Genomic DNA, 48,517 nt, shown 5'->3' with positions numbered 1-48,517 from the left:
TCAAATGATCTGCCCGATTAAAAGTAAAAAGCACTTTTTATCGGGCAGATGCATTTGCTGGTCGCTCGTGGACAAGGCGCTTGCGCTTTTGTTCTTGGCTTCTTTAGCATATATTGTTTTTTTATCTAGAAGGAGAAAGGCGGCGACTCCAGTGTTGCCTGCGGGAGCCAGGATGGTGACATTACGCCGTTGCCCATAGGACGTATGCTGCCTTTAGGCGTAATTGGTCCGCCTGTAATGGAGTCGAATGATAAATTTCCTTATAAAAAAGCAGCAATCATCTAAAAACAGTCTTTTCATTAGTATTTCAATGCATGGAACTGTAGCTCCTTCCTCATACTAAGAGAAATTATAAGTTATAAAAGGAAAGAGGTTTTTCGATGGATAAAAGAATATACTTTCGATTGAAAAGCCGTCATTGGGGGATGCCTAATGAAACCGTATATTTAAAGGATATTGCCCAAATAATTAGTGTGGGAATAGAGGCGGAGAGTGTCAAGAATCTTCCTATTTGTACACTAACAGTGGAAGATAAGATATTAAAGGTTATAGACTCTATGATGGTAGTACGGATCATTCAAGAATATAGCCAAGGGGTTGACATTCAAGTAATTGGTCCAACGCAAACCGTTATTTATTTGGAACAAAAAGTCAAACCATTTAGACCGATATTATTTCTACTTGTTTGGCTCCTATTATTTATTGGTGCTGGACTCGCAATTATGAACTTCCATGAAGATGTAAGTATGCGAGAGGTTCACGTTAAAATTAGTGAGGTTATTACCGGGGCGGAAACAGAGCATCCTTTATGGTTGCAAATTCCTTATTCATTAGGCCTTGGATTAGGTATGGTCCTGTTTTTTAATCATGTTTTTCGTAAACGTATTATGGAGGAACCAAGTCCAATGGAAGTGGAAATGTTTAATTACGAAGAAAATATGGATAGATATGTATCCGTGTACGAAAACGATGCTTGGAAGGATAGAGATGGTTAGTATCTTTCTCCTTATAATAATTGGTTTATCAGGGGGACTTGCTGTTGGGAGTGGATTTGTAGCATTTCTAACTGTATTAGGAATTGTCCCAAGACTAGCTCATTTAACGAAAACAGTAAAATTACTGACTGCATATGAATTTGCAATCGTTTTTGGAGCAATATCAGGAGTATGGTTTAGTTTAGGAGACCCGTCCTTTGGTCTATCAAATGGTGTTCTTATCCTTGTGGGACTTGCCTGCGGTATTTTTATAGGAATGCTTGCTGCAGCTTTAGCTGAAGTGTTGAATGTATTCCCAATTCTAGCGAAGCGAATCGGAATGAAGCAAACCATCCATTGGCTGTTATGGGCTATTGTTCTAGGGAAAACAGTCGGTTCCCTTTACCATTGGATCTTTTTTGTTCCCTAAGTATAAATGCACCAATCTTTGTTTTAAGACTCTTTAAAAATTATAAGGGGCGATTAGTTTACATGAATTCTAAGAAGCGGGTTATATTAATCACTGACGGAGATGAGTCAGCTAAAGGGGCGGTAGAGTTAGCGGCGAAATCATTAGATCTTTATTTTGTAGCAGAATCAGGGGGGAATCCCTCTAAAATCTCCGGTGAGCAATTAGTTAAACTCATCAAAGGTGCAGACAAGGAAATAGTTCTTGTGTTATTTGATGATTGTGGCTATCCCAATAAGGGACCAGGAGAATCTGCTTTAGTCCAAGTCGTGAATTCGCCTGATATTGAAATATTGGGTGCAATTGCTGTGGCGTCAGAATCTTATTCCCGTGAATGGACAAGAGTAAATGTATCTATTGACCGAAATGGGGTCCTTACGGAGTATGGAGTGGATAAAGGTGGAATTATCGACACAGCTGTAGGAAGGATAAGGGGGGATACTGTATCCGTATTGGACGAGCTTCCCATTCCTTTAATCGTAGGTGTCGGTGATCTTGGAAAAATGGGTGGACGTGATTCCATTGAGAAGGGAGCTCCAATAACGAAATTAGCTATAGAATTAATTTTAGAAAGGAGCAGAACAAATGGATCCGGTACATGATAAGATAAACCAACCTATATCTCGGAATGCTAGAGAAAATGAAAAGAACTTCTCGGAGAGAATAGGTATTGGAACAAGCTTTGATGTAGGCATTCGGAAATTATACATATTGGATAGGGAAATCCAATTTTACTTTGTTAATGGTTTGTGTGACATTCAATATACCATTGAATTATTAAAGGAATTAATGTTCTTAGATGCTAATGAACGGAAAAAAAATGACGCAAGGGAACAAATTGAAAATAGACTAACACATGTGCAAGTGGAGCATGTGAAGACAGTAGATGATGCTATTGGTCAATTATTGGCTGGGTTGATCATTGTCTATATTGAAGGGGAATCTGACGCAATCGTTATTGACGTTAGAAGTTACCCTACTAGAGGACCTGAAGAACCGGATACAGAACGAGTTGTTCGAGGCAGTCGTGATGGATATACAGAAAACATTATTATAAATACAGCCCTTACTCGCAGAAGAATTAGAGATGAAAGATTACGAAATGAAATGATGAGGGTTGGGAGAAGGTCAAAAACAGACATTTGTATTACCTATATCGATGGTGTTACAGATCCTAATTTAGTAAAAATAGTAAAAAAAGAATTAGAAGCTATCGATATTGATGGTCTAACTATGTCTGATAAAGTGGTGGAAGAGTATTTAGTGAAACAAGGGAGCAACCCCTTCCCGGTAGTTAGGTACACTGAAAGACCTGATGTAGCAGCCACTCATATTTTAGAAGGACATGTGGTGATATTTGTAGATACTTCACCAAGTGTAATTATTTTACCTACAACGTTTTTTCACCATGTTCAACATGCAGAGGAATTTAGACAAGCCCCATTTGTGGGAACCTTTTTACGATGGGTAAGGTTTTCCGGAATGCTCTTATCCATGTTCATTTTACCTTTATGGTTACTCATGGTCATGCAACCAACTCTATTACCAGAAGGTCTAGAATTTATAGGACCAAATGAAACAACGAATATTCCAATTTTTGCTCAAATATTTTTTGCTGAGTTGGGAATTGAACTGTTGAGAATGGCCGCCATTCATACACCGTCACCACTTGCAACAGCCCTTGGTTTAGTTGCAGCCTTGTTAATTGGTGAAATTGCAATAGAAGTTGGTTTGTTGGTGCCTGAAGTTATTCTTTATGTAGCAGTAGGGGCCATTGGTATGTTTGCTACTCCTAGTTATGAATTGGCATTAGCTTTAAAAATCCTCCGACTAGGTTTACTAGTAGTGGTATTCTTTTTCAAAGCGCCAGGATTTATTATTGGGACGACCCTCATTATCATTATTTTAGCTTCACTTCGTACGTTAAATGTTCCTTACTTATGGCCTTTCTTACCATTTTACCCTATTGCTTGTCTAGATGTTCTCATTAGACAAGGTATTCCACTCAAAAGACGTCGACCAAGTATTGTTAAACCGCAGGATAGTGTTAGACAAGGACCGGCTTAAAACCATTGAAACAATGAGGAAGTTATGTTATTCTATATAGCAAACAAATGTTAAAGAACTATCCGAGGAACAAGGATAACGGATAATCACACCGTTATCCTTTTTTCGATGATAAAAGATATAGTAAAGTTAACTCTACTTGCACAGGTTAGCAAGAAAGCTTATCGAGGAGAGAAGAATAATGGGTTTATATGGTACAAGTAAAATAAATGAACAGGGGCATTTAGAAATCGGCGGAGTGGATACAACAGAGCTTGCTGATAAGTATGGTACACCACTATATATTTATGACGTAGCAGATATTTGCTCACGTGCAAATCAGTTTAAAAAAGCCTTTGAAAAGCACAACATGAACTATCAGGTAGCTTATGCGAGTAAAGCATTTAGCTGCATCGCTATGATTCAGTTAGTAGATGAACTAGGCTTAAGCTTAGATGTAGTTTCTGGTGGAGAGTTATATACTGCATTAACAGCAGGATTCCCAGTGGGAAGAATTCACTTTCACGGTAATAATAAATCCCCTGAAGAATTAGAAATGGCTGTTCGTGAAGAAATTGGATGTATAGTTGTAGATAATTTTACGGAGCTTACTTGGTTAATGGCTATCACCGAATCCCTTGGGAAAAAAATGGATGTTCTTATACGTATTACACCAGGGGTTGAAGCACATACACATGAATATATATCTACCGGACAAGAAGATTCAAAGTTTGGTTTCGATATTCAAAGTGGGCAAGCGGAGCAAGCCATAAAAACAATTCAAGCTCATGAATATGTTGAAATTAAGGGGGTCCATTCACACATTGGTTCCCAAATATTTGAGACAGATGGATTTACCTCTGCCGTTAATGAAATCTACAAATTTTTAATTCAATGGAAAAAGTCATTGAATTTTGAACCAGAGGTGTTGAATTTAGGTGGTGGATTCGGTATTCGATATACAAAAGAAGATCAACCACTTCCATTGGAGAACTATGTAGATGCTATGATTTCTTCCGTGAAGAAACAAGCTGTATCTGCAGAACTAGCTATTCCTGAGATATGGATTGAACCAGGCAGAGCATTAGTTGGGGAAGCAGGGACAACAATCTATTCCATCGGGTCTAGAAAAGATATCCCGGGAGTTCGTTCCTACGTATCAGTGGATGGAGGGATGACAGATAACATTCGCCCTGCATTGTACCAAGCGAAATATGAAGCTGTTGTAGCAAATAAAATGAATGCAACTAATGAAGAAAAGGTGTCTATCGCTGGGAAATGCTGTGAAAGTGGAGATATGCTAATTTGGGATATCGACCTTCCTAAAGTGGAAATCGGTGACCTTCTTGCTGTATCGTCCACCGGTGCTTATGGCTACTCCATGGCAAATAACTATAATCGAATTCTACGTCCACCTGTAATTTTTGTGGAAGATGGAGAAGCGAATTGTGTAATTAAACGAGAATCTTATGAGGATTTAGTGAAAAACGAATTTTCTTATCGTAAAAAAGCAAAGGCAAAAATTTAGTTGAAAGGGAGTGTCAAAGGTTAATAATTTCTTTTGACACTCCTGATGTTTTCTTTATAGTGTCGTTTAATGTACAATAAAGTAGATGTATATCACAATACATAAAATGGGAGGATTTACTTTTATGAAAAAAGGTACAATTGTAATGGAAAACGGAGATAAAATCCAAATTGAGTTTTATCCAAATGAAGCACCAGGAACAGTAGAAAACTTTGAAAACCTTGCAAATGAAGGCTTTTATAATGGATTGACTTTCCATCGTGTAATTCCAGGGTTTGTTGCTCAAGGGGGATGCCCAAGGGGGAATGGTACCGGAGGAAGCGGAAAGACAATTAAATGTGAAACAGAAGGAAATCCACACAAGCATGTGGCAGGTGCATTATCAATGGCCCATGCGGGTAAAGACACAGGAAGCTGCCAATTTTTTATTGTCCATGAACCACAACCACATTTAGACGGTGTTCACACTGTTTTTGGACAAGTTACCGAAGGTATGGATGCCGTATACAACATTAAGCAAGGGGACGTAATGGTAGAAGTGAAGGTTTACGACGAAGAATAATTTTTAAAAGAGGCTGGGACATAACTAAAGTGTTTAGATGAAAATACGAACAATGTATTATCGTAGCGAAGTATATTTCCGAAGCGGGTAGATTACACCTACATCTAGTTTGTTCGGATTTCTTATTCGTAAAAATACTTTAGTCCCAGCCTCTTTTAAATTATCCAGTTTGTCAAAGCTTCGTCACAATTCTAACTCTTGCTTTTTTCTAGAAAATAATGTTACTATCAAATCAATTAGTTTTGTCTAATCATATGTAATTCATTTGTGAGCATTCGAACATAATTATATAAACCGAACCTTCGGGGCAGGGTGAAATTCCCAACCGGCGGTGATGAAGTTATATTTAACTTCTAAGCCCGTGACCCGGCACTCATAGAGTGACGGTGGATCTGGTGTGAAACCAGGGCCGACAGTATAGTCTGGATGGGAGAAGGGGACATCGGTGAAAAAATGAAGTTTTTATTAATGGGATAAGTCTGTCCATTTTTAGTAAATGGAGAATATTTCCGTTAATGAGACAGGTGACTGGTCAAATTATAGGACATGAACCAGTTTATTTAAGTAGGAAAAAAACTTCTTTTCTCTAACCTTATCCCCCTGAAGGCAATGGTTCCCTTCAGGGGTTTTTACGTTTTAAAATAGGTAATAATGAGGTGTCTATTCATGGACAATAAATACATGCAAATGGCAATTGAATTAGCAAAGACTGCTAAAGGTCAAACGACACCTAACCCTTTAGTTGGGGCAGTCATTGTAAAGAACAACCAATTAATAGGGTTTGGTGCACATTTAAAGGCGGGAGAACCTCATGCGGAGCGCCATGCACTAGCTATGGCTGGAAAAAAAGCGGAGGGAGCAACTATGTATGTTACGTTGGAGCCGTGCTCCCATCACGGTAGAACCCCTCCATGTGCAGATGCAGTAATTGAAGCTGGACTAAAAAAAGTATTTGTTGCCACAACCGATCCTAATCCGAAAGTTGCTGGGAAAGGTATAGAAAAACTGAAAATGGCAGGCATTGAAGTTGTTGAAGGTCTAATGAAGGCAGAGGCAGATGACTTAAACAAAGTGTTTTACCACTTTATACAAACAAAGAAGCCCTTTGTAACTCTAAAATCTGCAACTAGTTTAGATGGTAAAATAGCAACGTCAACAGGCGAAAGTCAATGGATTACCAGCGAAGAATCTAGAATGGATGCTCATCGTTTAAGACACGAGCATGATGCTATTCTTGTGGGAGTTAACACTGTCTTGGAGGATGACCCATCATTAACAACAAGAATAGAAGGTGGGGGGAAGCACCCTATAAGGATCATTTTAGATCACCATTTAAAAACTCCTGTTGATGCAAAATTACTTACGGACAACATTGCTCCAACGTGGATTTTTACAACAGTTAAAGCTGACAAACAAAAAGTCGGTCAATTATCATCTTTAGGGGCAAAAATAATTACCATGGAAGAGGAAGAGATTTCTATCCCGTCTGTTCTCTCCTATTTAGGGGAAATGGAAATCAGTTCTCTCCTTGTGGAAGGGGGAGGAAGTATTAATGACTCCTTCCTCCGTTCTGGGGAATTTCAACAGGTAGTAGTTTATTTAGCACCAATGCTGATCGGAGGACGAGATGCCCTCTCATCCTTTTCAGGTATAGGGATCACTAGCTTGCAAGATGCTCCAAAGTTATCTGTCGAAAATATAGAAAGAATTGGTAAAGATATTAAACTTGTTTTATCGAGGGGGGTGAATTAAATGTTCACAGGGATTATTGAAGAAAAGGGGACTATTCAACAAATAAAGCAAACGGGCGATGCCATTGTAATGAAAATAGAAGCATCGGAAATATTATCCGATGTACATTTAGGAGATAGTATCGCTGTTAACGGCGTTTGTTTAACCGTAACATCCTTTGACTCACTGGCGTTTACCGTCGATTTAATGCCAGAAACCGTAAGAAATACTAGCTTGAGGGAATTGTCAATTGGATCTAAGGTGAATCTTGAAAGAGCCATGTCTGCTAATGGGCGATTCGGGGGTCATTTTGTTTCCGGTCACGTAGATGGAATCGGCACAATCAAAGCAAAGCGAAGGGAACATAATGCCGTTTATTATGAAATAGAAGTTTCTTCCAATTTACGTAAATACATGATCCTTAAGGGAAGTGTTTCTGTTGACGGAACAAGCTTAACCATATTTGGGTTGACAGAGGATACCTTTACCATTTCGATCATTCCACACACCATAGAAGAAACGATTATTGGTAGTAAAGGACCTGGTGATATAGTGAATGTGGAATGTGATATGCTCGCAAAATATATAGAAGAGCTTATTGCACGACGGACCATGTCTAATGAATCGAAATCCAATCACATAACGGAAGATTTTCTAAAGGAAAATGGTTTTTAATTGAAAAAAAGGGGAGAAGAACAATGTTTGATCCGATTGAAGAGGCAATATACGAATTAATGCAAGGAAAATGTGTTATCGTTTGTGATGATGAGGATCGGGAGAATGAAGGGGATTTTGTAGCGTTAGCTGAAAAGGCTACTCCAGAGGTTGTTAACTTTATGGTGAAGTTTGGAAGAGGACTAGTATGTGCTCCTATTACAAGAGAAAGGGCAGAGCAATTGGACTTAGTACCTATGGTTGATCATAATACAGATCCTCACGGGACTGCATTTACTGTAAGTATAGACCATAAGTTTTCCACAACTGGTATATCTGCTCCTGAAAGGTCATTAACGATCATGAGCCTTGTGGATGATAAAACGAAAGCTTCCGACTTTAAGAAGCCAGGGCATATTTTTCCGTTAATAGCAAAGGATGGTGGAGTATTACGCCGTGCAGGGCATACGGAGGCGGCTGTGGATCTTGCAAGAATGTGTGGTGCGAAGCCAGCTGGGGTGATTTGTGAAGTAATGAATGAAGATGGAACGATGGCAAGAGTTCCAGAATTAAGGAAAATCGCTGATGAGCATGAGTTGAAAATGGTCACTATTAAAGATCTGATTCAATATCGCAATCGTAAAGATAAGCTTGTTCAAAAGGAAGTGGAAATTGAATTACCGACAGAATTCGGAGATTTCCGGGCCATTGGATATAGCAATATTGTTGACGGCAAGGAGCATGTTGCTTTAGTGAAAGGAGATATCAAAGGAGAAAAGCCGACACTTGTAAGGGTGCATTCGGAGTGTTTAACAGGGGACGTCTTTGGATCTCACCGTTGTGATTGTGGTCCGCAGCTGCACGCTGCCTTAAAGCAAATTGATGTAGCGGGTGAAGGTGTTCTCCTTTATATGAGACAAGAGGGAAGGGGAATAGGCTTATTAAACAAAATGAAAGCCTATAAGCTACAAGAGGAAGGCTATGATACAGTTGAAGCTAATGAAAAGCTAGGGTTTGCTCCTGACCTTAGGGACTATGGTATTGGGGCACAGATTTTAAGGGATATTGGTGTTCGTAAAATGAAGCTGTTAACAAATAACCCTAGAAAAATTACAGGATTAAAAGGATACGACCTTGAAGTGGTAGAACGCGTACCTCTACAACTACCATATTCTAAAGACAATGAACGCTATTTAAAAGCCAAAAAAGAAAAACTAGGACACTTACTACACTTTTAATATAAGATGTTTTGTAAACTTTGTTACTTTGTAGAAAAGCTTGGGAAGTGGAAGGCGGCGACTCCAGCGTTGCCCGCGGAACCAGGACGGTGACATTACGCCGTTTCCCACAAGCGGGACCAGAGACACGCTTCCTCGAGTAGTTTGCGTCGAGTAATCGCAGACGCAGGACGTGGGCGCCTTTAGGCGTAATTGATCCGCCTGTAGAATATCCAAGCTACAGTATATACTCCTAGTAACAAACAATCTTTTAGAAAGCAATTAACTGAGGAGGAAAAGGACATGGGAAAAGTATTTGAAGGTCATTTAATAGGAACAGGATTAAAAGTAGGAATTGTTACAGGAAGGTTTAATGAATTCATTACGAGCAAGCTTCTTGGAGGAGCCCAGGATGCATTAAAACGCCATGGTGTATCTGAGGATGATGTAGATGTGGCATGGGTACCAGGGGCTTACGAAATTCCACTAATAGCAAAAAAAATGGTGGATTCAGGTAATTATGATGCAGTAATTACATTAGGGACTGTAATCCGTGGTTCTACACCACACTTTGATTATGTGTGCAGCGAGGTTTCTAAAGGAGTTGCATCCCTTTCTCTTTCCAGTGGAGTACCAGTAATATTTGGCGTTTTAACCACGGATACGATTGAGCAAGCTGTGGAAAGAGCAGGTACAAAAGCAGGAAATAAAGGATGGGAAGCTGCAACAGCAGCAATTGAAATGGCGAATTTAACGAAGAGTTTTCAATAAATAGGTTGTTTCATAAACTTTGTTGTTATGTGTAATGCTTGGAGAAGTGAAGGTGGGGACCTCGTGTTGCCCGCGAAAAAAGAGAAAGGAGGGATTTTACCCCTTCCTTTCTCTTTTCTTTTCCTGCAAAGAATCCAATCGCTCTTTAATTACGTCACTTCGGTCACGGAGTTTATGGCGAAAAATTAAGGACTCATTATCTATATCTTCTTCAAAGCACCACGTCAAGCCATTTTCTTTACATAATTCCTTGCAACGATCTAATAGTACTTGATCGGTAATTGGAAGATTGAATGGCCTATAGCTAACTCCTTTTTCCATGTTTTCTATTCGTTTGATAACTAATTCCTCAAGTACGTCAGAATCAATACCGAGCTCTAAGAAACTCTTTTTATCATTTTTTAGGAAATTTAAGACCTTTTTATATAAACGTAGACTGCCAGGAAAATTTTTTTGACGTTCATGATAAACAGCAACAGCAAGTTGAATTAAAACTAACCACTGTTTTTCCCCATTTTCTTTCCAATACTCTTCCATAATTTCGTGGCATTCAAATAAGTCCCTAGTTCCATGAAATTCAATTAAATAATCAACATAAGCTTTCGGATACTTTGTCATAGAAGCCTCCAATTAATGATATATCAATACATATTTAGCCTACCATAAATTTATTCAACAGACTTACGTAAAATCCTTTATGAATCTGCCGTAAAAAGTGCTTGTATATGATATAATTTTGTTAGTAAGATAGAAAATGGTGAGACGATGCAGTATAGTGTAAAACTTCAAACATTCGAAGGTCCTTTAGATTTATTATTACACTTAATTCAAAAAAATGATTTAGACTTATATGATATTCCTGTAAAAGAAATTACGGAACAGTATATGGTCTATATTCATACGATGCAATTTCTTCAATTAGACATAGCCAGTGAATACTTAGTTATGGCGGCTACGTTACTACATATGAAGAGTCAGATGCTATTACCTGCTCAGGAAGAAGAACTTGGGGAGGATGAATTTGAATATGATGAAACCGATGATCCAAGAGAAGAGCTTATGTACCGTCTAATAGAGTACAAAAAGTTTAAAGAAGCTGCAGGAGAATTAAAGGAACGGGAAAGGGTAAGGAGTGATTTATTCTCTAAGCCTATGTCAGACTTAACACCGTTTTTAAAGGATTCTACTGATTCAGAAAATGGACCAAATATAAATGTATCTATTTATGATATGCTGCAGGCTTTTCAAAGGATGATGAAGCGGAAAAAGAAAACAGAACCAGTGTATTCAAAAATACAGCGTGAGGAAATCCCTATTGATGAAAAGATGGCTCAAATAATGACAGAGTTAAGCCGTCATCACGGTAAAAGGAGGTTTTCTGAACTTTTTGAAAGGGAAGAAAAGCATCATATTGTTATCGCTTTTTTGGCATTATTAGAACTAATGAAAGCAAACGTAATCGTATGTAATCAAGAAGATAATTTCGATGACATCATGATTTATCAAAAGGGGGAACATACATTTGAAAAGTCATCAGATTAAAGCTGTCATCGAGGGTCTCCTTTTTGTTTCTGGTGAAGAGGGGATCGATGAGAAGCAAATTATGGAAGTACTTCAACTGGACAGAAAGACAGTCAAATTTTATATGGCTGAACTGATGGAAGTCTATTCCTCTGACTCAAGGGGAATTCAAATAGTTGAAATCGCTGGTGGCTACCAGTTTACAACAAAACAAGAGCATGCCCCTTATTTTAAAAGACTAGTTCAATCGCCATCGTCCACTACCCTGTCCCAAGCAGCTCTTGAAACATTAGCTATTATCGCCTATAAACAGCCAATATCCCGTTTAGAAATAGAAGATATTAGAGGGGTTAAATCTGAAAGGCCCATTCGAACCCTTACCGCTAAATCATTGATTAAAGAGGTTGGACGAGTAGATGGTACAGGTCGAGCAATACTATATGGAACAACGAAGGATTTTCTAGAGCAATTTGGATTAAGATCCACAAAAGAATTACCTCCTCTTCCCGACTCAGTACCAAAAGAGGAAGTGGAGGAAGAAGTGGATTTATTTTTCTCTAAATTCCAAGAACAAATAGCTTCATCTATGGAAGAAGCACAGCCTATTGAAATTACAGAAAGGAAGGAATTTAATAATGGGGAATGATTTAGTTCAACAACAATTAGCCTTTACACTGGAGAAATTAGAAAAGGTGTCCGAACAATTAAGGACGTTCTTAAATTCAACAACGTTAGAGTCCTTGAAAAAAGGTGGAGAAGATAATTCTGAAGAGGATTATAGGGACATATTAGATCAATTTCGAAGAATCTTAGTATACTTTGATGAAGGACGAGAATCTGGCTATTTAATTTTACGTAGTGAAACCTTTCGTAAGGGTGCTGCTGAAAAGACTTTATATTGGATATTCCACCAATGTGTAGAAGAATTCTTCCAACCAAGATTAGATGTTTGGTATGAGGATAGCAGGGCAGCTTATACAGGAAAAAATGCGATTCGTTTCCGAGTAACAGTCCCTGAACAGTTAAAGGAATTAGTTAAAGCAATTGAAGGTCCATTACAAGAAGTACGAGAAGAACTGGAATATTACGAAACGGATTACCGAACTAAAATGCGTCAAAAAGGTGAGTAATTTCGTAAAAATTTTAAATTATAATAATGTAATGATATGTAAGGCAGCATCCAAATGAGTAAAAAAGGGTGCTGCCTTTTTTATTGGACATGAACATGCGAATATGCGAATGCACAACCTGATTCGTATTTTCAGATAGACCAATTCAAGAGATTACAATGGAATAGGAACTAAGACATCTTTTTTTATATCTTTTTTATCAATCATTTCTATTCTAGGCATAGGATAGTAAGTGAATGAATAAAAGGGAGGGGAAAGGTTTGTCTTTAGAAAATGAATATTCTAAGGAGTTAATTGTTTGGCTAGAGCGTTTTTCTAGGGAGGTAGGGGGAAATGATGCTCACGAAGAGTTGATCAGTAAAGCAAACACCTTGTTAGACCGATTATATGAACGTGATAAAAAGGATATGACGAAATTAGTTCAGCTCCAAAGGGAAGCAGAAGATTTATATTTAGCTTATGAACATTCAAACCGTACCGAAGAGGAAGTACAAAGAACAAAAAGAATACCTGTTGGAAAACATAAATTGCCGAAACTTCCTTATGAATATCATCAGTTAGAACCTTATATTAACAGGAGGATTATGGAGTTACACCATAAGAAGCACCATCAATCATACGTTGATGGATTGAACAAAGCGGAGAAAAAATTACAGGAGCAGAGAAAAACTAAATTTGAAGAAATAAAGCATTGGCAAAGGGAGCTTGCCTTTAACGGTGCTGGCCATTATTTACATTCATTATTCTGGGAGGTTATGTCTCCAAAAGGCGGCGGCAAACCAAAAGGACAGTTAGCTAAACAAATAGATCAAGATTTTGGCGGATTTCAGTCATTTAAAAACCACTTTACAGAAGCGGCTAAAAATGTAGAAGGAGGGGGCTGGGCTATATTAGTATGGGCACCTCAAGCAGGAAGATTAGAAATATTAACTGCAGAAAAGCATCAAAACTTATCACAGTGGGATGTCATTCCTCTGTTACCACTTGATGTTTGGGAACATGCTTATTATTTACAATATGAAAATGAGCGTGAGAGGTACATCAATAACTGGTGGAATGTAGTTAACTGGTCATTTGTAGAAAAGCGTTTTTTAGAGATAAGTAAAAACAATTGGTTAGTATAAGAATTTTATTAAAGGAGCTTTTCGAATAAATTGTTTGTTATTTTGAAGATCTTGGAGAAAGCCTGAATTAAAAAGCTACGGACATAAGTTCGTAGTTTTTTAATGCATTTATAACTCTATTTTTTTTACAAATGGATGATGATTAATCTGTATGTATAAAGGTTGATTTTCAATCCATTCTCCAAATATAATATGGCTTACATTAAGACCGTGTTTTTGAAGTACCTCAATATAATACTGTTTTGAATACTTTGTTTGCCTTACATTTTCATCGATCCATTCTCCATCACTAATAACAGCTATTGGCAGCGATGTAGAAGGTCCTTTTATTTGAATATCATTTTTTGTTGCTTCCTGATAGGGAAATTTTTTTAAAACATTTACCTTCCCATTTGATTCCAGAATAGCATATTCCACTTCTTGCATGGAAAATACTCCTTTGTCTCTAAGAAGATGTTGAAGTTGATTTAAATCTAAACGGTTTTTCTTTAATTGTTTTCTATCAATTATACCTCTGTGAACTACAATAGAGGGCACACCTTCAATTAGTCCCCTTGTTTTTTTCCATTTTAGTGTTATCCACTCGACTAAATAGGTTAACGAACCCCATAGAAAAATAGCATATAGTACGTAATTAACACCAATTTCGATATTATACATGGCATTCCCCACAAGTTCCCCTATGATTAAAGCAGAAATAAAATCGAATGGGGTTAATTGGGTTATCTGGGTTTTGCCAGTAATTTTTGTAAGTAAAAGCAAGGCAATGAAGCCTACCACAAGTTCAATCGTTAATGCAGTAAAGTTAGTGTTCATTGTCTTTACCTCACCCATTTGTAATATTTTTTGTTCTTAAGAATTTTTTTCTGTTTCGTCCATAATTTTTTCAATCCATTGATTCATTTGATATGTCAATTGCTTGGATGAAGCGACTAATTGGCTGACCTGTTGTTGAGGAAAAGTAGATTTGATATTTTGGGATGAAGTTAACCAATATTTATTTAAGTATTCATTATAGGATTGCCAAAATTCAACAATTATTTCTAATTGTTCAGTTGTATAAATTTCCTCTAATGTTTTATAAGGAATAGATAAGGACCTAGGCGCGATTTGAATTTCTTTCATATGAATATCTACTATCTGTTTTTGAATAGCATTTCGTACCATCATACATTGTAATTCTACTGTACGTCTCACTTCATTTTTCCAATACTGACGATCCAATTTGGAGCTCCGATTATTACTTTTATTATTATGTTTCAATATGTTGTTTCTCACATTTAGGACAAATAAAATTATTATAAATTGGAACAATAATATTACCCCTATACCTCCTAGTATTATAACTTCCAATGTGAATCCTCCTTTCCTGTTTATGATAACAAATATATATTTCAAGTATAATCGTTTTTTTTAAAACTTCCAGTAAAAGGAAGTTGCGCTTTGCTGCATAAGAAAAAATGGGAAAACACATGATAATATCACGATAAATTTTTTATGAAGATTTAATTGTCAAAACTCAACACATTACATATAATTTTGCTTCATCTTAGAAAATTACTCAAGGAAGGGGAAGGGCAAACGTATGAAGAAATGGGGTATTACTTTTTGTATGTTCTTCTTATGTGGATTGCTTTTTATCGGATGTGAAACAGCGGAAGGTGAACAGAGAGCCCTATCCACTACTGAAAAAAAACCAACAGTTTCACAGCAGTTAGCAAATGAAATTAAAACGGAAATATCTAAAATGAAAGAAGTGGATAATGTCCGGGCAATTTCCTTGGACAAGGATGTTTATATAACTTTGACGGTAACGGGTTTTGATCGTCTATTTTTACAGGAAATCCGTCAAAATGCACATAAAAGGGCAAAATCCGTTGAAGAGAAAGGAAACATCCATGTCTCCACTGATAAGAAATTAGATCAAGAAATATCTTCTTTGGAAAAGCAAGTAAAAGAAGGAAAAATAACGAAGGAACAACTGTCAGAGAAGTTAAAGAAAATTGAAAAAGATATGAAGGGTTAAAAATTATTCGTTCATAGCAGGGAGGGGGAACCACATGATTTTTGTCACAGCATTTATTGTTGGAGGTATTATTTGTGTAATTGGTCAAATATTAATGGATGTAATGAAATTAACCCCTGCTCATACAATGAGTACGTTAGTTGTTTCTGGGGCAGTGTTACAAGGCTTTGGTCTTTATGAAAGGCTAGTTGATTTTGCGGGCGCAGGAGCAACTGTTCCTATTACAAGCTTTGGTAACTCTTTAGTACAGGGTGCACTAGCTGAGGCAAATAACTATGGTATTATTGGTATTATTACCGGTATTTTTGAAGTAACAAGTGCTGGTATTTCAGCTGCGATTATATTCAGTTTTATGGCCGCGCTCATCTTTAAACCAAAAGGATGAAATTTAATAAAAGAAGTAAAAAGGGCCCATGGAGAATCGGAAGTCAGATTTTCTTTGGGTCTCTTTGTGTTTTTAAGTCACTCTTCTTCCTTAGGTTGGACATATATTAGTAACCTCTGCATAGACTTGTACAAAAAGAAATTGCGGAGGAAAATTATGAGAAAAAAAGTATTTATTATTTTTGTAACTGTAATCTTTTTTTATTCAAACATAAATATTGGCGATGCCGCTACATATCCAGGGGGGGTTTCTGCACGAGGAGCTATACTAATGGAACAGGAGAGCGGGCGGATTCTTTTTGAAAAAGATGCACACACCCCAATGAGAATTGCAAGTATTACAAAAATAATGACAGCCATATTGGCTATTGAATCAGGAAAAATGGACGAATGGGTTACCATTTCTACAAATGCAGAGGGAACTGAAGGGTCGTCAATATATTTGGTTGGAGGGGAAAAAATTAAACTCCGTGATTTAGTATACGGTTTGATGCTCCGTTCCGGTAATGATGCAGCAGTTGCCATAGCAGAGCATGTTGCAGGGAGCTTAGAAGGATTTGTTTTCATGATGAATGAAAAAAGAAATGAATTAGGTATGAATAATACGGCTTTTGCTAATCCCCACGGATTAGATGATCATGAGGAACATTATTCAACAGCATATGATATGGCATTACTAACAAGGTATGCAATGAAAAATGAGGAATATAGGGAAATTGCAGGTACATCATCCTATCGGTCCATTAATAAAGATGAACACCCACGTGTTTTTAATAATAAAAATCGATTACTTACTCAGCTATATAGTAAATCTACTGGTGGAAAGACAGGCTATACGAAACGTGCGAAAAGAACATTGGTCTCAACAGCAGAGGATAATGGTGTTGATTTGATAGCTGTGACAATAAATGCCCCGAGTGATTGGAATGACCATATGAGTTTATTCGAATGGGGATTCAATACCTTTGAGGTAGTTTCAATCATTGAGAAAGGAAAAGTCAACGGAATACCAGATGAATATTATAAGGGTAAAATTACTGCAGAGTACTCCTTTGAATACCCATTGACAAAAGAGGAGATGGATGCGGTAAAAAGCAGGTTAGTTTTATACCGTCCTCCTGCAGATAATCGGTGGGAAGAGGAAGGTCATCCGTATCCAATTGGTACCATCCAAATTGAGTTAGGGGAAGAGGTTATTGGTACTGTCCCATTGAGGTATATAGAAACAATAGTGGAAAAGAAACCCTTTTGGAAAAAGTGGTTGGAGCAGTTGTTTATGGCTACAGGAGTGAGAACTGGTGGTTAATATTATATGGGTTACCCTATTTGTGATCGGACTGGTTTTTGCTGGTATTAACGGGACAATGGATAAAGTGAATGAAGCCATATTTCAAGGGGCAAAGGAAGCCGTTGCTATATGTATTGGATTAATAAGTGTCCTTACTTTCTGGCTGGGCCTAATGAAGATTGCGGAGAAGGCCGGTCTTTTAAAGGGTTTAAGTAGATTACTACAACCCATAGCTCGAAGACTTTTTCCGGACATTCCAAAGGACCATCCTGCAATGGGCTATATCCTTTCAAATATGAGTGCAAACATGTTTGGGTTAGGAAATGCTGCTACTCCAATGGGCATAAAGGCAATGGAAGAGTTAAAACGATTAAATGGGGGAAAAGACGAAGCAAGCCGTTCCATGATTACATTATTAGCAATTAATACAGCAAGCATTACACTAATACCAACGACAGTCATCTCCATTAGAATTCAATATGGATCCGTGTCTCCCACAGAAATAGTCGGAACAACCATTTTAGCTACCGCCTGTTCTACAATGGGTGCCATATTAGTGGATCGATTTTTCTATTATAGAAGAATGAGAAAAAGGATGTGAAGCACTATGGAGTGGGTAACGACCATTTCTATTTGGATCATCCCTACAATTATCGCATTAGTACTCGTAGCAGGAACGTTAAAAAGAGTACCAACCTATGAAACCTTTGTAGAAGGGGCAAAAGAAGGGGTACAAATGTCCTTTTCAATAATTCCATATTTAGTTGGAATGCTCGTTGCCATTACCGTTTTTAGAGAATCTGGAGCTATGGAATTTTTTATTTCCCTTATGAGACCAATGTTACAGGCAATAGGGATTCCAGCAGACATTGTTCCACTAGCTCTAATTAGACCTCTGTCAGGGACAGGAGCACTAGGAATGACAAGTGACTTGATTGCCACTCATGGCCCCGACTCGTTTATCGGGAGACTAGCCTCAACTATGCAAGGAAGTACTGACACCACCTTTTATGTCCTAACAGTTTATTTCGGGGCAGTTGGGATAAGAAAGATGGGGGATGCCCTAAAAGTAGGATTATTAGCAGATATTATTGGTGTTCTTGCTTCAATAATTATTGTATCATTAATTTTCTTGTAATAATTTAATTTAAGGGTGAGTCTAAAGGTTAAAAATATACCTTTAGACTCACCTTTTTAGTTGTTTTTATTTGTAACGGAATAAAAAAAAAGATAAAATAAACGTTTGAAAAAGTTATTTTTTCGACGAAAATAGTAATTGATATAAAATAATGAGCTCGAGGTGAGGTTCTTGGAACGGTTACAAAAGGTTATTGCACAATCTGGCATTACCTCCCGAAGAAAAGCGGAGCAATTGATTTTAGACGGCAGGGTTTATGTGAATGGGAAACAAATAAAGGAACTAGGAACAAAGGTTGATATGAAACACGACAAAGTAGTGGTTGATGGTGTGCCCCTTGACAAGGAAGAACCAGTGTACTTTTTACTTTATAAGCCGACTGGAGTAATTTCTAGTGTAAGCGACGAACACGGTAGAAAAGTGGTTACAGATTTTATTCCAACGGATAAAAGAATCTTTCCAATTGGAAGATTAGATTCTGATACTTCAGGTCTTATACTATTAACCAATGATGGAGATTTTGCAAATATGCTTATGCACCCGAAGTATAAGGTTTATAAAACTTATATTGCAAAAGTAGAAGGAATACCCTTGAGGGAAACTTTAAAAAAGTTAGAGAAGGGAATACATTTAGAGGATGGGAAAACAGCGCCCGCAAAGGTGAAGGTAACTCGTACGGATAAAAAGAAAAATACATCCATTGTGGAAATCTCCATTCGAGAAGGGAAAAATCGTCAAGTTAGGCGTATGTTTGATGCCATTGGTCATCCTGTAATAAAATTGAAACGAGAGCAATATGGCTTTTTAAACTTGAAGGGATTAAATGCTGGTGAATTTCGGGAGTTAAAACCACATGAGGTAAAGCAATTAAGGGAATTGGCTGTCACATAATGTTCACAATTACCAATGGCCAACACCTATTAACAATGTGGATATAGTGGTAACATAAAATTATCTTTAAAAAGTAAAATGGGGGAGAAGGATGAAACAGAAAAGACTTATTATCCGTTCTGTGATATTAATCGTCATGGTTGCGGCAATTGGATACACCTTTTGGAGCCATTTTTCGACGGAACGGGGATTAGTAGATGAAGGGGACGTTGCCCCAAACTTTGTTTTAAGAGATTTAGAAGATAACCCTATTGAATTAAATGATTTAAAGGGTAAAGGTGTATATATGAATTTTTGGGCTACATATTGTAGTTTCTGTCGACAAAAAATGCAGTATTTACGTGATCATTACGAGGACTATAGAGAAAAAGGTGTAGAAATTGTAGCTGTGAATGTAAATGAGTCTAAAGTTCAAGTAGAAAGACATAAGCAACGATTTGACATTAATTATCGTTTATTTATTGACAGGAATAATCTTGTTACTAATGCTTATGGTGTGGCAACCTTGCCAACAACGTTTTTAATAGATGAAAATGGTATAGTAATGGAACGTCAACTTGGAGCTAAAACAGAGGAGCAAGTATTAGAATCTTTAGATCGCTTAATACCAGGAAGTTAATGGGGGATACAAATGGAAAACGTAAAATGTGAATGTGGCCATGTAAACCCTTTTGGTACTTATTTATGTGAGTCATGTGGAAAACCTTTAATAGAGGACGACGGCCAAGTAGCGGACATGCGTTATGAAGGTGTAGCTAGAAGGTCTCAAACTTATAAAAAATCAATAGTAGATAAAATTTGGAACTTTTTTTCGTCTGTTAAAGTTGGGATTTGGATCATTGTATTATTATTACTCGCATCCTCTTTAGGGACAATTCTCCCTCAAGAAATGTATCTTCCACCGGGAGAAAGGGCAAGTCAATTTTATGAAAATGAATATGGTACCTTTGGGAAGCTTTATTATCAGTTAGGACTTCACGATATGTATACCTCTTGGTGGTATATGGCGTTAATTGCCGCTTTAGGAATTTCACTAGTCATTTGTAGTTTGGACCGTTTTGTTCCACTGTATCGTGCATTAAAAACTCAGCGAATTACAAGACATACCAAATTCCTAGAAAGACAAAAGCTTTTTGCTAAGTCAGGTCAAATAGAGAATATAGAGGAATCTTTCGCTCAAGCGGAAGAAATATTAAAAAAGAAAAAATATAATATACGTAAGGATAATGGAAATATTCTTGCTGAAAAAGGCCGATTCTCTAGGTGGGGCCCATATGTTAACCATATTGGATTAATTATCTTTTTAATTGGATGTATGCTTAGATTTTTCCCGGAAATGTATCTGGACGAGCATATATGGGTTCGTGATGGAGAGGAAGTCGTTATTAAAGGGACAGACGGAGAGTATTTCCTAAGAAATGAAGAATTTAAAGTAGTATTATACGATGAAGATGACGAATTGTATCGTGAATCATTAGAACGGGCAGGCGCACCAGTCGTACAGAAGTTTCAAACCTCAGCAACGTTATTAAGAAGAACGTCAACGAACGCTATTGGATCTGAACCGGAATTAGAAGAAGTGAAGCATCATTACATTCGTGTAAATGACCCACTAACCTTTGGAGAGTTCGCTCTTTACCAAGTGGATTACAAACTCAATGAACTTGCAGAATTTACGTTTACTATAGAAGCCGTAGACGAAGCTAATGAGGAAGATTTATCGGAAATTGAATTTACTGTTAATTTGTATGATCCAGAAATGGTATATGAATTTGAAAATGGATATCGAATAGAGATTATGGAGTATTTCCCTAACTTTGTTATTAATGACAATCGTGAACCTACGACATTAAATCGTATTCCTGATAATCCTCGTATTATATTTGAGGTATTTACACCTGAGATGGACCCTGATGAGGATCAAGGAGAAATTAGCTTAGTAGGTATTCAAATTAATGAAGAGTTAAATGGAGAAAACGATTATCGTATCCGTATGATTGACGTTGAAATGAGAAATGTAACAGCCTTAACCATTCGAAAGGATAGAACAATCCCTATATTATCAATTGGCGGGATAATTTTCATGATCGGTTTAGTACAAGGCTCCTATTGGAATCATCGTAGAATTTGGCTTCAAAACCGAGATGGAGAAATATGGGTAGCAGGACATGCAAATAAAAATTGGCATGCCCTCAAGAATGATTTTCAAGCTATAACCAAGAATACAGCAATCCCAATGCCTATTGACCAAACAGAGGAGAACCTTAACGAACGGTCGAAGGAGATTGAAGGAGTGGAGGATAACAATGGTTCAACTAAGCAGTAATTTTCTGCATGTTTCATTTTTTTTATATTTAGCCGCTACAATTTTATTTTGGGTTTCCATTACAGGAAGGAAGTTTAAAAATAAAGAAGGGATTGAAAAAAATAGGTCTGGACCTATAGGATATATTGTTTCGATCTTAGCGGTAATAACTTCACTAGCTTATTTTGCTATTAGATGGTATGCCATCGGACATGCCCCTGTTAGTAATATGTTTGAGTATACGACATTCCTTGGGATTTGTATGGCATTAGCCTTTGTAATAATCTATCCAATCTATCGGAATAATTACTTAGGACTCTTCACAATGCCAGTAGTGATGTTAATTATTGCTTACGCATCCATGTTTCCAAGGGAGGTACAGCCTTTAATACCTGCCCTTCAGTCAGAATGGCTAACTATTCACGTTATTACAGTGGCAATAGGACAAGGTATTTTGGCAATCGGCTTTGCTGGCGGACTTCTTTATTTAATAAGAGTAATTGATTTTACAAAAGCGTCTAATAAGGTAAAAGGTTTGGAGTTTATCCTATTTACTTTATTAAGTTTTGTGGCGTATATTTTGTTAGTGATTGGCTTTTCCTTTGCTGAATATGAGGCAGTGTTCAATTATGTTGATGAAAGAGGAAATGAAGCTGTCGTGGAATATAATAAGCCGGCACTAATTGGACCAAACGAGGGGCAGCTTATTACTGTAAATCGGTTCGATCCATGGATTTCTGCTCCTGCTATCATCCGTAGTGATGATCTAAATACAGTAATTTGGTCCCTTTTGGGAGGACTACTCCTTTACTTTGTCTTAAGGCTTATTTTTAGAAAACCTATTGGAGGAGCAATCCAACCTTTATTAAAGAACGTAAATCCACAATCTGTCGATGAGCTAAGCTATCGTGCAATCGCTATTGGGTTCCCTATTTTTACTTTAGGGGGATTAATCTTTGCCATGATATGGGCGCAAATTGCCTGGACAAGATTTTGGGGGTGGGATCCTAAAGAAGTCTGGGCATTAATTACCTTCTTATTTTACGCAGCTTATTTACATCTTCGGTTATCGAGGGGATGGCATGGAGAAAAAAGTGCTTGGATGTGTGTAATAGGTTTTGCCCTCATTATGTTTAACTTAATCTTTGTGAATCTTGTCATTGCAGGATTACATTCCTACGCTTTATAAAACAGAGAGTTTTGTCTATATTTAACAAAATTTTTCTAATATGTTTAATTAAACATATTATACATTCTACTATGATGATACAATTAAGGGGTATATCCTAGCCTATTGTATTTAAAATAGTTAATAGGCTATGGTAATGACGAGGGGGAATATTAATGTCACAAGAAGCTAATATTCTTGTAGTTGATGATGAGGAAAGAATTCGCCGTTTATTAAAGATGTATTTAGAACGGGAAGAGTATGCTGTGGATGACGCTGAAAACGGGGAAAAGGCTTTAAAAATGGCATTAGAAGTAGATTATGATTTAATTATTTTAGACCTGATGATGCCTGGTATTGATGGATTAGAAGTATGTGAAGAGATTAGAAAACATAAGGCAACACCGATCATTATGCTTACGGCAAAAGGGGAAGAGGCCAATCGTGTACAAGGCTTCGAGGTTGGTACTGATGATTATATTGTTAAGCCATTTAGTCCTAGAGAGGTAGTTTTACGAGTAAAAGCATTATTACGTCGTTCGTCTTCTACTAAGTTCTTGCAGACAGAAACAACGAGTAAGGATGTATTAGTTTTCCCGCACTTAACAATTGACAACGATGCTCATCGTGTAACAGCTGATGGGAAGCATATAAACCTTACTCCGAAAGAGTATGAGCTATTACTATATTTAGCTCAATCACCTGATAAAGTATTCGCTAGGGAGCAACTCCTTAAGGATGTATGGAACTATGAGTTTTTTGGGGATTTAAGAACAGTTGATACACATATAAAGAGGCTTAGAGAAAAGTTAAATAAGGTGTCTCCTGAAGCTGCTAACATGATTTCAACCGTGTGGGGAGTCGGATATAAATTTGAGGCTGTGAAAGCGTAATGTGGCTTTGGAGAAGTGTTGTTGGTAAGCTTTGGCTTACCATTCTTCTTTTAGTATCTGTTGTATTAATCATATTGACAATTATGCTCTTACAATACTTTGAGCGTTTTCACACGGACCAAGCAGAAAGTCATTTAATGAATCATGCCACATTAATTGCAACGTTGTTGGAGAATGAGGATACTGGAGAGGCAGCCCTGTCTATCAGTCAGACGATCGCTGAGACATATGCAACAAAAGCAGTCATTATTTTAGATGGGGAGCATTATTTATTTGCTCCGGAAGGGGTCGAGGAAAACTTTCCAACTAGTGTATTCTTTGAGGACGAAAGCCTTGCTCAGGTTGTTAATGAGAGGGAAACCATTGTTACACAAGGTGATTTTTCACTTCCATTAGATGATGATGAAACTTCGGGTGCAGTAATGGTAGTTGGAATTCCATTAGATATCTCTGAAAGTGATAATGCTTCCCTATACTTATATCAATCCCTTGAAGTAGTGGAGAGGGCAACAAGTCAAACGAAGAATATTATTTTTCTATCGGCAGGCATAGCTATCGTATTAACCACAATATTTGCTTTCTTCTTAACTACGAGAATCACTTCTCCTTTAAGAAGGATGAGAAGGGCTTCTTTAGAGGTGGCTAAAGGGAATTTTGATATGAAGGTTCCTATTCTAACGAACGATGAAATAGGTTTATTGGCGATTGCCTTTAATAGAATGGCCAGGGCTTTAAATACGAACTTAAATGCCTTGAATCAAGAAAAAGAACAGCTATCAAGGATATTAATATCTATGGCTGATGGTGTAATTACACTAGATCGTGAAGGTTCAGTGATGGTTACGAATCCTCCTGCTAATGAATTTATTGGAGCATGGCTATATGAACAAGGCTATGAGGTGGAAGAATCTGGAGACCTCCCAAAGGAACTGCAAGAGATTTTTAATAAGGTTGTGGAGGAAGAAAAGGAACAAATGGGTGAAGTGGACGTTCAAGGCCGCAGTTGGGTAATATTAATGACGCCTTTATACGACCAACAGTATGTACGAGGTGCCGTTGCAGTACTTCGTGATATGACTGAAGAACGATTACATGATAAGCTTAGAAAGGATTTCATAGCTAATGTTTCTCATGAGCTTCGAACTCCCATTTCCATGCTCCAAGGGTACAGTGAAGCAATTATTGACGGAATAGCTGAAACCGAAGAAGAAAAAACGGAAATGGCTCAAATCATTTATGATGAGTCATTGCGTATGGGAAGACTCGTGAATGAACTATTAGATTTAGCAAGAATGGAAGCAGGACATATTCAATTAGATATTGAGGCCATAAACATATCTGAATTTTGTAAGCGGGTTTTGCGCAAATTCCAAGGTGTAGCTAAAGAACACCGAATTGAGTTAGTAGATGAAATTTATGAGATTGAAAAAACGATTCTTGCAGATGCGGATCGTGTAGAACAAGTATTAACAAATCTCATAGATAATGCTATACGTCACACATCTGAGGATGGAAAAGTCACGTTGCGTGTTGAAAGCTTTCACAACGGTGTGAAAATAGATATTCAAGATACGGGATCTGGAATTCCGGAAGAAGACCTTCCTTTTGTTTTTGAAAGATTTTACAAGGCTGATAAAGCGAGAACTCGTGGTAGATCAGGTACAGGCTTAGGACTTGCAATTGTTAAAAATATTGTAGAAGCCCATAATGGAAAAGTTTCTGCACATAGTAAAATAAATGAAGGTACGACATTTTCCGTCTTTTTACCCTATGACCATGAATGATTTTGACTAAACAAGCAGAAAGATCTTGTTCCACAGGGAACAATAAAGAAAAGGGTATGGGGTTAATCGAAACCATTTCCATATTACTCTAAATAATTGTAAAAAGACAGGCGAACGGTAAAAAAATCGCCTGTTTTTTTATAATGTTACTTATAATCTTTGTAAATTTCTCTCATAAAATGAGTTAGTTCAGGGAGAATTAATTCTCTCATTGCAAGCTTGACAGCACCTGATGATCCGGGAGTAGAAAATACTGCTGTTTTTCCCCGAACACCTGCTGTGGCACGGCTAAGCATAGCTGCAGGTCCTATATCCTTCTCATAGCTCAAATAACGGAACAGTTCGCCAAATCCAGGAAGCTCCTTGTCAAGCATACTGGAAACAGCCTCATATGTTGTATCCCGAAAGGTAATTCCTGTACCACCGTTAATTATTAATGCTTCTATTGTTTGATTGTGATCTGCTTTACGGATTATATTCTGTATTGCGGAGTAATCATCTTTTACAATTTCATGCTCTACTATGGTATGTCCATTTTCCGTAAGCATCTGTTTAATTAATTGACCACTTTTATCCGTTTCCTTTGTTCGTGTATCTGATACTGTTAATATCATACAATTTACAGTTGTAGGTGCTTCTTTTTTATGCTCTTCAATACTCATTCTTCATCTCCCCCTTTTCTTCTCCTATTCTACATTTAAATTTTCTCTTAAACAATATGAGTGTTATGATGGTATCTGCTAGTAAACTTATTAATGTATAATGGAGACAGAGATAGGTCGAATATAGTTAACAAAGGGGGCTTATTATGAAGATTTATACGAGAAATGGTGATAAAGGAGAAACTCAGTTAATTGGGAAAAAAGTTTCAAAAACAGACCTAAGGGTAGAAGCATATGGAACGACAGATGAGTTAAATAGCTTTATAGGATTAGCGGTCGCCAATTTAAACAATTCAATTTATGAGGATTTAAGAAAAGATCTTATGAAGATTCAGCATGAGCTTTTTGACTTGGGGGGAGATCTTGCTAATGTAAAAGAAAAAAAGGAATGGGCAACAAAGGAAGAATATGTAACATACTTAGAGAAGAGAATTGATACATATTGGGAGGAAGCCCCACCCTTGCAATCCTTTATTCTACCAGGAGGTGAGCAAGGAGGTGCTTATTTACATGTTTGTCGTACAATCGCAAGAAGGGCAGAAAGGCAAGTCCTGCACATAAACGATACTAACGAACTGCCACCTTTTGCAATTAAATATTTAAATCGCCTATCTGATTTCTTTTTTGCAGCGGCACGTGCAGTAAATGCTCGGTCAAAGAAAGAAGATGTCCAATATAAGAAGGGATCTAATCACCTTTCGCAAGATAATTAATTAAAAATAAAGTGTGTCGTTTGTCTAAAAGGTAGACTTTCGGCACACTTCTATTTTTTATCGCTGTTTTCTAATAGATTGTTCCGGCGCAGCTTTTGTTTGCTACTGGGATATTATTTGTCGCAGAAAACATGTTGTTTTCAGAAGAATATAGTTAGCTTGGATACACTACAGGCGGATCAATTACGCCTAAAGGCAGCCTACGTCCTGCGTCAGCGATTACTCGACGTTAGAGTCACCGCCTTCCGCTTCTCCAAGCTTCTTAAATACAACAAATTTTGCGATAACAATCTTTTAAATAAATGTTTCTATTTCAGCTCTTGCTTGTAGATCTTCAATATATTTTCCTTGCTTTAAGCTTAGGGCTAGTTCATCTTGGATAACTTCGAATTCTTCTAGCTCGTCCCCGTATTCTACTAACAATTCATCGTAATATTCTCTTGTTTCCTCTTCTGTGACAGCATAGTCAGAGGTGTCAAGATGTTCAAGTCTTAATAAATTTTCCACCATTAACATTTCTTCAATTTCCAAACGTAATTGCTCTTCCGTGTAACCTTGAGCAGCTAAAACATCCTCAAACGTTTCACCTTCAGGTAATTGAGCTTGGGATCGCATCTGCTCAAAATAAATGTCAACCTCTTCTTCCGGTATTTCAATATTTTGAGTGTTTGCTTCCTGCACGAGGATTCTTTCAAGAACTAATTGATCCAAAATCATAGGCTTAAACTGATCAACAATTTCCTGGTTTTCTTCCGCTTCAATATCTATCCCAAACATACCTAATTGCTGTTGAAGCATTAACATAAGGTCACGTTCGTAAACCTCTTCGCCGTTAACAGTGGCAACTACTTCCCCAGGTCCATCAGTTGTATCTGTAGTTCCCTCATCTTGATTGTTTCCACATGCTGCCATTACTAACATCGCTAGAATTGACATTGCAAGCAGAAGATTCCGCTTGATTATAACCATTCATACTTCCACCTTTCATTTTTTGAAGCTCTGTTAAACTTTATGTTGATTTTCGCTTTAGGTACTCCAATAACGCCTAAAGGCAGCCCACGTCCTGCGTCAGCGATTACTTGTCCTAAAAAAACTTGCTAGTACCGCTCGTACCTTCCGCTTCAATCAACATGATCGAAAATCAACACTGCCCATTAACGGAGCTTTTTTGAAGACCATTAATTTTAGTTGGACTAGTTACAACTTTACCATATAAATAAAAAACAATACAATTGTATTTATATAAAGAATGAATATGTACGTACCGGTTTTATGGTAATATATAACGTGTTAAATAAAGAAGTGGAGGAGAGGACATGAGATCGGATTATCACAATCATTTAGAAAAGGGAACATTAACTTTAGATTATTTAGAGAGATTTCTTCATGAGGCAAAGGAAAAGGGGATTGAAGAGTTCGGCATATCAGAGCATGCCTATCATTTCTATCAAACAAAGGATATATTAAGAAATCCATGGGTTGATGAAAGACGGTATTACGATATGAATGACTATGTATCCCTTTTTCATCAGGCATGGGAGAAAGGCTATAATTTAAAAATGTCTATTGAAATGGATTATACCCCAGGCAAGCATAAAGAAATGGAAAAGTTTATACAATCCTATGATTTTGATTATGTTATAGGCAGTGTACACTGGGTAGGAGACTTTGGTATCGATCTTGCAGAGTATAGAAAAGAATGGGAAATAAGGGATGTAAAAGATGTATACGAAAAATATTATGATCAGATTGTTACATTGGCGGAATCCAATCTATTCCATATTGTAGGACATTTAGATTTAGTAAAAATTTTTGGATACATACCAAAAGATAAGGACTTTTTATTGGAACAATATGAAAGGGCCACAGATGCATTAGCTAAATCCAAAACATGTGTCGAAATAAGTACTGCAGGTTTAAGGAAGCCTATTGGAGAAATGTATCCTGACCCTGAACTTCTTCAAATGTGTTTCAATAAAAATATTCCAATAGTATTATCCTCTGATGCTCATGAACCGGAACATGTGGGTTATGAATACGATAGGGCTGTTGATTTTGCTAAAAGTATTGGGTACAGTTCAATAGCTACCTTTAATAAAGGAAAAATGAAAATGCAACCATTGACATGAATGGGCGATTCAAAACAAGGCTGTACCAAAAGGCCACCTTTTGGTACAGCCTTTTTATGATTCATTATTATTTAAATTTCTTCATAGATTTTTAGAGATATGAAGAAAAGGGGTGTGAAATAATGAAACGATATATAGTAAAAGAAGAAGATACATTGCATAAAGTGGCATGGGAGCACAACATATATGTAAAAGACATATTAGATGTAAATCCTCAGATTATGAATGAACAATCTTATATTATCCCGGGGGAAAAGCTTCTTGTACCTGCAAAAAATGTCGGTGAAAAAAGAGAGGAAAGGTTAGGAGAGTGCTTGAAGGAATTTTCACATAAAGATGTGGAAGCCTATATTAAAAAATGGAGTAACAAGAAAAGTAAGCTTCCTTTACAAGTGAGTGTTATAGGTTATAGTGTACTTGAAAAACCTCTTTATCTATTAAAGGTAGGTAGGGGAAATAAAAAGATATTTTATTCAGGGGGATGGCATGCAAATGAATGGATGACAAGCAAATTTTTGTGTGAATGGGTAAATTACCTTCTAGAGGAATCCAATGATCAGAAGAAATTATTTTATGGTGTGGATTTAAGTGAATTATTCGATGATATTACTTTGTATGTAGTTCCAATGGTAAATCCTGATGGGATAACCTTAGTACAACAAGGAAATTATCCAGGTCACCCTTATTATGACTTAATTAATTATACAAATAAAGGGGCAAGTACGTTCGATCATTGGTCGGCAAATGTAAGAGGGGTTGACTTAAACCATCAATGGCCTGCTGGTTGGAAGAAGGAAGCAGATGAAAGCCCCCGTGAACCTTGGCCACGTCACTACAGTGGAACGGCCCCGTTGACGGAACCAGAAGCAAGAGCCGTTTATACGCTGACAAAAGAGACTCATTTTGCTTACGTACTAGCTTTCCATTCTCAAGGACAAATGATTTACTGGGGATATCGTGGAATGGAGCCAAGAATTAGTGAGGAAATGGTAGAACGATTATCACTAAAAAGCTCATATGTTCCAATAAGAACTGCAGATAGTGATGCAGGCTATAAGGATTGGTTTATTCAAGAAACTGGAAGACCTGGATTTACTATAGAAGTAGGAGTAGGAACAAATCCATTACCCTTCCGTGCCTATGGAGAAATATGGTCCAATAATGTACTTCTAGCTTTAGAGGGTCTTAGATTATAATGGAATACGTTAAACGGTCATCTGTTATTGAAAAAACAAGAGTAAAGTGAAATAATATAAAAGAGATCTAATTATGTCGCTTAAGTAGTAAAATTATTTAATGCTAACTATTGTAGTTAGTTTTTGACCTTTTTATCGTTTTGTTTTGGAAGGAAGGGGTTGCCAGGTTGATTAAGCATGTGAAGTCTAAAAAAATATATGAAATCATTGCAGAACAACTTACAGAAATGATCAAAAATGGAGAATATAAACCAGGTGACCGTTTGTCATCCGTTCAGCAGCTAGCGGAGGACTTCAATGTGGGGAGATCTGCAGTTCGTGAAGCACTTAGTGCTTTAAAGGCTATGGGCCTAATTGAAATAAGACAGGGAGAAGGTACTTTTGTTAAAAAAACAGAAATTGATTTAACAAAAACGATGATTCCATTAGTGATGCTCCAAGAGGATCTGCTAGATCTATATGAAGTGAGAAAGCTGAATGAAACGGGGGCTGCCTCCTTAGCAGCTTTAAATAGAACGGAAGAAGACCTTGCTGTAATGGAGGAAATATTAAATGAAATGAAACAGGCTGAAGGTAATGGTGAACTAGGAGAAAAAGCAGACATAGACTTTCATATGGCAGTAGTAAAGGCTACAAAAAACAAAATGCTCTATCGTCTTATGGAAACGATCTCAGAAACAATTAAGGAATCCATGAAAGAAGCTAGGTATTACTTGATATATTCCGATGATAGAAAAATGAACGAATTATACAATGAGCATTTGGAGATCTTTGGGGCAATTAAAAATAAGAATTCAAAGGAAGCTTATAAAAAAATGATGACTCATATAGTTGGTGTCGAACAAAAGTTATTTGATAAATAATAAAAAATAACCAGTCCCAGTTTGGTCCTGGTTATTTTTTGCTAGGGGAGAAAATAATGAAAGCTTGGGGAAAATATTTATTAGAAATACCATTTTTTGAAGGGTTAGACGAAAAGGAATTAAACCCAATACTGCAAATGAGCAGAGTGAAAAATCTAAAGGATAAAGAGATTTTGTTTTGGGAAGGGGACCCTAAAACACATATTTATATCCTTGGAAAAGGGACCATACTCATTAGTAAGCTTACAGAGTCTGGTGAGGAAAGCCTTATCAATGTTTTAGGAGAGGGAGAAATCTTTCCACATACAGGTTTTTTTGATCAATCACCTTATCCTGGTACCGCTAAAGCTAAAAAAGATGTTACTGTAATGACTATTCCTATCGATGGTTTTGAGCGATTAATTAAAAATAATCCAGAGCTAGCTTTTCGAATGATGCAAGTGATGAATAAAAAAATCATTTACCTTCAAAAGAAATTAAACGAGATACTATCTCTTAACGTTGAGTCTAGATTGGCTGGTGCAATGGCTCACTTACAGGAGGCACAAGGAGGAACTGTCCGTTTAACACATCAAGAAATTGGCAATATTATCGGGTCAACAAGGGAAACGGTCAGTAGGCAATTAAAAAAATGGGAAAAAGAAGGTTGGGTTGAAGTTAAAAAGGATCGGATTATTTTAAAAAAAGATTTTAGTAAATGAGAGGGCATCGCGATGAATGTGCCTTTATTTTTTGAAAAAGGAAAAACCACCGAAACTCGGTGGTTATTTAATTAAATTTATTCGAATTTTAAGGCATCGCCATCAAATGGCTCGTCAGCAATCTTAATGGAATCTGTAGGACAGCCGTCTAATGCATCTTCCATATCTTCATAAAGCTCTTCAGGAACCTCTGCTGTACCTTCGTTATCATCAAGGATTACGAACGCGATACCGTCATCATCATAATCATAAATGTCTGGAGCTGCTGCACCACAAGCTCCACATGCAATACAAGTGTCTTTGTCTACGATTGTGTACTTTGCCATAACAAAAAAACCTCCCATTGAAATAATTATAGAATCCCTTTTTCTCTCTTTATTTATTCTTTAAAGGGTATGTGTTAAAGAACGCTCCTTTTGTGAAGAATGTTCTTTCTATTTTATTGTAATTGTTCCCATGTTACATTTCAATAAAAATATTAATGACCGTACCTATAAAAACAGGATTTTAGTAGATGGAAAGGAAACAGTCACTTATAATAAATGTATAGATTTGTCGATAAAAAGGGGTAATTAATATGAATTGTTTCAATTGGCTTATGTTACAGTTAATTAATTACATAAATGAACAAAGAACAATAGGCGGAATATATCATTTATTAAAGGGAAAAAGATCTGCCCAAACGATTCAGGATGCTTACTTGTTTAAATGCTCGGAATATGTAGGGAGTTTAAAAGCTTTAACCAGACAGGATTATACAGAAGGATTAAAAAAGCTTGAAGACATGGGGTGGATTTGTTTTCAAGGCTCTGAAACCATTAAAATTACAGAAAGTGGGGAAAGGAAGCGTCGTGAATTATCTAGACAGTTCCAATTACCTGAAGGTTATGATGGTGCTAAATATGAATGGAATGGCTCTGCAGGCCTTTTATGGGAACGTTTATCCTTAACTGTTCAAAGCCTTTCTTTTCTTAATAGAGGTCAAACGTCCTTTTTGCCAGTAAGCTACCATCAGGAAACACAAATGTGGGTAAAGCAATTGTTTAAGTATCATTCCAATAATTATAGAGTCTTGGCAGAAAGACTGCACTTAGATTTGTACAACTTCCTAACTGATCTACCAGAAAGGGAAGGGAATTTATTTGTAAATCGACTGACGAGCCCTATGAGGACAGGGAAAACATTTAAACAATTATCCGAAGCCTATCAAAATGACCCATTATATGCTCGAATACATTTTCAAGCTATTTTACATCGATGTTTTGTTTCGGTAAAGGGAAATCAAGGAAGTTACCCGATGTTAAGCCAATTCCTATTCGGTATTAATGAACACCAATTTGTAACTAAGTCTGCCAAAGAAACAAGTAGACTGCTTAAGCAAGGACGAACAATAGAAGAAGTAAAAATGCTAAGGGGTTTAAAGCATAGTACAATTGAAGATCATTTAATTGAACTGGCTTTATATGAACCAAATTTTAGTTACAAACCTTATTTAACTTATCAACATATCAAGGACGTACTTTCTGTGGCAAGTAAATTAAAGACAAAAAAATTAAGGCTAATTAAGGAACAATTACCCCAATTAAGTTATTTCCAAATTAGGTTAGCCTTAACGAAGCAAAGGTAGATTTAAATATGATTAATTTAACTGAATTATTGAAAAGTAAGTTTGGTCATGATCAATTCCGTCCGGGCCAGGAGGAAATCATCCAATCAGTTCTTAGTAAAAGGGATGTATTAGCCATTTTACCAACAGGAGCAGGGAAGACCCTTTGCTACCATTTTCCAGCAAAATTAATGGAGGGAATGACTATCGTTGTCTCTCCATTACTATCCTTGATGGAAGATCAAGTTCATCAGCTTCGTGCTGCTGGTGATAAAAACGTAGTTCAGCTTAATGGGTTACTTACATTTGAAGAAAAGAAACGAATCTTAAGGTCTTTAAATAAGAACTCTATTTTATTTATTTCCCCTGAGATGTTAACAAATGATTTGGTAATACGGAGAGTATCGGGAATTCAGATTGGTCTTTTTGTTGTTGATGAAGCCCATTGTATTTCACAATGGGGCCATGAATTCCGCACAGATTATTTACGACTCCATGAGGTGAAGGAACGAATTGGTAATCCACCCTGTCTTGCACTAACAGCTACAGCCACTTCCCAGGTGGAAGAAGATATTATTAAGAAATTGGCTATGGAGCAACCAGTTATTCATCGCTTTTCAGTTAACCGAAAACAGATTAAACTTATTACAGTTGAAGCATTTGATAAAACAGAAAAACTGGACCTGTTTTTTGAACACCTGAAGAGATTAGTAAAGCCGGCAATTATTTATACTTCTACTCGAAAAGAAGCAGTTGCTATGGCCGAAACTATGAAAGAAAAGGGTTATGTTGATGTAGCCTTTTATCACGGGGGAATGACGAAAGAGGACCGACTGTTAATACAACACCAGTTCTTGAATAATGAAATAAATTATATATGCTCTACAAATGCATTTGGAATGGGGATTAATAAACCAAATGTTCGAAGCGTTATTCATTTACATATTCCCCCGTCCATTGAGCAATATGTCCAAGAGATCGGCCGTGCTGGCAGAGACGGACAAGAATCAACAGCTTTATTACTTTATACAAAGGAAGATAGAGCTGTACCAATGGCATTTATCGACCAAGAGTTTCCTACAGAAAGAGAGTTAAAGACTTGGTTTAGTGTACTCAAAGGGTGGAATCCAACCACTCCTCTTGTAGATAGTTCAGTTATGGAAGAATTACAACGGGTTCTTTTTATTGATGAGACTCGTTGGAAAATGCTTTTATATTATTTCAGGAAATTTGGTGCTTTAGATGATAAACATATTCATATGGAAAGAGTAAATGACCAATTATTCAAGAAACTGTATCAACATTTTCTTTCTAGAAGAAAACATAAAGAGAATAATTTTTACCAGATTGAATCATTATTAAATGGGAAGGAATGCATAAGAAAAGGGGTTCTCCAATACTTTGGTGAAGAGATGACCGGAACATTAAAGAAGTGCTGCTCTAACTGTGGTTTAACTATTGAAAATTATCCTTTGAATGACTATTCACAGGATGAGAATACATTTGCATCTTGGCAGGAAGAACTGGAGAATATATTAGTGCCCTATAACCGGAGGGGGTTACTAAATGAAACAAGCAGACATAATTAAAAATTTGACAGATAAAGAGTTGTTATTAAATTTATATTTTACTCAATTTCTTATGCTAGGACTCGCCCTTATTGGAAGTAGAATTCTAACAGGTAATTGGTTATACCCTTTTACATTTATTCAATGGAATGTGAATCATATAATTATTGGAATAACTGCAGCGGTATTTGTAGTAGTGGTTGAATTAATTCTAGCTAAATTTTTACCAAGGAAATGGTTTGATGACGGAGGTATTAATGAGCGAATATTTAAGGGAAGACATCCACTACACATTGGATTTATTTCCCTAATTGTTGGAATATCAGAAGAAGTCATGTTTCGGGGATTATTACAAACCACTTTTGGAATAATACCTGCTTCACTTATTTTCGCGTTAATTCACATTCGATATCTACACAATTACTTTTTATTTAGCTTTACAATTCTTTTAAGCTTCTTTTTAGGGTTTCTATTTTATTTAACTGAAAATTTATTAACAGTTATCATTTGTCATATGCTAATAGATATGCTTCTAGGTTTATGTATTAAATATCGATTATTTCTTTACAATGGTCAGAAATAGGAAGTTAAAAGAAGGAGGGGATGGACAATTGGCAAATTATCCTCCACGTAGTGAAGTAAGACTTAGAAAAAAACAATTAGCTAGTAAAAAGCAGGAAGAAACTGAATTTGAAACGTTAGATGTTGATTATCAGGATGTTTTAAACCTGCCTTCGAGAAAGGAAGTTCATCAATCAAAAGGTGAATTTAGTGGGAAAACAAGAAAAGAAAATAAAAATGATAAAAAGAAAAAACAAGTTCAATTTCCCCTTGTACGAATATTATTGATATTATTTCTTTTACTCGTAGCTGCTGTTGTCACATATCCAATTTGGGTAGAAAAACTCATAGGATAAAGGATGTATAACTTGTCTAACTTGCATATAATGTAGTATCTAAATGCAAGGGGGATTTACTATATGGCAAGTATAGAAAGGGATTCTAACGGAATAAAAGAATATCATGAAGTCATTATTGAAGCCTTAATTGAGGCAAAGCAAAAGGAAGAGAAAGCAGAAAAAACGATGATGAAATGGGGCCTGTTGTTTTTAGGCATTTTAGCAGCTGGGATAATTTATATTGTTTTAAAATTGATGTCAGGTGAGAGTGTTAGCTCTTACCTATCGTTATTACTTTCAGATATTATTATTGTGGTTTGGTTAGCAGTTTTATTCTTTTGTTTTTACTACTTTGATGTTAAGTCAAAAAAGTATGAGAAAGCTGAAAAGGATTTTGAGGAGTTAAAAGAGGATGTTATTGATCGTGCTTCAGATATATGGAACTCTAACCAACTAGAAGTTAAAAGAATCTCACAGTACCACGAGTTAAAAAATAAATACGATATTAATTTATATCATAAATAACAACAGAGCCCACAAAAAAAGGCTCTTTTTTTATTTAGTTCAAAAAGGCGCACTTCCTTTTTGAACTAAATAAATACGATAAGCTAAGCCGTCGCATGTTTTAAAAGTCAGTTATGAGTGCTCTTCTCATAACTGACGAGCGACGAGCATGCTTATCGTAAAAAGGCGCACTTCCTTTTTGAACTAAATAAATTTAACATTTTTATGACTATATTTATTATAGGTTGAAAGCGTTTTCATTATTGGCTTATAATAAAGTTTGGGATAGGGAGGGGAGCGACTATTAAAAAAACTAATAATGATTACCGGACATTTTGGAAGTGGTTTAACAGAAAAGCTAGGTAATAATCAAGTAGCGGAATGATTTTATTAGGGGCTATCTTAAAAAAAACTGGTATACTAACAAAGGAAAGTCTAATTCAAGAGTTAGATAAAGAACTAATTTAGCAAAGTGAACAGTTAAAAGGAGTGGAAACATGAGTCAACAAGTAAAATCAGATATTGAAATAGCACAAGCTGCTGAAATGATGCCCATAAAGGAATTAACAAAGAGACTTCAGCTTTCGGAAGATGAATGGGAGCCATATGGACACTATAAAGCAAAACTTTCTTTATCCATTATGGACCGCCTTCAAGATAAACCTAATGGGAAAGTTATTTTAGTTACTGCCATTAATCCAACACCCGCAGGGGAAGGGAAATCCACTGTCACAGTTGGTTTAGGTCAGGCGTTAAATAAGATTGGAAAAAATACGATTATTGCCCTTAGAGAACCATCTTTAGGACCGACGATGGGTATAAAAGGTGGAGCCGCCGGTGGAGGTTATTCACAAGTTGTACCAATGGAAGATATAAACCTCCATTTTACTGGAGATATTCATGCGATTACAACTGCACATAATGCATTAGCAGCTATGCTAGACAATCACATTCATCGTGGTAATGAATTAAATATCGATGTAAGAAGAGTGGTCTGGAAACGGGTTCTTGACATGAACGATAGGGCATTAAGAAATGTGATTATTGGATTGGGGGGGCCTCTTCAAGGAGTTCCGCGAGAAGATGGCTTTGATATTACTGTAGCATCGGAAATAATGGCAATTCTTTGCCTATCTAAAGACTTAGAGGATTTAAAGAAGAGGCTTGCTAAAATTGTTGTGGCGTATACACCAGAAGAGAAGCCAGTTACCGTAAGCGATTTAAAGGCAGAAGGTGCTTTAACATTATTATTAAAAGATGCTATTAAGCCTAATCTCGTGCAAACATTAGAAAACACTCCTGCTCTAATACATGGCGGACCTTTTGCCAATATTGCACATGGGTGTAACAGTGTTATTGCAACAAAATTAGCATCGAAGCTCGGGGACTATGTAGTAACAGAAGCTGGTTTTGGCGCGGACTTAGGGGCTGAGAAATTCCTTGATATTAAAACTAGGGCTGGAGAAATTGATCCGGACGTAGTGGTGATTGTGGCTACTATTCGTGCTTTGAAAATGCATGGGGGTATTCCGAAGGATAATTTAAAAGAAGAAAATGTAGAAGCCCTTAAAGCTGGTCTTTCAAACTTAGAGAAACACGTAGAAACGATTCGTCAATTTGGCTTACCCCATGTAGTTGCCATCAATCGTTTCATCCATGATACGGAAGCAGAAATAGAAACATTACGAGTTTGGTGTGAAGAACAGGGAATCAATGTGGAGCTAGCGGATGTCTGGGCAAATGGTGGTAACGGCGGTAAACAATTAGCATCAAGAGTAGTGCAGGAGATTGAAAAAGGGGATAAGAACTTTTCCCATATGTATGACGTTAATGCATCTATTCGAGAAAAAATTGAAGCTGTTGCACAGAAGGTCTATGGAGCAAAAGGTGTAGAGTTTTCTCCACAGGCCTTAAAACAGATCGAGAGCTTTGAGAAAAATGGATGGGGTAATCTGCCTATTTGTATAGCAAAAACACAGTACTCCTTATCTGATGACCCTAAAAAATTAGGTCGTCCTACAGACTTTACAATTACTGTCCGTGAGTTAAAGCCATCCATTGGTGCTGGGTTTATCGTTGCTTTGACTGGTAATGTCATGACAATGCCTGGTCTTCCAAAGGAGCCTGCAGCTTTAAAGATGGATGTTGATAATAAAGGACGTGCAATAGGACTGTTTTAATTACTCAGAGAATGTGACAGGAAATATTTCTTTGTCACATTCTTTTTTTGAGCAATTTTTCTATTTTCTCTCATATATCATATAGTAACTTTCCTATAGGAAGAGGGTAATATAGTGGGTAAAAAGCTACTTTACTATTGCTGTGGGTGGATTAGTGTTTTAGTATTCTCTAATCAATTTTACTTCTTATTAAGTTCCTCCTCTCCTGAAATTATGGAATCCCTCGTTTTTGAACCATTTTCTTGGTTCGTCGCTGTCTTATTTTTTGTCATTGGAGTTCTTTCCATTTCAAGATTGATTTTTTATACCTTCTTTCCAAACTCAAAACGAGTTGAAAAACTAATATATGGGTTTACCTTCCTAGTGATGATTATCCTTTACCGAGTTGCAGCATTAGCGATTGTTGGTGTGGCTGTTATCTATGCTATAATGGAGGGCATTGATTATTCAAAACGAATACAGCGTTATAAGAGGAGAGAATATTAAATGAAAATTATTTTATGGGCATTTAAGACAAATTGATAGGGATTACGGAATAGAAAAGGTGAAATAGAAGATGACCTTTGTAGGAAAATATAATATAAAGGCAGTAACAAAGATACTGGGTATACAGCCAGGAACTTTACGTGCTTGGGAAAGACGTTACAAAATTATAAATCCAACTCGTAACCAAGCAGGTCATCGATTGTATACAGAAAATCAACTGTCCATTTTAAAGTGGTTACAAGATAAGATAAATCAAGGTTTTACAATCGGTCAAGCCGTTGAATTATTAGAAAAGGAAGATATGGAAAAACTTTTACACCCTGATAAAACAACGGAAAGTACGATTATCCAACTTAGGAAGGATCTACTTCAAGCATTATTAAACTTCGAAGAAAATCGAAGTAATCAATTAATAGACCAAGCATTTGCTATGTTTTCAATGGAAAAGGTTGTTATACAAATATTAGGTGAATTATTAAAGGATGTAGGAGAAAAATGGGTGAAAAATGAAATCACCATTGCACACGAACATTTCATTTCAGCTTTCCTCAGGACAAAAATAGGTATGGTTTTTCACCATATGCCTGCTGGAAGAATGAGAATAAAGGTTGTTACTGTATGTGCTCCTGGAGAGTCTCATGAATTAGGTTTATTAATATTTTCCCTGTTTTTAAAAAAAATTGGCTTTGATACCATTTATTTAGGACAAGGACTGCCAGAACAGGACATTTTAAAAGTCGTTGAAGAGGTACAACCAACTGTTATTTTCATTTCTTGTACAATGGAAGACAATTTATCAGAGGTAATTAAAATAATATCTCAGTTAAAGGGGAGGTTTAGTGATCTCGAAATAGGTATAGGTGGACAAGCATTCGATCAATTGTCTGAGTCTAGTTATGAGGTATTTGAGGATTTTGTCATTGGAAATAAGCAAGAAGAATGGGCTAATTGGTTACAAATATTTATGAAAAATCAACGATTGTAGGCATTCGGTTGAACCAAAAACATGCTCTATACATAGTTTATGAGTAAAGAGCATTCCGTTTTGGGGATAAATAATAATATTCCCTGTCAAACACGGATTGAGGAGGGCCGACCATGCGCCTGGAGCGGTTAGCATCAGATAAAATTAAAATATTCCTAAGTTTTGATGATCTCCGTGAACGTGGGATCTCAAAAGATGAAATATGGATGGATATTCCAAAAATACACGATCTATTTCGAGATATGATATCCGAAGCAAGCGTAGAGTTAGGATTTGATGCAGAGGGGCCTGTTATCGTGGAAGTATTTGCATTACCATCTCAAGGCATGGTTGTTATTGTTACTATAACGGATGAAATAGAAGATTCCTTTGATGACTCTTTTATTGAATTGCAAATTACTTTAGATGTTAATGACCATCTCCTTTTTAAATTTGATAACATTGAAGATGTGATTCAGCTAGCATTTGAATTCACTAGAATTGGAATAACCGCTGGGAAATTATATCATTTTAATGATGAGTACATCTTAGCATTCCACGAAATGGATGCCTCACCTCTTGATGTGGACACTTTTATTTCAAAAATTGTTGAATATGGGGAAACAGCAACAGTGTCTGCATACCGATTAGAGGAATATGGAAAAGTTATCATCGAAAACAATGCAATGAAACAATTAAAGAATTATTTTTCATAAAAGCTCCCTAAAGACTAGGGAGTTTTTTTTGTTAAAATTGTATAAAGTTCTTTGATTATCATAACGTAACTTATAATGAAACATAATCAGTACAATAAAGTCAGATTGCAAAAAAAAAATTTTTGTAAAAAAATAAAACAACAGTGGAAAATTACGTCTACTTTCTTTATAGTAATAATTGTAACGATAAGATACATTACGTTGAGGTGAAAGTAATGAAAGGGAACGAGAAATTGGAGAATGAAACGTCCGAAGATATACCGCTAGAAAAGCAGGATGTTCTAACCTCTACTAGAACAGTAATTAAGAGAGCGTTGGATCGTCTAGGTTATCCCCAAGAGGTTTATGAATTAATGAAAGAACCATTAAGGATGATGACTGTTCGGATTCCTGTTCGAATGGATGATGGATCTATTAAAATATTTACTGGTTATCGTGCCCAGCACAATGATGCAGTCGGTCCAACAAAAGGGGGCGTACGCTTTCACCCTGATGTTACTGAGACAGAAGTGAAAGCGCTGTCAATTTGGATGAGTCTAAAGGCTGGTATTGTAGACTTGCCGTACGGCGGGGGAAAAGGTGGAATTGTTTGTGATCCCAGGGAAATGTCTTTTCCAGAGTTAGAAAGGTTAAGTCGAGGATACGTTCGAGCAATTAGCCAAATAGTTGGCCCTACAAAGGATATTCCTGCACCAGATGTTTTTACTAATTCACAAATTATGGCGTGGATGATGGATGAGTATAGTCGGATGAAGGAATTTGATTCTCCTGGATTCATTACAGGGAAACCAATTGTTCTCGGAGGTTCCCATGGAAGAGAATCAGCAACAGCTAAAGGTGTTACTATCTGTATTCGTGAGGCTGCAAAGAAAAAGGGGATAAATTTAGAAGGGGCTCGAATTGTTATTCAAGGATTTGGAAATGCAGGGAGTTTCTTAGCTAAATTTATGCATGATGCTGGTGCAAAGGTTGTTGGAATATCAGATGTATATGGTGGACTTCATGATCCCGACGGTTTAGATATTGATTATTTATTAGATAGAAGAGATAGTTTTGGTACCGTTACGAAGCTGTTTAAAAATACAATTTCAAACGATGAGCTTTTAGAATTAGATTGTGACATATTAGTTCCTGCAGCTATTGAAAACCAAATTACTGTTAACAATGCCGATAAAATTAAAGCGGAGATTATTGTTGAAGCAGCAAATGGACCAACAACTATTGAAGCAACAGAAATATTAAGTAACCGAGGTGTTCTTCTTGTTCCAGATGTTCTGGCAAGTGCTGGAGGTGTGACAGTTTCATACTTCGAGTGGGTACAAAACAATCAAGGTTTTTACTGGACTGAAGAAGAGGTGGAAGAACGCTTGGAAAAAGTAATGGTCACTTCTTTCGAAAATGTTTATCGGGTATCTTCCTCAAGGGGAGTAGATATGCGTTTAGCGGCTTACATGGTCGGTGTAAGGAAAATGGCAGAAGCCAGCAGATTCCGTGGCTGGATTTAACAAAAACAAAAAAATACAATATAATAGCTAATAGTGACATTTTTACAATCCCTTTCTGAGAATTGAGAGGGATTTTTAGCTTTTAAAAGGCTAAAGTAAGAGAGAGGTGTAGGTATGAAAGAGGAAGATGTTATAGTCGTAGGGGCGGGACCTTGTGGTCTTTCCGCAGCCATAGCTTTAAAAAATAAAGGATATAATCCATTAGTTATTGAGAAAGGGAATATTGTTAATGCCCTTTATCATTACCCAACGCATCAACAGTTTTTTAGTACTAGTGAAAAATTAGCAATAGGAAATATTCCATTTTATAGTACAGAGAGAAAACCGAAAAGAAATGAGGCACTTGTTTATTATCGAGAAGTGGTAAAGGAAAAAAAATTAAGAATTAATGCATATGAGAAAGTCAATCAAGTAATAAAATCCTCTCAAAAGGGGTTTATTGTTACTTCCAAAACTAAATCAGGTGTAGAAAAGGTATTTAATGCAAAATATATTGTTATAGCAACTGGATATTATGATTCCCCCAACTATCTAGGAATTAAAGGGGAAGACCAAAACCATGTTTTTCATTATTTTAAAGAAGCCCATCCGTTTTTTGACCAAGAGGTAGCAGTTATTGGTGGTAAAAATTCTGCAGTTGACGCCGCATTAGAATTAGAAAAAGCAGGGGCTCGTGTTACTGTTTTTTATCGTGGCTCTGAATACTCATCAAGTGTAAAACCATGGATATTACCGGAGTTTGATTCGCTTATTAGACATGGGAAAATAAAAATGTATTTTAAAACCAATGTAAAAGAAATTAAAAGGGATTCACTCCTAATAGAAAAAGATGGGTTAACATTCGAAGCAAAGGCTGATTTTGTTTTTGCTATGACTGGTTATCATCCAGACCACTCTTTCCTTAGAAAGATGGGAGTAAAGGTAGATAAAGAAACAGGGAGACCTTTGTTCTCTAAAGATACGATGGAAACGAACGTCCCAGGTATTTATATAGCAGGAGTAATAGCTGCTGGGAATAATGCGAATGAAATTTTTATTGAAAACGGCCGATTACATGGAGAGTCAATTGCCAATAGTGTTTTAAGCAAGGAGAGTGAATTATGAAAAGAGTGTCTGTTATTACAACAGGTGGGACGATTGCCAGTAAGCATAATGAGGAAGGGCGACTAAATTCTGGTGTTATGAGTGGTGAGGAGTTAAACGGTATTCTGGATCTACCTGAAGATATTGACATAAATATTATTTCTTTGATCCAAAAGCCAAGTATGCATATTACCTTCCAAGACCTAGATATAATCAGGATAAAAATACAGGAATTATTTGATAATGATTTGACTGACGGAGTTGTGGTTACACATGGGACAGACACTTTAGAGGAATCTGCCTATTTCTTCGATTTAACAATAGACGACCCAAGACCTATTGTAGTGACCGGTTCCCAACGTTCACCAGAACAACTAGGGAGTGATGCTTTTATAAACTTACGCCATGCCATTTATTCTGCATGTGATGATCAACTAAAGAATATTGGAACAGTAGTAGTTTTTAATGAACGGGTATTCGCAGCTCAATATGTCAAAAAAGAACATGCTTCCAACATTCAAGGATTTAATGTGTTTGGGTTTGGTTATCTAGGCATTATTGATAATGATAAACTTCACTTATATCAGCGGCCAATACGAAAGGTGAAGCATGTTCCTAAACTGGAATTTATCCCAAACATTGATATTGTGAAATGCTACCTAAATTCCGATGATAAGATGATTAAGGCCTGTATCGATTCAGGGGTTGACGGTATAGTTATTGAAGGTGTTGGTAGAGGACAGGTTTCTCCCCTAATGATGCCGGCTATAAATCGAGCCATAAAAGAGGGGATTTATATTGTTATTACTACTGCTTCAGAAGAAGGAGAAGTATATACAACCTATGATTATTTAGGTAGTGCATACGATCTATCGCAAACTGGTGTAATTCTGGGAAAAGATTTCGATAGTAAAAAAGCAAGAATTAAACTTCTTGCCTTAATTAGAGCCCAAGAGGATGTAAAAAAAGGCTTTAATCATTAATTTCCAATTTTAGTATTACAGTTGCCAAATAACTGGGGATTTCCTATTATTAAAGTATCACTCATATTGAATGGAAAGGCGATGAGCCTTATGATATCTTTGTTAACGGCGGCTGTTGCACCAGCTATTGCGCTATTATGTTTTTTTTACTTAAAAGATGATTTTGAGCAAGAGCCGATACACATGGTTATTAGGTGCTATTTGTTTGGGGCTATTCTAGTATTTCCAATTCTTTTTATACAATTTGCATTAAATGAGGAAGGGTTAGTTAATACCTTGTTTATGGAAGCACTAATACAGTCAGCCATGATCGAAGAATTTTTAAAGTGGTTTATTGTAGTGGTGGCAGTTTATCATCATGTACATTTTAACCAACGTTATGATGGTATTGTTTATGCATCAGCAGTAGCGTTAGGGTTTGCTTCTGCTGAGAATGTTTTATATTTATTAGCTAACGGTGTTGAAACAGCCTTTTTTCGTGCTATATTTCCTGTAAGTAGTCATGCCATTTTTGGTGTCGTAATGGGATACTATTTAGGAAAAGCAAAGTTTTATCCCCATAGAAAAGTTCGGTATTTATTATATTCTTTTCTATATCCATTTTTGCTTCATAGTTTGTATAATTTAATTTTATTAACACAAAATCATTGGTTATATTTCTTAATTCCTTTTATGATTTGTCTTTGGATAGTAGGTTTAAGAAAAGTAAAGAAGGCTAATGAAACGCAAGCAGCAGTTTATTATGATGCCGCAAGCTGAAGTTGTTGCTTTTCTTGATTCCCAATATAGTTCATTGTATATTTAAAAACAAGAAACTTTTAAAATTACATTCATTTACTTTTATATGGGAAAAGGAGTGATCTTGTTGCCTGATACTAAGCCACGTTATAAAGTAACTATTCGTTGTACTGAATGTGGTGAGAAATATATTCTTCGTGGCACTCCAAACAGTAATGGCGGTTTTGATACAGGGTTTAAACGCTGTGTTTGTGGAAATGAAAAAAAATTGGACGTGGATGTTTCCTTGGAATAAAGAGGGTATCTCAATGCCTAAAAGGCACTTGAGGTACCTTTTTTTATACTCAAAGTAGTAGCGGTGACTCTAGCGGGAAAAGTAATGGCTGAAGATACCGCAGGGACGAGCATTACTTCAGAGAGGCATCACGCTCACTTGAGTTACTTCCCGTTGGTCCTCAGTGTAAATCGAGGTGCTTTTCTTACAAATCTGCATAAAATGGTTTCATTTGATAAAACTATCCATATTGAATATTGAAGTGTGAATGAATGTCAGAGCAACTAATGAGGAGGATGTCACATGAGAAACAGCACGAAAGCAGCAAATAAGCGATTGTGCATCATAATCTCGATGTTTATTTATGTCACGCTTTTGCTAATGCCACAACCTGCGGGAGCATTTTCTGACCAAATTATTCAGAAAGGTGCCACCGGAGATGATGTAGTTGAGCTTCAAGCTCGTTTACAATGGATTGGATTCTATGATGGCAATATTGATGGGGTATTCGGATGGGGCACTTATTGGGCTGTTCGAAACTATCAGCAAGAATTCGGTATGGAAGTTACAGGTCTTGTTGGTGAGAATACGAAAGCTATGTTAGAGCGTTCAACAGAGTTTGATAAAGAATGGGTACATCAAATGATCCGAGAAGGAAGAAAATTTACCTATTATGGTGGAACACCACTGGATATTCAAAAGGGTCCAAAAGGTAGCCGAGATAAGAAAGGTGATTTGGGGGCTCAACAAGGTGGAACAGTTGAAAAGGCACCAGTTGAAGATCAACCTGATCAAGATACCGGTCAAGCACCTCAGGAAGGTACACCACAAGGTACGCCAGATCAAGTAGAACAGGAACAACCGGAACCTCAACAGCCAGCAGAGGAACAACCAGCACCTGAGCAAGCACCGCAACAACCTGAGGAGGCACCACAGGAAGACCCTCCTGCAGAGCAAGCTCCACAAGAAACACCGGAAGTTCCAGTTCCAGAAGAGGAAGAGGTTGTTGAGCAAGACGACGATATAGATGTACAAAGTGCAATCAATGTACCAAATGGCTTTTCAGATAATGATATAAGAATAATGGCACAGGCAGTCAATGGTGAGGCAAGAGGGGAACCGTTTGTCGGACAGGTTGCAGTAGCAGCAGTCATTTTGAACAGAGTAAACAGTCCTCTTTTCCCTAACACTGTAACTGGCGTTATATTCGAACCAGGTGCATTCTGTGCTGTTGCCGATGGACAAATTTGGTTGGAACCAAATGAAACTTCAAGAAAGGCTGTATTGGACGCAATAAATGGACAAGACCCAACTGGAAATGCTTTATACTTTTTTAATCCAGCGACGGCAACTTCGTCATGGATTTGGTCTAGGCCTCAAACGAAGCAAATTGGAAAACACATTTTTGCAAAATAAACGTGGGAGGTGTTAAAAATGGTCAGAAATATCATTATAGCTCTTTTAGTAGTAGGGATAATAGGAACGGGGTATTGGGGGTATATTGAGCATCAAGAAAAAAATGCTATCCTTATAAAAGCGGAAGGTAATTATCAAAGGGCATTTCATGAATTAACCTACAATTTAGATTTGTTACATGATGAGTTAGGGTCTACATTAGCAATGAATTCTAGGGAAAGGCTATCTCCGTCATTAGCTGAGGTATGGAGGATTACTTCAGAAGCACAGAATGAACTAGGTCAATTACCATTAGCCTTAATGCCCTTTAGTAAAACGGAAGAATATTTATATAAAATCGGAAACTTCTCTTATAAAAATGCCATAAGGGATTTAGATAATGAGCCATTAACTGATGAAGAATATGAAACATTGGAACAACTGTACGAGCAAGCTGGTGAAATTCAAAGTGAGATGAGAAAGGTCCAATCCATGGTACTAAGGGATCAATTAAGATGGATGGATGTGGAAATGCATTTAGCATGGGAAGAAGAACCATTAGATAATGCCATTGTAAATGGATTCCATATTATCGATGAAAAGGTGGAAGGTTTCCAAGAGGTTGATTTTGGGGCAGGGTCGTCTGAGCTTTCAACAAGTTCGGAAGCGATAGCTAAAAACCTTACTGGCGATCCGATCGACGAACATGAAGCATTAAATGTAGCACAAGATTTCTTACAACTTGATGGTGTAACCGATGCGGAAGTTACAGAGGCTGGAGAAGGTTTAGACTATGAAGCATACAGCATTACTATTCCTGATGGAAGTCACGGAACTAACATCACAATGGACATCACAAAAATCGGTGGTCACCCCGTATGGATGTTAAATGAAAGGGATGTGGATAAGCAAAATATAAGCCTTTACGATGCATCTGAAAATGCAAAAGATTTTATTGAACGAAATGGTTTTGATAATATGCAATTGGTAGACAGCAGACAGTACGATAATATTGGAGTCTTTAATTTTGCAGGGGTGATGGACAATATTCGAATTTATTCCGATTCTATTGTTGTTGAAGTGGCATTAGATGAAGGGGATGTTATTGGATTCGAATCCTTCGCTTATTTAGAAAATCACAATGATAGAGAAGAGTTTACACAAGAACTTTCTGTTGATGAAGCTAAAGAGTTCTTAAACCCTAATCTTGAGGTAATGGAGCATCATCTAGCAGTAATTAAGAACCAATTAGAGGAAGAGGTGCTTTGCCATGAATTTTATGGAGTTATTAAAAACGATACGTACAGAATCTTTATTAATGCAGAAAATGGCAAAGAAGAGCAAGTAGAAAAAATGGACAATCCTGAACCAATATTCCGTAACAACTAAATAGGGAAAATAATTGCGTGGGGGTGTTTCAAAAGGTAGGTAATCTACTTTTTGGAATACCTCTTTTATATTAGGCATTTTTCGTAAACTTTGTTGCTTTTTAATGGAAGCTTGGAGTAGCGAAAGGCGGCGACTCCAGCGACGAGTAATCGCAGGAGCAATCTATGTGAAAAGAGCCAAAATCAAAAATACCTTAATGGGAAAACAATGATATAATTTACATCACTAGCATTGCATAAATATAGTCTAAAAATTCAGTAAATGTTTTTTCTTTAATTTGAGCCAAAAAGACAAAGCCTAAAGAAAAAGGTGATTCTGTCCATTTGGGAAAATTATACATTTAGAAACAAGGACGACAA

Annotated in this window: 53 protein-coding genes and 1 riboswitch; of the genes, 47 read left to right on the top strand and 6 right to left on the bottom strand. The window is 36.7% G+C overall.

The window, feature by feature from the left end; genetic code table 11:
• From J2S74_RS25275 to ribH, 11 genes are all read left to right on the top strand, one after another.
• Positions 1–199: hypothetical protein (locus tag J2S74_RS25275; RefSeq protein WP_307331880.1), on the top strand; the 199-nt coding region annotated here is incomplete at its 5' end.
• 181 nt (positions 200–380) lie between these two features.
• Entirely contained in the window at positions 381–995 is a 615-nt protein-coding gene (locus J2S74_RS25270) for a stage V sporulation protein AA (RefSeq protein ID WP_307331877.1), read from the top strand.
• On the top strand, positions 988–1,404 hold the full coding sequence (locus J2S74_RS25265; RefSeq protein ID WP_307331873.1) for a stage V sporulation protein AB: 417 nt from the start codon (positions 988–990) through the stop codon (positions 1,402–1,404). The genes J2S74_RS25270 and J2S74_RS25265 overlap by 8 nt, the downstream gene beginning before the upstream one ends.
• Before the next feature lie 62 nt (positions 1,405–1,466).
• Positions 1,467–2,045 carry a stage V sporulation protein SpoVABEA gene (gene spoVAEA / locus J2S74_RS25260; RefSeq protein WP_307331870.1) on the top strand — a complete coding sequence of 193 codons (579 nt, stop codon included), beginning with the start codon at positions 1,467–1,469 and terminating at the stop codon, positions 2,043–2,045.
• Positions 2,029–3,510: a spore germination protein gene (locus J2S74_RS25255; RefSeq protein ID WP_307331867.1), complete on the top strand. Its 1,482-nt coding sequence runs from the start codon at positions 2,029–2,031 to the stop codon at positions 3,508–3,510. Before spoVAEA ends, J2S74_RS25255 begins: the two co-directional genes overlap by 17 nt.
• A 181-nt stretch (positions 3,511–3,691) precedes the next feature.
• Positions 3,692–5,017, top strand: a complete 1,326-nt coding sequence (lysA, locus tag J2S74_RS25250) for a diaminopimelate decarboxylase (protein WP_307331864.1) — start codon at positions 3,692–3,694, stop codon at positions 5,015–5,017.
• Between the two features lie 124 nt (positions 5,018–5,141).
• Positions 5,142–5,579 carry a peptidylprolyl isomerase gene (locus J2S74_RS25245; protein ID WP_307331861.1) on the top strand — a complete coding sequence of 146 codons (438 nt, stop codon included), beginning with the start codon at positions 5,142–5,144 and terminating at the stop codon, positions 5,577–5,579.
• A gap of 294 nt (positions 5,580–5,873) precedes the next feature.
• Positions 5,874–6,021: riboswitch (FMN riboswitch) on the top strand.
• 224 nt (positions 6,022–6,245) lie between these two features.
• Positions 6,246–7,331, top strand: a complete 1,086-nt coding sequence (ribD, locus tag J2S74_RS25240; RefSeq protein WP_307331858.1) for a bifunctional diaminohydroxyphosphoribosylaminopyrimidine deaminase/5-amino-6-(5-phosphoribosylamino)uracil reductase RibD — start codon at positions 6,246–6,248, stop codon at positions 7,329–7,331.
• Positions 7,332–7,985 carry a riboflavin synthase gene (ribE, locus tag J2S74_RS25235; RefSeq protein ID WP_307331856.1) on the top strand — a complete coding sequence of 218 codons (654 nt, stop codon included), beginning with the start codon at positions 7,332–7,334 and terminating at the stop codon, positions 7,983–7,985.
• Positions 7,986–8,008: 23 nt separating this feature from the next.
• Positions 8,009–9,202, top strand: coding sequence for a bifunctional 3,4-dihydroxy-2-butanone-4-phosphate synthase/GTP cyclohydrolase II (locus tag J2S74_RS25230; RefSeq protein WP_307331853.1), 1,194 nt, complete (start codon positions 8,009–8,011; stop codon positions 9,200–9,202).
• Positions 9,203–9,484: 282 nt separating this feature from the next.
• Positions 9,485–9,952 carry a 6,7-dimethyl-8-ribityllumazine synthase gene (ribH, locus tag J2S74_RS25225; RefSeq protein WP_307331851.1) on the top strand — a complete coding sequence of 156 codons (468 nt, stop codon included), beginning with the start codon at positions 9,485–9,487 and terminating at the stop codon, positions 9,950–9,952.
• A 96-nt stretch (positions 9,953–10,048) separates the two neighbouring features.
• Here ribH and J2S74_RS25220 read toward each other — a convergent pair whose 3' ends face one another.
• Positions 10,049–10,570, bottom strand: coding sequence for a DUF309 domain-containing protein (locus J2S74_RS25220; RefSeq protein ID WP_307331848.1), 522 nt, complete (start codon positions 10,568–10,570; stop codon positions 10,049–10,051).
• Between the two features lie 147 nt (positions 10,571–10,717).
• Here J2S74_RS25220 and J2S74_RS25215 point away from each other — a divergent pair, with 147 nt between their 5' ends.
• From J2S74_RS25215 to J2S74_RS25200, 4 genes are all read left to right on the top strand, one after another.
• Complete coding sequence (locus J2S74_RS25215; RefSeq protein ID WP_307331846.1) at positions 10,718–11,494, top strand: segregation/condensation protein A; 777 nt, start codon at positions 10,718–10,720, stop codon at positions 11,492–11,494.
• Positions 11,475–12,119 carry an SMC-Scp complex subunit ScpB gene (scpB, locus tag J2S74_RS25210; RefSeq protein WP_307331844.1) on the top strand — a complete coding sequence of 215 codons (645 nt, stop codon included), beginning with the start codon at positions 11,475–11,477 and terminating at the stop codon, positions 12,117–12,119. Before J2S74_RS25215 ends, scpB begins: the two co-directional genes overlap by 20 nt.
• On the top strand, positions 12,109–12,603 hold the full coding sequence (locus J2S74_RS25205; RefSeq protein ID WP_307331841.1) for a DUF3907 family protein: 495 nt from the start codon (positions 12,109–12,111) through the stop codon (positions 12,601–12,603). The genes scpB and J2S74_RS25205 overlap by 11 nt, the downstream gene beginning before the upstream one ends.
• Before the next feature lie 260 nt (positions 12,604–12,863).
• Positions 12,864–13,727: a superoxide dismutase gene (locus J2S74_RS25200; protein ID WP_307331838.1), complete on the top strand. Its 864-nt coding sequence runs from the start codon at positions 12,864–12,866 to the stop codon at positions 13,725–13,727.
• Between the two features lie 108 nt (positions 13,728–13,835).
• Here J2S74_RS25200 and J2S74_RS25195 read toward each other — a convergent pair whose 3' ends face one another.
• Together J2S74_RS25195 and J2S74_RS25190 are read right to left on the bottom strand one after the other, a co-directional pair.
• Positions 13,836–14,543, bottom strand: a complete 708-nt coding sequence (locus J2S74_RS25195) for a DUF421 domain-containing protein (protein ID WP_307331836.1) — start codon at positions 14,541–14,543, stop codon at positions 13,836–13,838.
• Between the two features lie 36 nt (positions 14,544–14,579).
• Positions 14,580–15,080 carry a hypothetical protein gene (locus J2S74_RS25190; RefSeq protein ID WP_307331834.1) on the bottom strand — a complete coding sequence of 167 codons (501 nt, stop codon included), beginning with the start codon at positions 15,078–15,080 and terminating at the stop codon, positions 14,580–14,582.
• Between the two features lie 232 nt (positions 15,081–15,312).
• Between J2S74_RS25190 and J2S74_RS25185 the strand changes: the two genes are divergently transcribed.
• The 11 genes from J2S74_RS25185 (at position 15,313) to J2S74_RS25135 (ending at position 25,604) form a co-directional block, all read left to right on the top strand.
• Positions 15,313–15,753: a YhcN/YlaJ family sporulation lipoprotein gene (locus tag J2S74_RS25185; RefSeq protein WP_307331832.1), complete on the top strand. Its 441-nt coding sequence runs from the start codon at positions 15,313–15,315 to the stop codon at positions 15,751–15,753.
• Positions 15,754–15,787: 34 nt separating this feature from the next.
• Positions 15,788–16,138: a stage V sporulation protein AE gene (gene spoVAE, locus J2S74_RS25180; protein ID WP_307331829.1), complete on the top strand. Its 351-nt coding sequence runs from the start codon at positions 15,788–15,790 to the stop codon at positions 16,136–16,138.
• A 156-nt stretch (positions 16,139–16,294) separates the two neighbouring features.
• Positions 16,295–17,443 carry a D-alanyl-D-alanine carboxypeptidase family protein gene (locus J2S74_RS25175; protein WP_307331826.1) on the top strand — a complete coding sequence of 383 codons (1,149 nt, stop codon included), beginning with the start codon at positions 16,295–16,297 and terminating at the stop codon, positions 17,441–17,443.
• Positions 17,436–18,026: a nucleoside recognition domain-containing protein gene (locus tag J2S74_RS25170; protein ID WP_307331823.1), complete on the top strand. Its 591-nt coding sequence runs from the start codon at positions 17,436–17,438 to the stop codon at positions 18,024–18,026. Before J2S74_RS25175 ends, J2S74_RS25170 begins: the two co-directional genes overlap by 8 nt.
• Positions 18,027–18,032: 6 nt before the next feature.
• Entirely contained in the window at positions 18,033–18,563 is a 531-nt protein-coding gene (locus J2S74_RS25165; RefSeq protein ID WP_307331820.1) for a spore maturation protein, read from the top strand.
• A gap of 171 nt (positions 18,564–18,734) precedes the next feature.
• Complete coding sequence (locus J2S74_RS25160) at positions 18,735–19,454, top strand: pseudouridine synthase (protein ID WP_307331816.1); 720 nt, start codon at positions 18,735–18,737, stop codon at positions 19,452–19,454.
• A gap of 91 nt (positions 19,455–19,545) precedes the next feature.
• Entirely contained in the window at positions 19,546–20,073 is a 528-nt protein-coding gene (gene resA, locus J2S74_RS25155) for a thiol-disulfide oxidoreductase ResA (protein ID WP_307331813.1), read from the top strand.
• 12 nt (positions 20,074–20,085) lie between these two features.
• Positions 20,086–21,780, top strand: coding sequence for a cytochrome c biogenesis protein ResB (gene resB, locus J2S74_RS25150; RefSeq protein WP_307331810.1), 1,695 nt, complete (start codon positions 20,086–20,088; stop codon positions 21,778–21,780).
• Entirely contained in the window at positions 21,761–22,948 is a 1,188-nt protein-coding gene (gene ccsB, locus J2S74_RS25145; protein WP_307331808.1) for a c-type cytochrome biogenesis protein CcsB, read from the top strand. The genes resB and ccsB overlap by 20 nt, the downstream gene beginning before the upstream one ends.
• A 155-nt stretch (positions 22,949–23,103) precedes the next feature.
• Positions 23,104–23,820: a response regulator transcription factor gene (locus J2S74_RS25140; RefSeq protein WP_307331805.1), complete on the top strand. Its 717-nt coding sequence runs from the start codon at positions 23,104–23,106 to the stop codon at positions 23,818–23,820.
• Positions 23,820–25,604, top strand: a complete 1,785-nt coding sequence (locus J2S74_RS25135; RefSeq protein ID WP_307331802.1) for an ATP-binding protein — start codon at positions 23,820–23,822, stop codon at positions 25,602–25,604. Before J2S74_RS25140 ends, J2S74_RS25135 begins: the two co-directional genes overlap by 1 nt.
• A 146-nt stretch (positions 25,605–25,750) precedes the next feature.
• On the opposite strand, the gene J2S74_RS25130 is transcribed toward J2S74_RS25135, so the two are convergent.
• Positions 25,751–26,266, bottom strand: coding sequence for a MogA/MoaB family molybdenum cofactor biosynthesis protein (locus J2S74_RS25130; protein ID WP_307331799.1), 516 nt, complete (start codon positions 26,264–26,266; stop codon positions 25,751–25,753).
• 146 nt (positions 26,267–26,412) lie between these two features.
• On the opposite strand from J2S74_RS25130, the gene J2S74_RS25125 reads away from it, so the two are divergent.
• A complete protein-coding gene (locus J2S74_RS25125; RefSeq protein WP_307331797.1) occupies positions 26,413–26,979 on the top strand; it encodes a cob(I)yrinic acid a,c-diamide adenosyltransferase in 567 nt (188 codons plus the stop codon).
• A 294-nt stretch (positions 26,980–27,273) separates the two neighbouring features.
• Here J2S74_RS25125 and J2S74_RS25120 read toward each other — a convergent pair whose 3' ends face one another.
• Positions 27,274–27,948, bottom strand: a complete 675-nt coding sequence (locus J2S74_RS25120) for a SurA N-terminal domain-containing protein (RefSeq protein WP_307331795.1) — start codon at positions 27,946–27,948, stop codon at positions 27,274–27,276.
• Between the two features lie 347 nt (positions 27,949–28,295).
• Here J2S74_RS25120 and J2S74_RS25115 point away from each other — a divergent pair, with 347 nt between their 5' ends.
• The 4 genes from J2S74_RS25115 to J2S74_RS25100 all read left to right on the top strand — a co-directional run bounded on the left by J2S74_RS25115 (position 28,296) and on the right by J2S74_RS25100 (position 31,868).
• Complete coding sequence (locus J2S74_RS25115; protein WP_307331793.1) at positions 28,296–29,108, top strand: histidinol-phosphatase; 813 nt, start codon at positions 28,296–28,298, stop codon at positions 29,106–29,108.
• Positions 29,109–29,230: 122 nt separating this feature from the next.
• Positions 29,231–30,304: a M14 family metallopeptidase gene (locus J2S74_RS25110; protein ID WP_307331790.1), complete on the top strand. Its 1,074-nt coding sequence runs from the start codon at positions 29,231–29,233 to the stop codon at positions 30,302–30,304.
• A 170-nt stretch (positions 30,305–30,474) separates the two neighbouring features.
• The gene (locus tag J2S74_RS25105; RefSeq protein ID WP_370876074.1) at positions 30,475–31,167 is read left to right on the top strand and encodes a FadR/GntR family transcriptional regulator; all 693 of its coding nucleotides are present in this window, start codon (positions 30,475–30,477) and stop codon (positions 31,165–31,167) included.
• Between the two features lie 56 nt (positions 31,168–31,223).
• Positions 31,224–31,868, top strand: coding sequence for a Crp/Fnr family transcriptional regulator (locus J2S74_RS25100; protein WP_307331785.1), 645 nt, complete (start codon positions 31,224–31,226; stop codon positions 31,866–31,868).
• A gap of 77 nt (positions 31,869–31,945) precedes the next feature.
• Here J2S74_RS25100 and J2S74_RS25095 read toward each other — a convergent pair whose 3' ends face one another.
• A complete protein-coding gene (locus J2S74_RS25095) occupies positions 31,946–32,194 on the bottom strand; it encodes a ferredoxin (RefSeq protein ID WP_307331782.1) in 249 nt (82 codons plus the stop codon).
• A gap of 251 nt (positions 32,195–32,445) precedes the next feature.
• Between J2S74_RS25095 and J2S74_RS25090 the strand changes: the two genes are divergently transcribed.
• The 16 genes from J2S74_RS25090 to ypeB all read left to right on the top strand — a co-directional run bounded on the left by J2S74_RS25090 (position 32,446) and on the right by ypeB (position 48,158).
• On the top strand, positions 32,446–33,495 hold the full coding sequence (locus tag J2S74_RS25090; RefSeq protein WP_307331780.1) for a YpbB family protein: 1,050 nt from the start codon (positions 32,446–32,448) through the stop codon (positions 33,493–33,495).
• Between the two features lie 8 nt (positions 33,496–33,503).
• Complete coding sequence (locus tag J2S74_RS25085; protein ID WP_307331777.1) at positions 33,504–35,063, top strand: RecQ family ATP-dependent DNA helicase; 1,560 nt, start codon at positions 33,504–33,506, stop codon at positions 35,061–35,063.
• On the top strand, positions 35,041–35,625 hold the full coding sequence (locus J2S74_RS25080) for a CPBP family intramembrane glutamic endopeptidase (protein WP_307331773.1): 585 nt from the start codon (positions 35,041–35,043) through the stop codon (positions 35,623–35,625). Before J2S74_RS25085 ends, J2S74_RS25080 begins: the two co-directional genes overlap by 23 nt.
• Positions 35,626–35,653: 28 nt before the next feature.
• On the top strand, positions 35,654–35,959 hold the full coding sequence (locus tag J2S74_RS25075; protein WP_307331772.1) for a hypothetical protein: 306 nt from the start codon (positions 35,654–35,656) through the stop codon (positions 35,957–35,959).
• Positions 35,960–36,022: 63 nt separating this feature from the next.
• Positions 36,023–36,466 carry a DUF2663 family protein gene (locus J2S74_RS25070; protein WP_307331771.1) on the top strand — a complete coding sequence of 148 codons (444 nt, stop codon included), beginning with the start codon at positions 36,023–36,025 and terminating at the stop codon, positions 36,464–36,466.
• A 476-nt stretch (positions 36,467–36,942) separates the two neighbouring features.
• Complete coding sequence (locus tag J2S74_RS25065; protein ID WP_307331770.1) at positions 36,943–38,625, top strand: formate--tetrahydrofolate ligase; 1,683 nt, start codon at positions 36,943–36,945, stop codon at positions 38,623–38,625.
• Positions 38,626–38,739: 114 nt separating this feature from the next.
• Entirely contained in the window at positions 38,740–39,111 is a 372-nt protein-coding gene (locus J2S74_RS25060) for a hypothetical protein (RefSeq protein WP_307331767.1), read from the top strand.
• Positions 39,112–39,181: 70 nt separating this feature from the next.
• A complete protein-coding gene (locus tag J2S74_RS25055) occupies positions 39,182–40,096 on the top strand; it encodes a MerR family transcriptional regulator (RefSeq protein WP_307331764.1) in 915 nt (304 codons plus the stop codon).
• A 113-nt stretch (positions 40,097–40,209) separates the two neighbouring features.
• Entirely contained in the window at positions 40,210–40,791 is a 582-nt protein-coding gene (locus J2S74_RS25050) for a genetic competence negative regulator (RefSeq protein ID WP_307331761.1), read from the top strand.
• 215 nt (positions 40,792–41,006) lie between these two features.
• On the top strand, positions 41,007–42,296 hold the full coding sequence (locus J2S74_RS25045; RefSeq protein WP_307331759.1) for a Glu/Leu/Phe/Val family dehydrogenase: 1,290 nt from the start codon (positions 41,007–41,009) through the stop codon (positions 42,294–42,296).
• A 114-nt stretch (positions 42,297–42,410) separates the two neighbouring features.
• Positions 42,411–43,400 carry a YpdA family putative bacillithiol disulfide reductase gene (locus J2S74_RS25040; RefSeq protein WP_307331757.1) on the top strand — a complete coding sequence of 330 codons (990 nt, stop codon included), beginning with the start codon at positions 42,411–42,413 and terminating at the stop codon, positions 43,398–43,400.
• The gene (locus J2S74_RS25035) at positions 43,397–44,362 is read left to right on the top strand and encodes an asparaginase (protein WP_307331753.1); all 966 of its coding nucleotides are present in this window, start codon (positions 43,397–43,399) and stop codon (positions 44,360–44,362) included. The genes J2S74_RS25040 and J2S74_RS25035 overlap by 4 nt, the downstream gene beginning before the upstream one ends.
• Positions 44,363–44,383: 21 nt before the next feature.
• Positions 44,384–45,121: a glutamic-type intramembrane protease PrsW gene (prsW, locus tag J2S74_RS25030; protein ID WP_307331750.1), complete on the top strand. Its 738-nt coding sequence runs from the start codon at positions 44,384–44,386 to the stop codon at positions 45,119–45,121.
• 85 nt (positions 45,122–45,206) lie between these two features.
• A complete protein-coding gene (locus J2S74_RS25025) occupies positions 45,207–45,395 on the top strand; it encodes a hypothetical protein (RefSeq protein WP_307331747.1) in 189 nt (62 codons plus the stop codon).
• Positions 45,396–45,677: 282 nt separating this feature from the next.
• The gene (locus tag J2S74_RS25020) at positions 45,678–46,790 is read left to right on the top strand and encodes a cell wall hydrolase (protein ID WP_307331745.1); all 1,113 of its coding nucleotides are present in this window, start codon (positions 45,678–45,680) and stop codon (positions 46,788–46,790) included.
• 18 nt (positions 46,791–46,808) lie between these two features.
• A complete protein-coding gene (gene ypeB / locus J2S74_RS25015; RefSeq protein ID WP_307331742.1) occupies positions 46,809–48,158 on the top strand; it encodes a germination protein YpeB in 1,350 nt (449 codons plus the stop codon).
• Positions 48,159–48,517 lie beyond the last annotated feature (359 nt).

The organism is Evansella vedderi, from assembly GCF_030813435.1.
Classification (GTDB): domain Bacteria; phylum Bacillota; class Bacilli; order Bacillales; family Salisediminibacteriaceae; genus Evansella; species Evansella vedderi.
The sequence above is the reverse complement of the archived record's forward strand: the minus strand, read 5'-3'. Positions and strand labels throughout refer to the sequence as shown.

What these genes read in the sequence shown, in the direction of transcription:
- J2S74_RS25270 (WP_307331877.1), top strand. Translation starts at nt 381, where the DNA reads ATGGATAAAAGAATATACTTTCGATTGAAAAGCCGTCATTGGGGGATG.
- J2S74_RS25265 (WP_307331873.1), top strand. Translation starts at nt 988, where the DNA reads ATGGTTAGTATCTTTCTCCTTATAATAATTGGTTTATCAGGGGGACTT.
- spoVAEA (WP_307331870.1), top strand. Translation starts at nt 1,467, where the DNA reads ATGAATTCTAAGAAGCGGGTTATATTAATCACTGACGGAGATGAGTCA.
- J2S74_RS25255 (WP_307331867.1), top strand. Translation starts at nt 2,029, where the DNA reads ATGGATCCGGTACATGATAAGATAAACCAACCTATATCTCGGAATGCT.
- lysA (WP_307331864.1), top strand. Translation starts at nt 3,692, where the DNA reads ATGGGTTTATATGGTACAAGTAAAATAAATGAACAGGGGCATTTAGAA.
- J2S74_RS25245 (WP_307331861.1), top strand. Translation starts at nt 5,142, where the DNA reads ATGAAAAAAGGTACAATTGTAATGGAAAACGGAGATAAAATCCAAATT.
- ribD (WP_307331858.1), top strand. Translation starts at nt 6,246, where the DNA reads ATGGACAATAAATACATGCAAATGGCAATTGAATTAGCAAAGACTGCT.
- ribE (WP_307331856.1), top strand. Translation starts at nt 7,332, where the DNA reads ATGTTCACAGGGATTATTGAAGAAAAGGGGACTATTCAACAAATAAAG.
- J2S74_RS25230 (WP_307331853.1), top strand. Translation starts at nt 8,009, where the DNA reads ATGTTTGATCCGATTGAAGAGGCAATATACGAATTAATGCAAGGAAAA.
- ribH (WP_307331851.1), top strand. Translation starts at nt 9,485, where the DNA reads ATGGGAAAAGTATTTGAAGGTCATTTAATAGGAACAGGATTAAAAGTA.
- J2S74_RS25220 (WP_307331848.1), bottom strand. Translation starts at nt 10,570, where the DNA reads ATGACAAAGTATCCGAAAGCTTATGTTGATTATTTAATTGAATTTCAT.
- J2S74_RS25215 (WP_307331846.1), top strand. Translation starts at nt 10,718, where the DNA reads ATGCAGTATAGTGTAAAACTTCAAACATTCGAAGGTCCTTTAGATTTA.
- J2S74_RS25205 (WP_307331841.1), top strand. Translation starts at nt 12,109, where the DNA reads ATGGGGAATGATTTAGTTCAACAACAATTAGCCTTTACACTGGAGAAA.
- J2S74_RS25195 (WP_307331836.1), bottom strand. Translation starts at nt 14,543, where the DNA reads ATGAACACTAACTTTACTGCATTAACGATTGAACTTGTGGTAGGCTTC.
- J2S74_RS25185 (WP_307331832.1), top strand. Translation starts at nt 15,313, where the DNA reads ATGAAGAAATGGGGTATTACTTTTTGTATGTTCTTCTTATGTGGATTG.
- spoVAE (WP_307331829.1), top strand. Translation starts at nt 15,788, where the DNA reads ATGATTTTTGTCACAGCATTTATTGTTGGAGGTATTATTTGTGTAATT.
- J2S74_RS25175 (WP_307331826.1), top strand. Translation starts at nt 16,295, where the DNA reads ATGAGAAAAAAAGTATTTATTATTTTTGTAACTGTAATCTTTTTTTAT.
- J2S74_RS25165 (WP_307331820.1), top strand. Translation starts at nt 18,033, where the DNA reads ATGGAGTGGGTAACGACCATTTCTATTTGGATCATCCCTACAATTATC.
- resA (WP_307331813.1), top strand. Translation starts at nt 19,546, where the DNA reads ATGAAACAGAAAAGACTTATTATCCGTTCTGTGATATTAATCGTCATG.
- resB (WP_307331810.1), top strand. Translation starts at nt 20,086, where the DNA reads ATGGAAAACGTAAAATGTGAATGTGGCCATGTAAACCCTTTTGGTACT.
- ccsB (WP_307331808.1), top strand. Translation starts at nt 21,761, where the DNA reads ATGGTTCAACTAAGCAGTAATTTTCTGCATGTTTCATTTTTTTTATAT.
- J2S74_RS25140 (WP_307331805.1), top strand. Translation starts at nt 23,104, where the DNA reads ATGTCACAAGAAGCTAATATTCTTGTAGTTGATGATGAGGAAAGAATT.
- J2S74_RS25135 (WP_307331802.1), top strand. Translation starts at nt 23,820, where the DNA reads ATGTGGCTTTGGAGAAGTGTTGTTGGTAAGCTTTGGCTTACCATTCTT.
- J2S74_RS25130 (WP_307331799.1), bottom strand. Translation starts at nt 26,266, where the DNA reads ATGAGTATTGAAGAGCATAAAAAAGAAGCACCTACAACTGTAAATTGT.
- J2S74_RS25125 (WP_307331797.1), top strand. Translation starts at nt 26,413, where the DNA reads ATGAAGATTTATACGAGAAATGGTGATAAAGGAGAAACTCAGTTAATT.
- J2S74_RS25120 (WP_307331795.1), bottom strand. Translation starts at nt 27,948, where the DNA reads ATGGTTATAATCAAGCGGAATCTTCTGCTTGCAATGTCAATTCTAGCG.
- J2S74_RS25115 (WP_307331793.1), top strand. Translation starts at nt 28,296, where the DNA reads ATGAGATCGGATTATCACAATCATTTAGAAAAGGGAACATTAACTTTA.
- J2S74_RS25110 (WP_307331790.1), top strand. Translation starts at nt 29,231, where the DNA reads ATGAAACGATATATAGTAAAAGAAGAAGATACATTGCATAAAGTGGCA.
- J2S74_RS25100 (WP_307331785.1), top strand. Translation starts at nt 31,224, where the DNA reads ATGAAAGCTTGGGGAAAATATTTATTAGAAATACCATTTTTTGAAGGG.
- J2S74_RS25095 (WP_307331782.1), bottom strand. Translation starts at nt 32,194, where the DNA reads ATGGCAAAGTACACAATCGTAGACAAAGACACTTGTATTGCATGTGGA.
- J2S74_RS25090 (WP_307331780.1), top strand. Translation starts at nt 32,446, where the DNA reads ATGAATTGTTTCAATTGGCTTATGTTACAGTTAATTAATTACATAAAT.
- J2S74_RS25085 (WP_307331777.1), top strand. Translation starts at nt 33,504, where the DNA reads ATGATTAATTTAACTGAATTATTGAAAAGTAAGTTTGGTCATGATCAA.
- J2S74_RS25080 (WP_307331773.1), top strand. Translation starts at nt 35,041, where the DNA reads ATGAAACAAGCAGACATAATTAAAAATTTGACAGATAAAGAGTTGTTA.
- J2S74_RS25070 (WP_307331771.1), top strand. Translation starts at nt 36,023, where the DNA reads ATGGCAAGTATAGAAAGGGATTCTAACGGAATAAAAGAATATCATGAA.
- J2S74_RS25065 (WP_307331770.1), top strand. Translation starts at nt 36,943, where the DNA reads ATGAGTCAACAAGTAAAATCAGATATTGAAATAGCACAAGCTGCTGAA.
- J2S74_RS25055 (WP_307331764.1), top strand. Translation starts at nt 39,182, where the DNA reads ATGACCTTTGTAGGAAAATATAATATAAAGGCAGTAACAAAGATACTG.
- J2S74_RS25050 (WP_307331761.1), top strand. Translation starts at nt 40,210, where the DNA reads ATGCGCCTGGAGCGGTTAGCATCAGATAAAATTAAAATATTCCTAAGT.
- J2S74_RS25045 (WP_307331759.1), top strand. Translation starts at nt 41,007, where the DNA reads ATGAAAGGGAACGAGAAATTGGAGAATGAAACGTCCGAAGATATACCG.
- J2S74_RS25040 (WP_307331757.1), top strand. Translation starts at nt 42,411, where the DNA reads ATGAAAGAGGAAGATGTTATAGTCGTAGGGGCGGGACCTTGTGGTCTT.
- J2S74_RS25035 (WP_307331753.1), top strand. Translation starts at nt 43,397, where the DNA reads ATGAAAAGAGTGTCTGTTATTACAACAGGTGGGACGATTGCCAGTAAG.
- J2S74_RS25025 (WP_307331747.1), top strand. Translation starts at nt 45,207, where the DNA reads ATGGGAAAAGGAGTGATCTTGTTGCCTGATACTAAGCCACGTTATAAA.
- J2S74_RS25020 (WP_307331745.1), top strand. Translation starts at nt 45,678, where the DNA reads ATGAGAAACAGCACGAAAGCAGCAAATAAGCGATTGTGCATCATAATC.
- ypeB (WP_307331742.1), top strand. Translation starts at nt 46,809, where the DNA reads ATGGTCAGAAATATCATTATAGCTCTTTTAGTAGTAGGGATAATAGGA.